50 protein-coding genes (1 of these 50 running past the window's edge) are annotated in these 55,895 nt (G+C 70.2%); 21 read left to right on the forward strand and 29 right to left on the reverse strand.

The genetic code is table 11. The features are described from left to right. Positions 1–586, forward strand: a 586-nt coding sequence (locus tag ACTB72_RS01295; protein WP_463035166.1) for an MFS transporter, incomplete at its 5' end; no start/stop codon positions are given. 36 nt (positions 587–622) lie between these two features. Here ACTB72_RS01295 and ACTB72_RS01300 read toward each other — a convergent pair. The 5 genes from ACTB72_RS01300 to ACTB72_RS01320 all read right to left on the reverse strand — a co-directional run bounded on the left by ACTB72_RS01300 (position 623) and on the right by ACTB72_RS01320 (position 8,017). Beyond that, positions 623–2,686: a hypothetical protein gene (locus tag ACTB72_RS01300; RefSeq protein ID WP_463035167.1), complete on the reverse strand. Its 2,064-nt coding sequence runs from the start codon at positions 2,684–2,686 to the stop codon at positions 623–625. 15 nt (positions 2,687–2,701) lie between these two features. After that, positions 2,702–3,925 carry an ATP-grasp domain-containing protein gene (locus tag ACTB72_RS01305; protein ID WP_463035168.1) on the reverse strand — a complete coding sequence of 408 codons (1,224 nt, stop codon included), beginning with the start codon at positions 3,923–3,925 and terminating at the stop codon, positions 2,702–2,704. A 351-nt stretch (positions 3,926–4,276) separates the two neighbouring features. Continuing rightward, on the reverse strand, positions 4,277–6,526 hold the full coding sequence (locus tag ACTB72_RS01310) for a xanthine dehydrogenase family protein molybdopterin-binding subunit (protein WP_463035169.1): 2,250 nt from the start codon (positions 6,524–6,526) through the stop codon (positions 4,277–4,279). Continuing rightward, complete coding sequence (locus tag ACTB72_RS01315) at positions 6,519–7,529, reverse strand: FAD binding domain-containing protein (protein ID WP_463035170.1); 1,011 nt, start codon at positions 7,527–7,529, stop codon at positions 6,519–6,521. The genes ACTB72_RS01310 and ACTB72_RS01315 overlap by 8 nt, the downstream gene beginning before the upstream one ends. Further along, the gene (locus ACTB72_RS01320) at positions 7,526–8,017 is read right to left on the reverse strand and encodes a (2Fe-2S)-binding protein (RefSeq protein ID WP_463035171.1); all 492 of its coding nucleotides are present in this window, start codon (positions 8,015–8,017) and stop codon (positions 7,526–7,528) included. The genes ACTB72_RS01315 and ACTB72_RS01320 overlap by 4 nt, the downstream gene beginning before the upstream one ends. A gap of 210 nt (positions 8,018–8,227) precedes the next feature. Here ACTB72_RS01320 and ACTB72_RS01325 point away from each other — a divergent pair, with 210 nt between their 5' ends. The 8 genes from ACTB72_RS01325 (at position 8,228) to ACTB72_RS01360 (ending at position 15,656) form a co-directional block, all read left to right on the forward strand. Then, the gene (locus ACTB72_RS01325; protein WP_463035172.1) at positions 8,228–8,860 is read left to right on the forward strand and encodes a TetR/AcrR family transcriptional regulator; all 633 of its coding nucleotides are present in this window, start codon (positions 8,228–8,230) and stop codon (positions 8,858–8,860) included. Between the two features lie 246 nt (positions 8,861–9,106). Further along, positions 9,107–10,390: an ABC transporter substrate-binding protein gene (locus tag ACTB72_RS01330; RefSeq protein ID WP_463035173.1), complete on the forward strand. Its 1,284-nt coding sequence runs from the start codon at positions 9,107–9,109 to the stop codon at positions 10,388–10,390. Positions 10,391–10,501: 111 nt separating this feature from the next. Next, entirely contained in the window at positions 10,502–11,401 is a 900-nt protein-coding gene (locus ACTB72_RS01335) for a branched-chain amino acid ABC transporter permease (RefSeq protein ID WP_463035174.1), read from the forward strand. After that, on the forward strand, positions 11,398–12,405 hold the full coding sequence (locus ACTB72_RS01340; protein WP_463035175.1) for a branched-chain amino acid ABC transporter permease: 1,008 nt from the start codon (positions 11,398–11,400) through the stop codon (positions 12,403–12,405). Before ACTB72_RS01335 ends, ACTB72_RS01340 begins: the two co-directional genes overlap by 4 nt. Then, positions 12,402–13,196: an SDR family NAD(P)-dependent oxidoreductase gene (locus ACTB72_RS01345; RefSeq protein WP_463035176.1), complete on the forward strand. Its 795-nt coding sequence runs from the start codon at positions 12,402–12,404 to the stop codon at positions 13,194–13,196. Before ACTB72_RS01340 ends, ACTB72_RS01345 begins: the two co-directional genes overlap by 4 nt. After that, entirely contained in the window at positions 13,196–13,963 is a 768-nt protein-coding gene (locus ACTB72_RS01350; RefSeq protein ID WP_463035177.1) for an ABC transporter ATP-binding protein, read from the forward strand. The genes ACTB72_RS01345 and ACTB72_RS01350 overlap by 1 nt, the downstream gene beginning before the upstream one ends. Further along, positions 13,960–14,706 carry an ABC transporter ATP-binding protein gene (locus ACTB72_RS01355; protein ID WP_463035178.1) on the forward strand — a complete coding sequence of 249 codons (747 nt, stop codon included), beginning with the start codon at positions 13,960–13,962 and terminating at the stop codon, positions 14,704–14,706. Before ACTB72_RS01350 ends, ACTB72_RS01355 begins: the two co-directional genes overlap by 4 nt. A 17-nt stretch (positions 14,707–14,723) precedes the next feature. After that, the gene (locus tag ACTB72_RS01360) at positions 14,724–15,656 is read left to right on the forward strand and encodes an alpha/beta hydrolase (protein WP_463035179.1); all 933 of its coding nucleotides are present in this window, start codon (positions 14,724–14,726) and stop codon (positions 15,654–15,656) included. A gap of 10 nt (positions 15,657–15,666) precedes the next feature. Here ACTB72_RS01360 and ACTB72_RS01365 read toward each other — a convergent pair whose 3' ends face one another. From ACTB72_RS01365 to ACTB72_RS01395, 7 genes are all read right to left on the reverse strand, one after another. Next, positions 15,667–17,241, reverse strand: a complete 1,575-nt coding sequence (locus tag ACTB72_RS01365) for a gamma-glutamyltransferase family protein (RefSeq protein ID WP_463035180.1) — start codon at positions 17,239–17,241, stop codon at positions 15,667–15,669. 21 nt (positions 17,242–17,262) lie between these two features. Further along, positions 17,263–18,138 carry an ABC transporter permease gene (locus ACTB72_RS01370; protein WP_463035181.1) on the reverse strand — a complete coding sequence of 292 codons (876 nt, stop codon included), beginning with the start codon at positions 18,136–18,138 and terminating at the stop codon, positions 17,263–17,265. Further along, entirely contained in the window at positions 18,135–19,076 is a 942-nt protein-coding gene (locus tag ACTB72_RS01375) for an ABC transporter permease (RefSeq protein WP_463035182.1), read from the reverse strand. The genes ACTB72_RS01370 and ACTB72_RS01375 overlap by 4 nt, the downstream gene beginning before the upstream one ends. 7 nt (positions 19,077–19,083) lie before the next feature. Continuing rightward, positions 19,084–20,610, reverse strand: a complete 1,527-nt coding sequence (locus ACTB72_RS01380) for an ABC transporter substrate-binding protein (protein ID WP_463035183.1) — start codon at positions 20,608–20,610, stop codon at positions 19,084–19,086. Continuing rightward, positions 20,607–21,749, reverse strand: a complete 1,143-nt coding sequence (locus ACTB72_RS01385) for an ABC transporter ATP-binding protein (protein ID WP_463035184.1) — start codon at positions 21,747–21,749, stop codon at positions 20,607–20,609. The genes ACTB72_RS01380 and ACTB72_RS01385 overlap by 4 nt, the downstream gene beginning before the upstream one ends. Continuing rightward, positions 21,746–22,732 (reverse strand): ABC transporter ATP-binding protein, encoded by a 987-nt coding sequence (locus tag ACTB72_RS01390; protein ID WP_463035185.1) that lies wholly within the window; start codon positions 22,730–22,732, stop codon positions 21,746–21,748. Before ACTB72_RS01390 ends, ACTB72_RS01385 begins: the two co-directional genes overlap by 4 nt. Before the next feature lie 244 nt (positions 22,733–22,976). Further along, positions 22,977–23,627 (reverse strand): class II aldolase/adducin family protein, encoded by a 651-nt coding sequence (locus ACTB72_RS01395; RefSeq protein WP_463035186.1) that lies wholly within the window; start codon positions 23,625–23,627, stop codon positions 22,977–22,979. An 83-nt stretch (positions 23,628–23,710) separates the two neighbouring features. Here ACTB72_RS01395 and ACTB72_RS01400 point away from each other — a divergent pair, with 83 nt between their 5' ends. Both ACTB72_RS01400 and ACTB72_RS01405 read left to right on the forward strand, forming a co-directional pair. Next, entirely contained in the window at positions 23,711–24,994 is a 1,284-nt protein-coding gene (locus tag ACTB72_RS01400; protein WP_463035187.1) for an aminotransferase class III-fold pyridoxal phosphate-dependent enzyme, read from the forward strand. After that, entirely contained in the window at positions 24,991–25,962 is a 972-nt protein-coding gene (locus tag ACTB72_RS01405) for a carbohydrate kinase family protein (RefSeq protein ID WP_463035188.1), read from the forward strand. The genes ACTB72_RS01400 and ACTB72_RS01405 overlap by 4 nt, the downstream gene beginning before the upstream one ends. A gap of 13 nt (positions 25,963–25,975) precedes the next feature. On the opposite strand, the gene ACTB72_RS01410 is transcribed toward ACTB72_RS01405, so the two are convergent. Further along, positions 25,976–26,662, reverse strand: a complete 687-nt coding sequence (locus ACTB72_RS01410) for a TetR/AcrR family transcriptional regulator (protein WP_463035189.1) — start codon at positions 26,660–26,662, stop codon at positions 25,976–25,978. A gap of 306 nt (positions 26,663–26,968) precedes the next feature. Here ACTB72_RS01410 and ACTB72_RS01415 point away from each other — a divergent pair, with 306 nt between their 5' ends. Genes ACTB72_RS01415 through ACTB72_RS01440 form a run of 6 tightly spaced genes read left to right on the forward strand, consistent with a single transcriptional unit; the run spans position 26,969 to position 33,771 of the window. Beyond that, a complete protein-coding gene (locus ACTB72_RS01415; RefSeq protein ID WP_463035190.1) occupies positions 26,969–28,249 on the forward strand; it encodes an aminotransferase class III-fold pyridoxal phosphate-dependent enzyme in 1,281 nt (426 codons plus the stop codon). A 39-nt stretch (positions 28,250–28,288) separates the two neighbouring features. Beyond that, positions 28,289–29,875 (forward strand): ABC transporter substrate-binding protein, encoded by a 1,587-nt coding sequence (locus ACTB72_RS01420; protein ID WP_463035191.1) that lies wholly within the window; start codon positions 28,289–28,291, stop codon positions 29,873–29,875. A gap of 8 nt (positions 29,876–29,883) precedes the next feature. Beyond that, positions 29,884–30,900, forward strand: a complete 1,017-nt coding sequence (locus ACTB72_RS01425; RefSeq protein WP_463035192.1) for an ABC transporter permease — start codon at positions 29,884–29,886, stop codon at positions 30,898–30,900. Then, on the forward strand, positions 30,900–31,799 hold the full coding sequence (locus ACTB72_RS01430; protein WP_463035193.1) for an ABC transporter permease: 900 nt from the start codon (positions 30,900–30,902) through the stop codon (positions 31,797–31,799). The genes ACTB72_RS01425 and ACTB72_RS01430 overlap by 1 nt, the downstream gene beginning before the upstream one ends. 20 nt (positions 31,800–31,819) lie before the next feature. Further along, complete coding sequence (locus ACTB72_RS01435) at positions 31,820–32,800, forward strand: ABC transporter ATP-binding protein (RefSeq protein ID WP_463035194.1); 981 nt, start codon at positions 31,820–31,822, stop codon at positions 32,798–32,800. Then, the gene (locus ACTB72_RS01440) at positions 32,797–33,771 is read left to right on the forward strand and encodes an ABC transporter ATP-binding protein (protein WP_463035195.1); all 975 of its coding nucleotides are present in this window, start codon (positions 32,797–32,799) and stop codon (positions 33,769–33,771) included. The genes ACTB72_RS01435 and ACTB72_RS01440 overlap by 4 nt, the downstream gene beginning before the upstream one ends. A gap of 164 nt (positions 33,772–33,935) precedes the next feature. Here ACTB72_RS01440 and ACTB72_RS01445 read toward each other — a convergent pair whose 3' ends face one another. The 7 genes from ACTB72_RS01445 to ACTB72_RS01475 form a co-directional block, all read right to left on the reverse strand. Beyond that, positions 33,936–35,366 (reverse strand): amidase, encoded by a 1,431-nt coding sequence (locus ACTB72_RS01445; RefSeq protein ID WP_463035196.1) that lies wholly within the window; start codon positions 35,364–35,366, stop codon positions 33,936–33,938. After that, entirely contained in the window at positions 35,363–36,328 is a 966-nt protein-coding gene (locus ACTB72_RS01450; protein WP_463035197.1) for an ABC transporter ATP-binding protein, read from the reverse strand. Before ACTB72_RS01450 ends, ACTB72_RS01445 begins: the two co-directional genes overlap by 4 nt. Beyond that, positions 36,325–37,308 carry an ABC transporter ATP-binding protein gene (locus ACTB72_RS01455; RefSeq protein ID WP_463035198.1) on the reverse strand — a complete coding sequence of 328 codons (984 nt, stop codon included), beginning with the start codon at positions 37,306–37,308 and terminating at the stop codon, positions 36,325–36,327. Before ACTB72_RS01455 ends, ACTB72_RS01450 begins: the two co-directional genes overlap by 4 nt. A gap of 3 nt (positions 37,309–37,311) precedes the next feature. Continuing rightward, a complete protein-coding gene (locus tag ACTB72_RS01460; RefSeq protein ID WP_463035199.1) occupies positions 37,312–38,223 on the reverse strand; it encodes an ABC transporter permease in 912 nt (303 codons plus the stop codon). Next, positions 38,216–39,160 carry an ABC transporter permease gene (locus ACTB72_RS01465; protein ID WP_463035200.1) on the reverse strand — a complete coding sequence of 315 codons (945 nt, stop codon included), beginning with the start codon at positions 39,158–39,160 and terminating at the stop codon, positions 38,216–38,218. The genes ACTB72_RS01460 and ACTB72_RS01465 overlap by 8 nt, the downstream gene beginning before the upstream one ends. 111 nt (positions 39,161–39,271) lie before the next feature. Beyond that, positions 39,272–40,858: an ABC transporter substrate-binding protein gene (locus ACTB72_RS01470; RefSeq protein ID WP_463035201.1), complete on the reverse strand. Its 1,587-nt coding sequence runs from the start codon at positions 40,856–40,858 to the stop codon at positions 39,272–39,274. A gap of 128 nt (positions 40,859–40,986) precedes the next feature. Continuing rightward, the gene (locus ACTB72_RS01475) at positions 40,987–43,257 is read right to left on the reverse strand and encodes a penicillin acylase family protein (RefSeq protein ID WP_463035202.1); all 2,271 of its coding nucleotides are present in this window, start codon (positions 43,255–43,257) and stop codon (positions 40,987–40,989) included. 280 nt (positions 43,258–43,537) lie between these two features. Between ACTB72_RS01475 and ACTB72_RS01480 the strand changes: the two genes are divergently transcribed. Continuing rightward, a complete protein-coding gene (locus tag ACTB72_RS01480) occupies positions 43,538–44,776 on the forward strand; it encodes an aminotransferase class III-fold pyridoxal phosphate-dependent enzyme (RefSeq protein ID WP_463035203.1) in 1,239 nt (412 codons plus the stop codon). 123 nt (positions 44,777–44,899) lie between these two features. After that, positions 44,900–45,595, forward strand: coding sequence for a GntR family transcriptional regulator (locus ACTB72_RS01485; RefSeq protein WP_463035204.1), 696 nt, complete (start codon positions 44,900–44,902; stop codon positions 45,593–45,595). A 4-nt stretch (positions 45,596–45,599) separates the two neighbouring features. Here ACTB72_RS01485 and ACTB72_RS01490 read toward each other — a convergent pair whose 3' ends face one another. The 8 genes from ACTB72_RS01490 to ACTB72_RS01525 form a co-directional block, all read right to left on the reverse strand. Then, complete coding sequence (locus ACTB72_RS01490) at positions 45,600–46,736, reverse strand: iron-containing alcohol dehydrogenase (protein ID WP_463035205.1); 1,137 nt, start codon at positions 46,734–46,736, stop codon at positions 45,600–45,602. Positions 46,737–46,920: 184 nt separating this feature from the next. Further along, positions 46,921–48,630, reverse strand: coding sequence for an ABC transporter substrate-binding protein (locus ACTB72_RS01495; protein WP_463035206.1), 1,710 nt, complete (start codon positions 48,628–48,630; stop codon positions 46,921–46,923). Positions 48,631–48,710: 80 nt separating this feature from the next. After that, on the reverse strand, positions 48,711–48,983 hold the full coding sequence (locus ACTB72_RS01500; protein WP_463035207.1) for a DUF2160 domain-containing protein: 273 nt from the start codon (positions 48,981–48,983) through the stop codon (positions 48,711–48,713). Then, on the reverse strand, positions 48,983–49,240 hold the full coding sequence (locus ACTB72_RS01505; RefSeq protein WP_463035208.1) for a hypothetical protein: 258 nt from the start codon (positions 49,238–49,240) through the stop codon (positions 48,983–48,985). Before ACTB72_RS01505 ends, ACTB72_RS01500 begins: the two co-directional genes overlap by 1 nt. 7 nt (positions 49,241–49,247) lie before the next feature. Continuing rightward, on the reverse strand, positions 49,248–50,057 hold the full coding sequence (locus tag ACTB72_RS01510) for a carbohydrate ABC transporter permease (protein ID WP_463035209.1): 810 nt from the start codon (positions 50,055–50,057) through the stop codon (positions 49,248–49,250). Next, positions 50,054–50,932: a carbohydrate ABC transporter permease gene (locus ACTB72_RS01515; RefSeq protein WP_463035210.1), complete on the reverse strand. Its 879-nt coding sequence runs from the start codon at positions 50,930–50,932 to the stop codon at positions 50,054–50,056. The genes ACTB72_RS01510 and ACTB72_RS01515 overlap by 4 nt, the downstream gene beginning before the upstream one ends. 62 nt (positions 50,933–50,994) lie before the next feature. Beyond that, positions 50,995–52,083, reverse strand: a complete 1,089-nt coding sequence (locus ACTB72_RS01520) for an ABC transporter ATP-binding protein (protein ID WP_463035211.1) — start codon at positions 52,081–52,083, stop codon at positions 50,995–50,997. Between the two features lie 14 nt (positions 52,084–52,097). Continuing rightward, complete coding sequence (locus ACTB72_RS01525) at positions 52,098–53,186, reverse strand: ABC transporter ATP-binding protein (RefSeq protein WP_463035212.1); 1,089 nt, start codon at positions 53,184–53,186, stop codon at positions 52,098–52,100. Positions 53,187–53,567: 381 nt separating this feature from the next. Here ACTB72_RS01525 and ACTB72_RS01530 point away from each other — a divergent pair, with 381 nt between their 5' ends. Further along, entirely contained in the window at positions 53,568–54,329 is a 762-nt protein-coding gene (locus tag ACTB72_RS01530; protein ID WP_463035213.1) for a DeoR/GlpR family DNA-binding transcription regulator, read from the forward strand. Between the two features lie 52 nt (positions 54,330–54,381). Here the strand turns inward: ACTB72_RS01530 and ACTB72_RS01535 are convergent, their stop codons facing one another. Continuing rightward, a complete protein-coding gene (locus tag ACTB72_RS01535; RefSeq protein ID WP_463035214.1) occupies positions 54,382–55,389 on the reverse strand; it encodes a zinc-dependent alcohol dehydrogenase family protein in 1,008 nt (335 codons plus the stop codon). Between the two features lie 193 nt (positions 55,390–55,582). Here ACTB72_RS01535 and ACTB72_RS01540 point away from each other — a divergent pair, with 193 nt between their 5' ends. Next, positions 55,583–55,895: the 5' portion of a RidA family protein gene (locus ACTB72_RS01540; protein WP_463035215.1), read on the forward strand. It continues 32 nt past the right edge of the window; the window shows 313 of its 345 coding nt (coding positions 1–313); it begins with the start codon at positions 55,583–55,585; the stop codon falls past the right edge of the window.

Here is a 55,895-nt window from a genome sequence, read left to right on the forward strand (position 1 = left end):
GCTGCGCGCGGCGCTGGCCCGCGGGCCGATCCGGCGCGGGCTGGTGCTGGCCGCGATCCATGTCACCGCGCAGAAGACCGCGATGGGCATGATGGGGCCGTTCTTCATCGACCAGGGGTTTTCGCTGGCGCAGGTGGGTCTGCTGAACGGCGGCGGGGGCATCACGCTCGGCATCGCGGGCGCGGCGCTGGGCGGGCATCTGTCGCGCCGCCTCGGCATCCGCAAGGTGCTGGTGGGCGCGGCGGCGGCGCAGGCGGCGGTGCTTGGCCTCATCGGGCTGCACGCGGCGACCGGAGCGTTGCCGGCGCCGGCGCTGGTGGCGCTGGCGCTCTTCGGCGGGTCGGGGGTGATGGCGACCGGGTTCGTCGCGCTCTACGCCCAGTTCATGCGCTGGTCCGACCCCCGCCAGGCCGGCGTCGACTTCACCCTGTTCCAGAGCGCGGACGCCGCGGTGTCGATGATCACCGGCCTCGCCGCCGGGGCGCTCGCCGGGGCGCTGGGCTTCGCCGCCTTCTTCTGGATCGCGGCGCTGCTGGCGCTGGCCGCGATCCCGGCGCTGTTCTGGGCGACCCGGGCCGAGGCCTGATCTCCCAGGGCGCGACCAGGGCGGCGGGCGCGGGGATCAGGCGGTGTCGGGGGGGGCGGCGGCGAGGGCGTCGGGCCCGACCGCCGCGACCAGATCCTCGCGCCCCGCGGCCCAGCTTTCGCGGACCCGGCGGGCGATGTCGCGGATCATCGCCTCGTCCGGCTCGGCCGCCGGCACCGGGCGGACCGGGTCGTTGTGGAAGAGGTAGAGCCGCGAGGCGAACTGGTCGAAGGGCAGCGAGGCCTCGCCATGCCGTTCGCCCGCGCCCTCGGTCGACACCACCACGCCTGCGCCCCAGTCCTGGCCGCTGTCGTTGTTGGGATTATAGAAATAGACGCGCATCACGCCGGCCTGATCGCGCGCCATGCGCAGGATGGCGATGGCGTGCCAGCCGATGAAGCGACCGGTGGCGTCGGTGACCCCGATGCCGGCGGGTTGCGGATGGATCACCGGCTCGTCGCCGTTGAAATCCGGATGGTAGGCCGCGTGGAAGCGGCGGATGAACCCCTCGAGATCCGCGAGCTTGCCGGTCGGCACGTCCACCGCCACGGCGCAATCGCGTCCGACCCACCAGCCATGGAATTCGGGGTTGATCCACACATGCGGATCGTCGCCGCGATCCGAGCAGAGCCGACCCATCGCCGCGTAGATCCGGTCGAGATGCGTGACCAGCGCCACCGACACCGGATCGGCGTCCAGAGGCGTGAACGCGGCGAGGCCGGCCGGAAGCTCGGCCGAGGACAAGGGTTTGCCTTCGAAATGCATCTGCACGGTGTCGTAGCGCGCGGCCTGCGCGATCAGGTGCAGCAGGTAGTCGGGGTCGTTGAGCCCCCACATGGCGATGGCGCGGGCGGACTGGCAGGTCGGGTTCGCGCCCTGGCCGACGCCGAGCGGCTGGCCGAGCACCTGCAGCGTGCCGGCCAGCAGCAGCGCGTTGGGCGGCGCCGACGGCCCGAAGGCCGCGGTCAGCCGGGCCGCCGTCGCCTCCGACAGGGTCAGCGCCACCTGGCGGCGCAGCGCGGGGGGAACGGGCGGGTGATGCAGCACGCCGCGTTCGAGCATGTTGGCGAGGCCGAGCACCGCCTGCGGCGTCTCCAGCCGCACCGCGACGCGGATCAGGTCCTTGGCCAGCGCCCGGTGACGCCGCCAGCAGTCGAGCCCGACGCTGGTCAGTCCCAGCGCCTCGGGCGCGAGCGTGGCGCGGTCGGCCTCCAGCGTCCAGCTCAGGAAGGCGACGTGGTAGTCGGAGACGAGCCCGGTGTCGTGCATTGCCCGCGCGAGGCCGCCCGCCTCCTGCAGCAGCGCCGCCTCGTCCATCGCCGCCAGCCGCTCGCGGTAAAGCGGCAGGCCCGGATCGTCGGCGCAGGTGCGGGTCGGGCCGAAGAGGGCCGAGACCAGACGGTCGGCGCCGAGGCGCCCGTCGCCCAGCTCCGAGCCGCGTTCGGCCATGGTCACCGCGATCTGGGCGATCATGTCCTTGACCGCGTTCACCTGAAGCGGGCGCTGGGCGAGGATGCGCCAGATCTCGGCGACCAGCACGCCCAGCACGTCATGAAAGCCGATCCGCTCCGCCATATGACGGAAAAGCTCGCGCAGCGCAGGTTCCAGCGGCCGGTCGCGCAGCGCCTCGTCCGGCGCGCCGAACAGGCGCTTGAGGTTGAGCGCCAGCACCTGGGTCAGGTGGTGGCGGGCCGCGTCGGCGTGCAGATGGGGATGGGTTCCCGCTCCGGTGGCGACCGCCAGCAGGCGCAGGAGGCTCACCGCCTCCAGCGTCACCGTGGCGGGCGGGGCGGCGTCGAGCGTGGCGGCGGCGAGCTGCGGCGACAGCGATTGCGGCGCATCCCAGTCGGATCCCGCGAAGATCCCGGCGGCGTCGAGCCGCGGGGCCAGCCGCTCCAGCGCTTCCACGCCGCCGGGGGCCGCCAGCAGCCGCCGCGCCACGTCGAGCACCTGCGGCTGGATCCGCGCCTTTCCAAAGCTGCGCTCGGCCTCCAGCCGCTCGGTCGCGGCCAGAAGCGTCGCGGTCAGGCGGGAGGCGGCGGGGTCTTCGCCCGCCGTCGACGTCGTCGCCGGATCGTCCTGGTCCTTGCCGAAGGTCATGCGCGTGCCGGGCCCCTACACATAGAAATCAAGCTCTTCCTGCGCCTTCAACAGGTCCCGCAGACGATGCGGATCCTCGCCGAAGAAGTAAACCAGCCCCCAATGGGTGCCGAAGGCGGTGCGCTTGGTCACCTTCTCCTGCATCGGCGGGGCGAGTTCGTGGAACTCGAAATAGGGGTGGTTCGCGGTCTCCTCGGGCACCTGAAGCTCGCTGACCACGCGGCGGCGGGGATAGGCGCCGAAGCAGCCGGCGTGACCCTTGGCGCCGGTCACCTCCTCGGGGAACATGGCGTCGAGCTCCTCCTGCCTGGTCTTGGGGTCGAAGCAGGCGACGATGCCCTGATAGCCGTTGAAGCCATAGGCGCGCTCGATCAGCTCCAGCGCGTTGAAACCGGGCGGACGGTAGGCGACCTCGCCGAAATACATGGTGCCGTCGGAGGTCACGAAATACTCGGGGTGGATGAAGCCGAACTCGATGTCGAAGGCCTCGATCAGCTTCTCGATCTGCTCGGTGATCTTGCCGCGCCAGCTTTCCAGCTCCGGCGTGGCCGGCACGAACACCGAATAGCCCAGCGTCACGTATTCGGAGATGTTCAGGAACTGGATCTTGCCGTTGAAGATCCACGCCTCGACCGCGAATTCCCAGCCGTCGAGATGGCTTTCCAGCAAAGCGGGGAATTCGTCGGTGGAGATCGACTCCACGTCCTCCACCGTGCGGATGGTGCGGTGACCGAGGCAGCCGGCCTTGTCGAAGGCCTTGAAATGGATCGGATCATTGACGTCGCCGTCGAGCTTCAGCAGCGTCTGGTTCACCCGCTTGAGGAAGCGGATCACGTCGGCGTGGTTGTCGGCCTCCTCGAAGATGCCGACCCGGATGCCGGCGAGCTGGGCGCGGCGCTTCATCAGCGACTTGTCGCGGAAGAGCATCGACTGGCCGAGCAGGCGCGGGTTGCCCAGCAGCACCGAGTTGATGGCGCCGGCCCATTCCACCGTCTCCTCGAACATCGGGATGGCGACGTCGCAGCCCTCGTCCTTGAGGATCTGGGCGATCTCGTGCGAGCGCTCGTTGAGCCGGTCGAAATCCCACTTGATGTAGGGGATGTCATGGGCCTTGGCGTATTCCTCCGCCCACCACGGCGCCACGACCACATAGCGGCGGTCGAAACGGTCGATGGCGGCGATGGCGTTCAGGCTCCAGCCGAGAATGGCGACATAGCCTTTGTCGGGGTTGTTCTCCATGACGAGGACTCCCAGTGAAATTTCATGGCGCGCGGTCGCTTCCGGCCAGCTGGGGGACGGAGGACGCGCGATGTCGGCCCGTTCGCTCCGGGGGGACGGAGCGGTCAGGATGGCCCGCGCAAGCGGACGCACGACGCGAAGTGTGATGGGGGTTAACTAGGGCATTCGGGGGCGGTTGCAAACCGAAGGCCCGGCGCGGCGGGGATCGGCGGGCGAAATCGCGGGTCGCGGCGACCGCATCCGGCGCGGCCCTGCCGCCGGTTCCCGACCCTCGCGCCACGCGGAAGGCGCGGCGCGGGTGACCTCCGGCCCGCTCGGGCCGGAGGTTGTGGTTCTATCCGGTCGGGCGGATCAGCCGATCAGCGTTTCCATCCGGATCGGGAACTTGCGGGGCCGCACGCCGGTCGCGTGCGCCACCGCGTTCGCCACCGCGGCCGCCGCTCCGGTGATCGCGAGCTCGCCCACGCCCTTCACGCCCAGCAGGTTCACATGCGGATCGGTCTCGTCGACGGTCAGCACGGTCATCTGCGGAATGTCGGCATGGACCGGCACATGGTAGCCGGCGAGATCGGCGTTCATGACCCGCCCCGTCACCGGGTCATGCGTCGCCTCCTCATGCAGCGCGAAGCCCACGCCCCAGATCATCCCGCCCTCGAGCTGGCTGCGCGCCAGCGCCGGGTTGATGATCCGGCCTGCGGCGAAGACCCCGACCATGCGCGTCACCCGCACCTGGCCCAGATCCGGGTCCACCGCCGTCTCGGCGAAGACCGCGCCGTGGGAGAAGAAGGCGTGCTGTTCGCCGGCCGAGGCCGGGCGGCTCGCCGAGCCCTCGCCCACCAGCGTGACCTGACCGGAGCGGGCGAGGATGTCGGCGTAGCTTTCCGACCGGCTCTCGTCGTCGCGCCGGTGCAGGCGGCCGTCACGGGCGGTCACGCCGGAGTTGCCGGCGCCGAAAAGCGGCGAGTCCGGATCCTCGGTCGCGATCTCCGTCAGCCTGGCGATGGCGTCGACCCCAGCCGAATGCAGCGCCGAGCCCGCGGTGGCCGTGTGCCCCGATCCGCCCGCGATGCCGGCATCCGGCAGGTCCGAGGACCCCGACCGGAACTCCACCTGGTCGATGCTCAGCCCCAATCCGTCCGCCGCGATCTGGGCGAGCGCGGTCCACGCGCCCTGACCCATGTCGACGCCCGAGGTCTCGACCATCGCCGTGCCGTCGGCGCGCAATGTGGCGCGGGCCGCGGCGGCGAAGAAGGTGGCGGGGAACTGCGCGATCCCCAGCCCCCAACCCAGCAGCCGCCCTTGCGGGTCGCGCATCGCGCGCGGCGCCATCGGGCGGCCCGCCCAGCCGAACCGCTCCGCCCCCAGCGCCAGGCATTCGCGCAGGGCCTTGGAGGAATAGGGCAGCCCGGTCATCGGGTGGGTTTCGGCGTAGTTGCGCAGGCGGAAGTCCAGCGGATCGATGCCGGCCGCGTGCGCCGCCTCGTCCATCGCGCATTCCAGCGCGGTCAGCCCCGGCGCCTCGCCAGGCGCGCGCATCGGGGCGGGCGTGCCCATGTCGTTGCGCACCGCCCTGTGAGAGACCGAGATCGCCGGGGCCGCGTAGAGATGCAGGGACGCGTTGGCGGCGGGCTCGATGAACTCGTCGAAGCGGGAGGTGGCGGAGATCGCCTTGTGCTCCAGCGCCGTCAGCCGTCCGTCGGCGTCGACGCCGAGCCGCAGGTCCTGGCGCGTGGCGCCGCGATGGCCGACCGGGCCGAACATCTGCTCGCGCCGGATCGCCAGCTTCACCGGCCGCCCCAGCTTGCGCGCCGCCAGCACCGCCAGCAGCTGCGGGCCGTTGACGATGGCCTTGGACCCGAAACCGCCGCCGAGATAGGGCGTGCGGATCAGGATGTTCTCGGGCGGAATGCCCAGGAACGCCGCATACATCGGTCGCGACATCACCGGGGCCTGATTGGGCATGTCGAGCACAAGCCGGTCCCCGTCCCACACGGCCACCACCGCATGCGGCTCCATGGCGTTGTGATACTGGGGGGGCGTCTCGTAGCGCACATCGGTGACCTGGGCCGCGGCGGAAAGCCCGGCCTCCACGTCGCCCTTCGAGGCGGCGGGCGAGGCGCCGATGCCGACCGCCTCGGGCGTGTAGGGCGCTTCCGCGTCGAAGCCGAAGACGGGGGGCTCGGCCTCATAGCGCGGCGCCAGCAGGCGCGCGCCCTCGGTCGCGGCCTCCAGCGTTTCGGCCACCACCATCGCGATCGGCTGGCCGGCGAAGCGGACCCGGTCGTTCTGCAGGGCGTCGAAGCGGAAGGCGAAGCCGTGGAACTTGTTCTCGGGATCCATCGCCAGCTTCGGCGGGTCGGCGGGCGTCATCACCTCGACCACGCCGGGATGGGCGCGGGCGGCCTCCACGTCGAGGAAGGCCACCCGCCCCCGCGCGATCGCGGCCCCGGCATAGACCGCGTAGAGCGTCCCGGCGGGGGTGTTGTCGGCGGCGAAGGCGGCGGCGCCGGTGACCTTGTCATGGCCGTCGCGACGGGTGAGCGGCTGCCCGGAATTCGAGCCGAAGCGCGCATGTTCGGGTGTGGGGATCGCGTCAGACATAAGCGGGCGCTCCATGGTCGGCATCCAGCGGCGAGGCGGGCAGGGCGGGCATCCGCGCCGGCGTCCCCATCGCGGCGAGGGCGAGCGCGCGGGCGACGACGCGGCGCGCGAGCTCGATCTTGAAGACGTTGTCGCCGGAGGGGCTCGCCCCTTCCAGCGCCGCGGCGGCGGCGGCGGCGAAGGCCTCGGCCCCGGGGGAGGCGCCTTCCAGCGCCGCCTCGGCGGACCGCGCCCGCCAGGGCTTGTGCGCGACCCCTCCAAGGGCGATCCGGGCGCGAACGATGCGCCCGCCCTCCATCTCCAGCGCCGCGGCGGCGGAGACGAGGGCGAAGGCGTAGGAGGTGCGCTCGCGCAGCTTCACATAGCGGGCATGGCCGGAGGCGCCGGCGGCGGACGCCGGAAGGATCACCGCGGTGATCAGCTCGCCTCTGGCCAGCGCCGGGACCGCCTCGGCAGCGCCCTCGGGCAGGGAGAAGAAGTCGATCAGCGGGACCATGCGCAGCCCCGACGGCCCCGCGATCTCGACCGTCGCGTCCAGCGCCGCCAGCGGCGCCGCGAAATCCGACGGGTGGACCGACACGCAATCCGCGGTCCAGCCGAGCACCGCATGTTCGCGCGCCTCGCCCTTCAGCCCGTCCAGAAGCGCCACGCGCGGGCGCTGCAGGATGTTGCCGCCGACCGTCGCCATGTTGCGCAGCTGGGCCGAGGCGCCCGACAGCAGCGCCTCGGCCACCATCGGATAGAGCGCCAGGATCTCGGGGGCCCGGGCGAGGTCGGAATTGCGGACCATCGCGCCGATGCGCAGGTCGCCGTCGGCGGTCTCCTCGATCCGGTCGAGACCGGGCAGGCGGGTCACGTCGATCAGGGTGGCGGGGGTGGCGACGCCGACCTTCATCAGGTCCAGCAGATTGGTGCCGCCGGCCAGATAGGCCGCGTCAGGGGCGGCGCCGGCCGCCAGCGCCTCGTCGAGCGTTGCGGGACGGAGATAGTCGAACCGGTTCATGCCGCCTGCTCCTTCTGGGCCGCCATGCGGGTCCGCGCGTCCAGCACCGCCTCGATGATCCCGCGATGCGCGCCGCAGCGGCAGATGTTGCCGCTCATCGCCTCGCGGATCCGCTCGGGGTCGTCGGCCTCGCCCTCGGCGATCATCGCGACGGCGGACATGATCTGGCCGGGGGTGCAGTAGCCGCATTGCAGGCCGTCATGTTCGATGAAGGCGGCCTGCATCGGGTGCAGCTCGCCGTTCTTCGCGAGGCCCTCGATGGTGGTCACTTCGGCCCCGTCCAGCGTGACGGCGAGGCTCATGCAGGCGTTCACCCGGCGGCCGTCGACGATGACGGTGCAGGCGCCGCACTGGCCGCGGTCGCAGCCCTTCTTGGTTCCGGTCAGGTCCAGCCGCTCGCGCAGCAGGTCGAGCAAGGTGACGCGCGGATCGTCGAGCGCGAGGCTGCGCGTCTCGCCGTTGACGGAGATGTTGACGGTGTGGGTCATGGGAGCTCCCGTGGATCTCGAGGCGATTTGCATCGACCTCTGGGCGGGCTTGTGCGACGGATCGAAGAGGTCGGGCGCGGGGGCGCAGAGTGCGTTTCGCGCGGAATTCCGGCATGGGGTGGACGGATGCGGCCTTCGGACGAGAGGCGCCGCGGGCCATGTCTGGAAATATGCGGAGCACCCCTCCGTTTTTCAAGGGCGATGCTGAAGATGGGCGAAGGAAACGGCCGGGCGGGCGCGGAGACCGCGAAAAGCCGGGCGTCGGCCGGCCGGCCCGCGCGCAAGCCGCGCGCCGATTCCCTGCGCAACCGAGAAAAGCTTCTGGCCGCCGCCGGCGCCGTCTTCGCCGAGGGCGGGCCGGACGCGAGCCTCGAGGCGGTCGCGCGCAAGGCCGGCGTCGGCATCGGCACGCTCTACCGCCATTTCCCGACGCGCGAGGCGCTGTTCCTGGCCGTCTACCGGCGCGAGGCGGCGGAGCTGGCGCGGCTGTCGGACGATCTCGCCCGGCTCAACGATCCGGTGGAGGCGCTGCGGCGCTGGCTGCATGCGGCGGTGCGGATGGTGGCGACCAAGCGGGGGATGGCGGCGGTGCTGTCGCCGGCGCTGGATGCGGAGGATCCGGCTTTCGCCGAGGTGAAGATCCGGCTGCACGACGCGGTCGGCGCGCTGGTGGATCGCGGGGCCGGGGGCGGGGCGCTGCGCGCCGACGTCTCGGCCGCCGACGTGATGCGGGCGCTGTTCGCCTTCTGCTATGCGCCGGGCCCGGCGGAGGATTGGCAGGCGGCGGCGTTGCGGCTGCTCGACGTCTTCGTGGATGGATTGCGCGCGCCGACCGAGGGGTGAGGTGCGCGCCGCGCGGGTCGGGGGCGCAGGTTCGGCCAGGGTCGTGCCGGGGTCGGGACGCCTCTCGCCGGGCTGGTCCCGGGCGCGTGAGATCGGGTCCAGGGTGCGACAGCCCGCCACATAAAGCCTTGACGCCACGTCCTTCGCTTGGTCAGGATGCGGTCGATCGGCCCGGGGGAGATCCTCGGGGCGCGGAGCCAGGGCGCGCGCCAATGACGTGCCCGGCCAATGGGAGGAAAAGCCGACATGACCCGAAGCAACGCCCCGAATCCGTCTTTCAAGCCGACCCGGCGCCAGCTTCTGGCGACGGCCGGCGCGGCGACGGCGGTCTCCGCGCTCGGCGCGCCGTTCGTGGCCCGCGGCGCCGGCGCCAGGATCCGCGTGGGCATGCCCACCATCCTGTCGGGCCGGGTCGCCATCCTCGGCACCTCCAGCCGCGACGCCGCCACGCTCGCTGTCAACCGGATCAACGGCGCCGGCGGCTTCGGCGGCCGCGAGGTCGAGCTGGTGGTGCGCGACTCCAAGGGCCAGCCCGACGAGGCCGCCCGCGTCACCCGCGATCTGGTCAACACCGAGGGCTGCGAGATCATCATCGACGCCGAGGCGTCGTCGGGCGCCTTCGCGGTGCATGAGGTCGTGGGCGATCTCGGCGTGCTCTGCCTGCACACCTGTTCGGAGACCTCGTCGCTGACCGCCGACCCCAAGCTGCGCCGGCCGACCGCCTTCCGCGCCGCCCGTCAGGGGATCCATGACGCGGTGGCGGGGGGCAAATACGCCGCCGACATCGCGAAAAAGAACAACCTGATGAAGTGGATGACCTGTTCGCCGGATTACGCCTACGGCCGGGACAACACCTCGCAGTTCGTCGAATACCTCAAGATCTTCGCGCCCGACGTCGAAGTGGTCAACGAGGCCTGGCCGAAACTGTTCGAGCCCGACTACACCGCCTACGTCACCCGCGTCCTCCAGGTGCAGCCCGACGCCATCTATTCGGCGCTCTGGGGCGGGGACCTGGTGTCGTTCCTCGAGCAGGCCAACCTCTACCAGATCTTCGCCGGCAAGCTGCAGTGGTTCTCCGGCGGGCTCGCCGATCCGCCGATCGTCAACGCGCTCAAGCAGCTGCCCGCCGGCCTGCATTCGGTGTTCCGCTACGACCCGGATTACCCGGACACGGACGCCAACAAGGCGTTCCACAAGGGTTTCACGGACATCTCCGAGACGGAGCCGACCAACTGGGCCTGGCAGACCTACACAGCCGTCCAGTTCATCGACCAGGCGCTGAAGGCGACCGGCGGCAAGACCGACGGCATGGCGCTGGCCGACGAGATCAAGGGCGCCTCGGTCGAGAGCCCGTTCACCGAGACCGGCGAGATCACCATGCGCGCGGACGACCACACCATCATCGGCTATCCGGTGGCGTGGGGGCAGTCGCGGCCCCAGCCCAAGGGGTTCGAGAACTGGGTGCGCGGCGACTGGGACGAGATCCTGAGCATGGAGCAGGAATGGAAGAAGCGGCAGGGCTACGCCTGACCTGAACGCTCGCCGGACCCCCGCCCGGGGCCGGCGCTTCCCCAACGCCGTCCGCCCCGGCCGTCAACGTCGGGGCGGGTCGGCCACTTCGTCCCTTGTCGGAAAGAATTCATGGACCTCGACGCGCTGTTCGGCTGTCTCTCCGTGCCCGCCTGCGCGGTCACCCAGGTGTCGACGGGGCTGATCATCGGGATGCTTCTGTTCCTGGTCGCCTCGGGCCTGTCGCTGATCTTCGGCGTTCTGGGCGTGATAAATTTCGCCCATGGCGCCTTCTACATGCTGGGCGCCTATTTCGCGATGGCCGCCTATCAGCTGACCGGGAACTTCGTCGCGGCGCTCGCCGCCGGCGCGGTCGGCATGGCGATCTTCGGCGCGGCGTTCGAGCGATTGTTCGTCAGCCGCATCTACGGGCGCGACGTGCTGATGCAGCTCTTGCTCTGCTACGCCTTCGTGCTGATCCTCGACGACATGGTGAAGATCATCTGGGGCGCGGAATACCGGATGATGGGCATGCCGCAGAGTTTCGCCGTGCCGCCGATGTTCATCGCGGGCGGGCCGGTGCCGCCCTATTACCTCTTCATGATCGGCATGTCGGTGGCGGTGGGCGGGCTCCTGTGGCTCGGCATCGCGCGCACCCGGTTCGGCAAGCTGGTGCGCGCCGCCGCGCATAACCCGCAGATGGTCGGCGCGCTGGGGGTGAACACCTCGCTCCTTTACGCCTCGGTCTTCGGGATCGGGTCGCTGCTGGCGGGGCTGGCCGGCGCGCTGGCGGCGCCGGTGCGCTCTCTGACGCCGGGCATGGGGCTTTCCATCCTGATCGAGAGCTTCATCGTCACCGTCATCGGGGGCATGGGCTCCATCGTCGGGGCCTTCGTCGCCTCGCTGCTGATCGGGCTGACGCGGTCCTTCGGGTCGCTCGGCTTTCCGCTCTTCGTCGACGGGGCGATGTTCGTGATGATGGGGCTGGTGCTGATCCTGCGGCCCTCCGGCCTGTTCGGACGGCAGGTATGAGCATGGGAAGCGGTCTTCTCCGCGATCTGGCCTTCGGCGCCGCCGCGCTCGTGTTCCTGCTGCTGATCCCCGCTTTCGGCGGCGGGGCCGGGCTGAACGATTTCATCATCTACGTCGCGGCCTACGGCTTGCTCGCGTTGTCGCTGAACCTGCTGACCGGCTACACCGGCCTCGTCAGCTTCGGGCACGCGGCCTATTTCGCCTCCGGCGCCTATTCCTTCGGGCTGCTGATGCAGTCGGGCGCGGTCTCGATCCCGCTCGCCTTCGTGCTTTCCGTCGGCTTCACGGCGCTGATGGCGCTGGTGATCGGGGCGATCTGCGTGCGGTTGAAGGAGATCTACTTCGCCTTCCTCACGCTCGCCTTCCAGATGATGTTCCATTCCATCATCCTGACCTGGGTGTCGCTGACCGGGGGCGATCAGGGCCTGATGGGCGGCATTCCGCGCCCCGCCTTCTGGGGGATCGACCTGTCGGGGCCCGAGACCTTCTACGCCTTCTGCATGGTGGTCTTCGTGATCTGCGCGCTGATCCTGCGCCAGATCGTGCAAAGCCCCTTCGGCCATACGCTGCGCATGATCCGCGACAACCCGCAGCGCGCGGTTTTCTTGGGTGTGAACACCTATTGGGCCAAGCTGCTGGCCTTCGTGCTGGCGGGGTCCATCGCGTCGGTCGGTGGCATCCTGCTGGCGCTCTTCGCCTCGGGCGCCTATCCGGAATTCGCCTACTGGACCATGTCGGGGCAGGCGATCTTCATGATCATGCTGGGCGGCAGCCGGGTGTTTCTGGGGCCCCTGCTCGGGGCGGCGCTGCTGCAAGGCCTCAACCACTACATCACCGGCGTGACCGAGCATCACGGCCTGGTGCTGGGCGTCGTCATCGTCGTCGCCGTGCTCGGCCTGCGCCGGGGGCTCGCGGATTTCGCGCTCGACTGGGTTCAGGCGCGGCGCGAGCGGCAGGGCGCGCGGGCGCCCGAGGCGCACGCGGTTTCGGGAGAGAAAGCATGACCGATTTCCAGGGCCGCGTCGTGGTCGTCACCGGGGGGGCGAGCGGCATCGGCGCCGCCTGCTGCACGCTTCTGGCGGCGCAAGGCGCCCGCGTCGCCGTGGTCGACGTGAACCTGCCCGGGGCGGAGGCGGTGGCGGCGGGCCTTCCCGGCGCCGGCCATCTCGCCGCCTATCTCGACGTGCGCGACGCCGACGCGGTGGAGGCGCTGGCCGCGCGGCTGGACGCCGAGATGGGCCCGGCCGCCGCCCTCGTAACCTCCGCCGGGGTGATCCAGGTCCCCCAGTCGCCCGAGGCGCTGACCATGGCCGAATGGGACCGGGTGGTGGATGTCGATCAGCGCGGGGTCTGGGTCTGCTGCGTCGCCTGGGGACGGCGGATGGCGGTGCATGGGGCGGGGGCGATCGTGAACATCGCGTCCGTCGCCGGCATGCGCTCGATGCCTCTCCACGCCTATTCCCCCGCGAAAGCCGCGGTGATCTCGATGACCGAATGCCTCGCCACCGAATGGGGGCGGTCGGGCGTGCGGGTCAATGCGGTGTCGCCCGGCTACACCCTGACCCCGGCGCTGGCGGACGCCATCGACAAGGGCGAGCGGGACGTCTCGCTGATCGAGAACGTGACCCCCTTGGGTCGCCTCGTGCGCCCGGACGAGATCGCCTCCGCGGTGGCGTTCCTCTGCTCCGACGCGGCCTCCGCCATCAGCGGAATCACCCTTCCGGTGGATGGCGGCTGGCTGGCCGGCCCGTCCTGGCGCACCTACGGGGCGATCCCGGCCGCGCGGGGCAACTGATGCTGAACATCGAAGATCTCGCCAAGTCCTTCGGCGGCGTGGAGGCGATGCGCGGCGTCACGCTGGATTTTCCGCCCAGTTCGCTCACCGCGATCATCGGGCCGAACGGGGCCGGCAAGACCACGTTCTTCAACCTGATCTCCGGCCATATCCGCGCCGACCGGGGCCGCGTGGTGCTCAACGGCGAGGACGTGATGGGCCGCTCCAGCCTCGAGATCGTCCATCGCGGCATGGCCCGCGCCTTCCAGGTGGCCAGCATCTTCCCCGACATGACCATGGAGGAGAGCCTGATCGCCGCCGTCGCCGCCCGGCGCGGCGAGCTCTTCACCCTCTTCCGCCGCGCCCCCCTGCCGGCGGCGCGCGACCGGGCGCGCGAGATCCTCGATACGCTGGGCCTGAGCGCCCGTGCCGGGGCGCTGTCGCGAAATCTCTCGCATGGCGAGCAGAAGCTGCTCGACATCGGGCTGGCGCTCGCCGTCGACCCCAAAGTCCTGCTGCTCGACGAGCCCACGGCGGGGATGGGGGCGGAGGAGCGCTGGCGGATGATCGAGAAGGTGCATGCGTTGTGGGAGGGTTCGGACCTCACCATGATCTTCATCGAGCATGACATGGACATCGTTTTCCAGATCGCCCAGCAGATCAACGTGTTGAGCTACGGCAAAGTGCTGGCAAGGGGCGCGCCCGAGGAGATCAAGCGCAACCAGGACGTCATCGACGCCTATCTGGGCAAAGACCATCACCACGCGGTGGCGGAGGACGCGCGATGACCCTGGTGGAACCCCACGCCGAGACCAGAACCGTCCGCCCGCTGCTCGAAGTCGAGGCGCTCGACGTCTATTACGGCGCGAGCCAGGTGCTGTTCGGCCTCGGCCTGTCGGTGGGCGAGGGGGAGACGGTGGCGCTGCTCGGCCGCAACGGCGCGGGGAAATCGACCACGTTCAAGGCCATCGCCGGGCTGGCGCCGCCGCGCCGCGGCTCGGTGCGGCTGGCCGGGCGGGATTTGGCCGGCGTCGCCACCCATCGCATCGCGCGGGCCGGCATCGGCTACGTCCCCGAGGACCGGCAGGTGTTCCCGGAGCATTCGGTCGAAGACAACCTCACCATCGGCGCCAAGGCCGGGCCCAAAGGCGCCCGCGACTGGACGTTGGAGCGGATCTACGAGGTCTTCCCGATCCTCGCCGGCATGAAGACCCGCATGGCCGGGCGGCTGTCGGGCGGCGAGCAGCAGATGCTGACCATCGCCCGCACCCTGATGGGCAATCCCGACCTGGTGTTGCTGGACGAACCCTCCGAAGGCCTGGCCCCGATCATCGTGGTGGAGATCGCCCGCCTGATCGGAACCCTGCGCGAGATGGGCGTGACCATCCTGATGGCCGAGCAGAACATGCATTTCTGCCTCGACGTCGCCACCCATGCGGCGGTGATCGACAAGGGCGTGGTGGTCTATCGCGACACCATCGACGGCCTGCGCGCCAACCGCGAGATCACCGACCGTTATCTTTCGATCTGATCGTTCCGGAGCCCCCGATGAAGCTCGATCCCGACGCCGCAAATGTGCTGGAGGCGCTCGCCGCCCGGCCCCCGCTCGACAGCATGCCCGTGCCCGAGGCGCGCGCCGCCTACGCCGCCGGGCGGGCGGCCACCGCGGGCGCGCCGACCCCGGTGGAGATCGTGCGCGATCTTTCGCTGCCCGGCCCCGCCGGTCCGATCCCCGCGCGCCTTTACCGCCCCGCGCCGGAAAGCGCCGGGCCGCTGCCGGCGCTGGTGTTTTATCATGGCGGGGGATGGGTGATCGGCGGGCTCGATTCGCATGACGGGCTCTGCCGCCGGCTCGCGGCAGGGTCCGGCTGCGCGGTGATCGCCATCGACTACCGGATGGGGCCGGAGCATCGGTTTCCCGCCGCGGTGGAGGATGCGGAGGCCGCGCTCCGCGCCGTCCATGACGGGGCGGCGGGCCTGGGCGTGGACCCGGACCGGCTGGCGGTGGGAGGCGACAGCGCGGGCGGAAACCTCGCGGCGGTGGCGGCCCTAATCGCGCGCGATGCGGGCGGGCCGGCCCTGCGCTGGCAGATGCTGATCTACCCCGCCACGGATTTCGCGATGGACACGCCCTCCCACGCCGAATTCGCCGAGGGGCATTTCCTGACCGCGTCCCTCCAGCGCTGGTTCCACGCCCATTATCTCGACGATGCGCAAAAAGCCGACTGGCGCGCCTCCCCGCTCAAGGCGGAAACCCTCGCGGGCCTCCCCCCGGCCTTCGTGCTGACCGCGAGCCACGACCCCCTGCGCGACGAGGGCGAGGCCTATGCCGCGCGTCTGGTCGAGGCCGGGGTGCGCGTGGCGGTCTGGCGCGCCCCCGGCCAGATCCACGGGTTTCTGCCGCTCGACGCGGTGATCGCCGCCGCGCCGAAGGCCGCGGCGCTGCTCGCCCGCCACCTGCGGATGGAACTCGTCGACTGAGGGCCCGCCCTCAGCATCCCAGCGCCATGCCGTCCTTGCGGGGGTCGGAGCCGCCGATGAGGGCGCCGGTGTCGGGGTCGACCCAGATCGCCTGACCGCCGCCATGGGGGGAGCGGGCGGGGGCGAGGACATGGCCCACCGCCTCCAGCGCCGGGCCGACCTCGGGCGCGAAAGTGGGCTCGATCTGCAGGGTCCCGTCGGTGGCGAAGCTGCGCGGGGCCGACAGCGCCTCCTGCACATCCATGCCGCGGTCGACGATATGGGTGACGACCGCCGTATGGCCGACCGGCTGGTAGTGGCCGCCCATCACCCCGAAGGGCATCGCGCAATCCTCGCCCCGGCAGGCCATCGCCGGGATGATGGTGTGCATCGGGCGCTTGCCGGGCGCGATCTGGTTGGGGTGCTCGTGCAGGCGGAAGGAGGAGCCGCGGTTCTGCAGCAGCACCCCGGACTCCCGGGCCGATATGCCGGTCCCGAAGCCCTCGAACAACGAGTTGATCAGCGACAGCGCGTTGCGGTCCTTGTCGACGACGCAGAGGTAGGTGGTGTCGCGATGCTCGATATCGGGCAGCGGGCCGAAGGGGCCGGCGCGGTGGGGGTCGATTTCGGCGCGCACCGCCTCGGCTTCGGCGTCCGACAGCATCACCGGGGCCGCGTCGGGGGCGAAGGCGGGGTCGGCGACCAGCGCGTCGCGGCGGCGGAACGCGGCCTTGGTCGCTTCGGCGAGGATGTGGATCCGCTGGGCCTCGGGCATCTCGGCCGAGAGGTCGAAGCCCTTCAGCGCGTTGAGCATCAGCAGCGCGGTGACGCCCTGGCCGTTGGGCGGGATCTCGCACACGCGGAGCCCCTTGTAGTCGGTGGAGATCACCTCGACGTAATCGCAGGCGGCGGCGGCGAAGTCGTCGAGCTCATGCAGGCCGCCGAGCTCCTTCATCCGCGCCACGATATCCTCGGCCACCGGGCCTTCGTAGAAACCGGCGCGGCCGTGCTCGGCGATGCGCCTCAGGGTGGCGGCGAGCCGGGGCTGGGCATGCTTTTCGCCGGCCCGGGGCGCGCGGCCGTCGATCAGGAGGGTTCTGGACGACACCTCGTCGCGCGCCAGCCGCGGGGCCAGCAGGCGCCAGTCGCGGGCGATGCGATCATGGACGAGGTAGCCGTTTTCGGCGGCGTCGATGGCCGGTTGCAGGATCCGCGCCCAGGGCAGCTTTCCGTGGTCGGAATGCAGGCGGAACCAGGCGTCGATGGCGCCGGGGATGGTGACGGCATGGGGATCCTCGATGCGGATCTCCGTGATCCCGCGGTCCTGATACCAGCCGAGCGTCGCCTTGCCGGGCGCGCGGCCGGAGCCGTTCAGGCCGATGGGGTTGCGGCCCTTGGGCGCGTAGATCGCGAAACAGTCGCCGCCGATGCCGGTGGCGTGGGGCTCGATCACGCAGAGCAGCGCAAGGGCGGCGAGCCCGGCGTCGACCGCGTTCCCCCCCTCGCGCAGAATGTCGAGCGCGAGCAGCGTCGCCTGCGGATGGGCGGTGGCGGCCATGCCGTTCTCGGCGCGGGCGGCCGAGCGGCCGGCGTGGAAATCTCGCATGGGGAGGGCTCCGGGTAGAGTTCAGGAGGATCGGGGATCGAACGCGTCGCGCAGTCCGTCGCCCAGAAGGTTGAAGCCCAGCACCACCACATAGATGGCGATGCCCGGCCAGATCGCCATCCACGGCGCGATCTCGATGAAATCCCGCGCGACGTTGAGCATCGAGCCCCAGGACGGCGCAGGGGGTTGCTGGCCGAGGCCGAGGAACGACAGCGACGCCTCGGCGATGATCGCGGTGGCGGTGGCGAGGGTCGCCTGCACCAGCACCGGGTTCATGGCGTTGGGCAGGATGTGGACCAGCAGCAGCCGGCGGTCGCGGACGCCGACGGACCGGGCGTTGTCCACATAATCCTCGGCCGCGACCTGCATGGTCTGGGCGCGCATCAGGCGACAGAACATCGGGGCTGCGGCGAGGCCGATGGCGATCATCGCGTTCTGAAGGTTCGGGCCGAGGAAGGCGGCGAGCGCGATGGCGGTGATCAGGAACGGGATGGCGAGCAGCGCCTCGGTGCAGCGCGAGATCACCGCGTCGATCCAGCCGCGATAATACCCCGCCAGCATCCCGAAGGGCGCGCCGACCAGCAGCGCGATGACGACCGAGGCCACGCCGGCCATCAGCGAGGCCCGCGCCCCCCAGATCAGGCGGGAGACGATGTCCCGCCCCAGATCGTCGGTCCCCATCCAGTGCGCGGCCGACGGCGGCTGGCGGATCGCCATCCAGTCCGAGGCGTTGGGATCGTAGGGCGCGATCAGGGGCGCGGCGACCGCCCCCAGCACGAAGAGTATCACCACCGCGGCGCCGAACAGGGCGGAAGGGTTGCGCCTCAGGCTCCCCCAGGCCCGGGACCGGGACCGGCGGCGCGGGGCAGGGGCGGGAACCGTCTCCGCGACGCTCATGCCTTGATCCTCGGGTTGAGGACGAGGTTGAGGATGTCGGCAAGCAGGTTGACCAGAAGGAACACCAGCGCGCTGACCAGCACCACGCCCTGCACCACCGCGTAGTCGCGGTTGTAGACGCTGTCGACGATCAGCTTGCCCATGCCGGGGATGTTGAACACCTGCTCGGTCAGCACCGCGCCGGCGAGGAGTTCGCCGAAGATCACCGAGGCGAAGGTGACCACCGGGACCAGCGCGTTGCGCAGCCCGTGGGAGACGATGACCCGACGCTCCGAAATCCCCTTGGCCCGCGCGGTGCGGATGTAGTCGGACCGCAGGACCTCGAGCATCGCCGACCTCGTGTGCCGCATCAGCATTCCCGCGATGCCGGTGCCCAGCACGAAGGCCGGCATGATCATCGACGCCAGCGAGCCCGCCGGATCCTCCCAGATCGGGATGTAGCCGGACGAGGGCAGCCAGCGCAGCTGCACCGAGAACAACAGGATCAGCATGATCCCCAACCAGAAATTCGGGATCGAGAGACCCGAAAGCGCGGTGACATTCGCGAGCCAATCCCAGAACGTCCCCTTGCGCACCGCGGCCACCACGCCCGCGGGCACGCCGATGACCAACGCGATGGCCATCGACATCACGCTGAGCTGCAATGTGATCGGCAGCTTCAGCGCGATCAGCTCCCCCACGCTCGCCCCGAGACGAAGCGACTGGCCCAGATCCCCGGTCAGCGCCGCCTTCAGCCAGGCCCAGTATTGCAGGACCAGCGGATCGTTCAGGCGGTACTTCACGCGCAGCGCCTCGATCACCTCGAGGTTCTGCTCGGACCCTGCGAGCGCCACGGCCGGGTCTCCGGGCATCAGTTTCTGAAGCGCGAAGACGAAGACCGAGACGATCAGCAGGGTCGGAAGGATGAGGACCAGGCGCCTCGCCACGAAGCGGATCATGGATGTGTCACTCCACGCTCAGGCCCTTCAGGCGGAAGAGGCCGTCGGGATAGGGGGTGAAGCCCTTCACGTTGTCGCGCAGGCCGGTCAGCTCGACCCCGTGAAAGAGGTAGATGTAGGGGCGGTCGGCGAGGTAGATCGCGGCGGCGTTCTTGTAGGCCTCGTAACGTCCCTCGTAGGTCGAGCGCACCCGGCTTTCGTCCAGCCACTTGTCCAGCTCGGGGTTGCAGTATTTGGAGCCGTTGCGCGTGCCCTCGCAAGTCTTGAAGGCGTAGATGTTGCCGTCGGGATCGGTGCGGCCCGACCAGCGGATGATGATCGCCTGGAAGTTGCCCGAGGACCAGTTGCTCAGCAGGGTGGTGACCTCCTGCGCTTCGATGTCGATCCTGATGCCGGCTTCGGCGGCCATGGACTGGATGATCTGGGCGTAGCGCTGATAGCTGGCGAAGGCGGGGATGGTGAAGGTGAAGGCGGGCTCGCCCTTGACCTCGGACACCAGCGCCTTGGCCCGCGCCACGTCGCGCGCCGGGATCGGGAACTCCTTGACGTACCAGGGCGAGGACGGCGGCACCGGCTGGTTGCCCGGCGTGAAGGCGCCGTCATTGGCCACTTGGTTGAGGATGGTGCGGTCGATGGAAAGCTCCAACGCCTCGCGCAGTTTCGGATACTGGGAGATCGCGGTCTTCGACTGCCCGGAATCGCCGCCGGCGATGTTGAAGACGATGTAATAGGAGGAAAGCCCGGTCTCCTTCACCACATGCACGCCCGCCTCCTTCTCCAGCGTCGGCACGTCGGTGGGGGACACGCCTTCGAGGATCTGGATCTGGCCGGAGCGGAGGTTCGAGAGGCGCGTGGTGGAATCCGTGATCGGCAGGTAGGTGACCTTGTCGATCGGGTAGGCGGCGGCGTCGTAATAGCCCGCGTATTTCTCCAGCACGATCCGGTCCTGGGGCACGCGCTCGACGAACTTGTAAGGGCCGGCGCAGACCGGGGCCTGCGGGAAGGCCTCGCCTTCGGCCTCGGCGGCTTTCGGCGACACCATCATGCCGGCGCGGTCGGCGAGCGCGGCCAGCAGCGGCGCGGACGGGACGGAGAGATGCATGGCCACGGTATGGGCGTCGAGGGCCTCCACCTTTTCGATCAGCGAGATCTCGGAGCGGCGGTTGGAGGCGGGGTAGGTCAGGTGGCGGTTGATGTTGTAGACCACCGCCTCGGCGTCGAAGGGCGTGCCGTCATGAAAGGTGACGCCCTCGCGCAGCTTCATGGTCAGGGTCTTGGCGTCGTCCGACCACGCCCACGAGGTGGCGAGGCCGGGGATCAGGTTCATCTGCGGATCGATCTCGACCAGCTTGTCGCACATCGCCGCGAAGACCTGACGGCCGGCCGACGTGCCCGACAGCGTCGGGTCCAGCGCGTCGGGGTCGGACGCGATGGCGATGGTGATTTCGGAGGCGACGGCGGGCAGGACCGCGCCGGAGGCGAGCAGGGCGGCGAGCGCGCCTCTCGCGAAGGTCAGGACAGGTCGGGTGGTCATGCGGTGTCTCCATGCTGGCGGTCCGCCGGTCGGTCGGCGGGGGCGGGGGCGCGCCTGTCTGCGCAGGCGTCGTCCGGTGGGGCGGAAGCGGGGGATAGGGCTGCGAGCGCCGCGTCGCGACGCGCGGCGTAGGCGGCGAGGCGGCGACGATAGGGCGGCTCGAAATGCGCGGCGTCCACGGCTGCGGGCAAGTCGCGCCAGCGGTGGCAGGCGACCTCGCGGGTCGCGTTCATCGCCTCCAGCGGCGGCGCGGTCTCGCAGACCGAGACCGCCCAGGGGCAGCGCAGCCGGAACCGGCAGCCGTCGGGCGGCGGGGGCGGGTCGTCGCCGCCGGCATCGGCGAGCCGCGCGCGCCGGGCGGGGTCGGGCAGGGGGGCCGCCTCGATCAGCGCGCGCGTGTAGGGGTGGCCGGGCGCGGCGAAGACCTCCTTCACCGGCCCCGTCTCCACGATCCGGCCCAGATGCATCACCGCCACCCGGTCCGCGATGTGACCCACCACCGACAGGTCATGCGAGATCAGGATCAGCGTCAGCCCCAGCCGCGCCTTGAGGTCCTGCAGCAGATTGATGATCTGCGCCTGGATCGACACGTCGAGGGCGGAGAGGGGTTCATCCGCCAGCAGGATCTCCGGCCCGATGGCGAGCGCCCGGGCGATGGCGATGCGCTGGCGCTGCCCGCCCGAGAACTCGTGCGGGAACCGGTCCGCCTGCGCGGCGTTGAGCCCGACCAGCGCCATCAGCTCGGCCACGCGGGCGGCGCGGGCCGTGGGGTCGCCGAGCGCGTGGACGATCAGCGGCTCCTCGATCAGCCGGCGCACGGTCAGGCGGGGGTTGAGCGCCGAAAACGGGTCCTGGAACACCACCTGGATGCGGCGGCGCATCTCCGCAGGCGTCGCGGGGGCGCCATCCAGCAGGATCTCGCCTGCGGTCGTCTCCTGCAGCAGGGCGAGCGCCCGTCCGAGCGTGGTCTTGCCCGACCCGCTTTCGCCGACCAGCGCCAGCGTCTCGCCCCGGCGCAAGATCAGGGAGGCGTCGGCCACCGCGGGGATCATCCGGCGCGGGCCAAGCAGGCCGGCGCGGGGACCGGGGAAGCCGACGCTGACGCCGCGCGCCTCCAGCACCGGCGCGCGCCCGGTCATGCCGACGCCTCGTCGAGCTTCCAGCAGGCGGCCGAATGGGTGGGCGAGACGTCGAGGACCGGCGGGCGTTCCGCCCGGCAGCGCGCATCGGCGAAGGGGCAGCGGGTGGCGAAGCGGCAGCCGTCGGGCATGTCCGAAAAGGCCGGAACCGCGCCGGGGATCGGGATCAGGGCCGCGCCCGCCCCCGAATGCGGGCCCGAATGCGGGATCGAGGCGAAGAGGCCGAGCGTGTAGGGATGCCGCGGCTCGGTGAAGAGCTCGGCGGCCGACGCGCGCTCCACCACCTGGCCCGCATACATCACCGCCACATGGTCGGCGACCTGCGCCACCACGCCGAGGTCGTGGGTGATGAGGATCACCGCGGCCCCGACCTCCTCCCGGATCTCCTGCATCAGCGCGAGGATCGACCGCTGGGCGCCCACATCCAACGCGGTCGTGGGCTCGTCGGCGATCAGCAGTTGCGGGCGATTGGCGAGCGCCATGGCGATCATCACCCGCTGGCGCTGGCCGCCGGACAGCTGGTGGGGATGGTCGCGCATCCGCGCCTCGGGGTCCGCGATGCGCACCCGGGCGAGCAGGCGGGCGGCGAGGGCGCGCGCCTCGGCCCTCGTCAGGTCCTGATGGGCGAGGATCGCCTCCTCGATCTGCCGCCCGATCCGCCAGGACGGGTTCAGCGAGGTCATCGGCTCCTGAAAGATCATCGCGATGCGGCCGCCGCGCAGGCGGGTGCGCGCCTGCGGGCTCATCGCGGTCAGATCGCTACCCTCGAAATCGAGGCGCCGGGCGGTGACGGTCGCGCCGGAGAATTCGGCGAGCCCCATCAGCGCCAGCGCCGTCAGGCTCTTGCCGCAGCCGGATTCTCCGACGATGCAAAGCGTCTCGCCGGGGGCGACGGACAACGAGACGTCGTCGACGATCAGCTGGCGCGCGCGCGGAGGCCCGACGGAGACGCGCAGCGCCTCGACCTCCAGCGCCGCGGTCATGGCGCGGGCCGCGCGCGGGGCGGGTCGGGATGCCGACGGGAGGGGCGTTTCGCTGTGCACATGCAAAAAGGGTAGTTTTGACTATCTGCTCCTGTCAACGCGGATCGACTTCCAGGGGCGCGATTTTCGGGGCGCGGGGCGTCGCGCCGCCCGGGGGTTGATCGCGGGGCCGCGCGAGACCTGCCTGGCGTTGCGGCATGGGCCTCTGCCTCCGCGCCAACCCGCGCGATTCGCGCCGGCCCGGTCAGGCCGGCAGTCGCGTCCGCCCGTAGCCAGCGAAGCGCCGGCGCACCTCGTCCATCGCGTCGGTTCCCAGCAGCACGGGCGTCCCGGCCTGCAGGGCGATCAGGTACTGGCGGGCCAGTTGTTCCAGCCGCTGGGTTTTCGCCAGCGCATCGGCCAGCGACGACCCTACGGCGATCATGCCGTGATTGGCCAGAAGGCAGGCGCTGCGCCCGTCCAATGCCTCCACCGCCAGCTCCGACAGCGCGGCCGAGCCGAAGGGCGCGTAGCCCGCGCAACGCACGTCGTCGCCGCCGAAGGCCGCGACCATGTAGTGAAAGGCGGGCAGGGGGCGGCGCAGGCAGGCGAGCGCCACGCAATGATCGGCATGGCTGTGGACCACCGCCCGCGCCTCGGGCCGGCGGGCGAGGATGTCGGCGTGGAACCGCCATTCGCTCGAGGGGATGCCGGGGCCCGCGACCTCTCCGGCGAAATCCATCGCCACGATGTCGGCGGGCGCCAGCCCTTCGCCGTCGGTCCCGGTGGGGGAGATCAGCAGTCCCTCCCCCCAGCGGGCCGAGACGTTGCCCGACGACCCCTGGTTCAGGCCGAGCCGCTTCAGCGCTTTCACCGCCTCCACGATTCCTTCGCGCAGCGTCTGCTCTTCGGTCACGGGGACTCCTTTCGGGGGCGGGATGGACGGCCTGCGACGGCCATGGTAGCATAAGCTACCTTTATTCGGAGAGGAAGACGTCGATGCCCAACATGTCCGACCTGCTCGACAGGGCCAGAACCTTCATTCCCAACGGGATGTACGGGCATCAGTCGGTGCGGATGCTGTCCGGCTCGACCCCCCAGTTCTGGGAGCGGGCCGAGGGCACGCGGCTGTGGGACACCGACGGGCGCGGCTATATCGACGTGCTCTCGGCCTACGGCCCCAACCTCTTCGGCTATGGCAATGAGGCCGTGGACGCGGCCTTCATCGCCCAGATGCGCAAGGGCGACGCGATGACCGGCCCGGGTCCGGTGATGGTCGATTTCGCCGAGGCGATGGTCAACCAGATCTCCCATGCCGACTGGGCGATGTTCTGCAAGAACGGCTCTGACGCCACCACCATGGCGATGATGGTGGCGCGCAACCATACCAAGAAGCCGCTGATTCTGGTGGCGGAGGGGACCTATCACGGCTGCTCGCCGACCTTCACGCCGGTGCTCAACGGCGTCACCGCCGGCGACCGCAGGAACCGGGTGGAGTTCCGCTACAACGACATCGAAAGCCTCGAGGCCGCGGTGCGCAAGGCGGGGCCGCATCTGGCCGCGATCTTCGCGACCCCCTTCCGGCACGAGGTTTTCGCGGACCAGTCGCTGCCCGACGCGGCCTATGCGAAGCGCGTGCGGGAGCTCTGCGACGAGACCGGGGCGCTGCTGATCGTCGACGACGTGCGCGCCGGGTTCCGGCTGGCGCGGGACTGCTCCTGGGCGACGCTCGGCGTCGCGCCGGACCTGTCGTGCTGGGGCAAGTGCATCGCCAACGGCCACCCGATCTCGGCGCTTTGCGGGTCGGAGATCGCGCGCGAGGCGGCGGGGTCGATCTACGTCACCGGCTCGTTCTGGTTCGCCGCCGCCCCGATGGCCGCGGGCCTCGCCACGCTGAAGCTGATCCGCGAGACCGACTATCTGGAGCGGACGCAGGCGTTGGGCGACCGGATGCGCGCGGGGCTCACGGAGGCCGCGTCGCGCAACGGGTTTGGTTTGCGCCAGACGGGACCCTCGGTGATGCCGCTGGTGATGTTCGAGGACGACGAAGGCATGGGCAAGGGCTACGCCTTCTGCGAGGGGCTTTTGGCGCGCGGCGTGCTGTTCCACCCGTGGCACAACATGTTCATCAACGCCGCGATGACCGAGGCCGATATCGACGCGGTGATCGAGGCCGCGGACGGGGCTTTGGCCGCGATGAAGGGGACGAACCCCGCGCCCATCGAAAAGCTCGCCGCCATGCGGGGCCTGCGCGCGCTGCAGCCGATCATGGAGCCGGCATGACCGCCCCCGCCCTCGCCGTCCCCTACGACCTGGTGGCGGTCGGCCTGACCACCATCGACATCGTCGGCCGCCCCATCGACCGGCTGCCCGAAACCGAGGCCACCACCCGGATCGAGGCGATCGAGATCCTGCCCGCCGCCACCGCCGCCTCGCCTGCGATGATCGGCGCGATGATGGGGCTCCGGTCGGGGCTCGCCGCCGGGATCGGGGCCGACCGCAAGGGGCGGCTCCTGCGCTTCATGTTGGAAGAACTGGGCGTGGACACCGGGCTCTTGCGCATGGTGGAGGGCTGGCCGACCTCGACCACCATCCTCGCCGCGGATTCCGCCGGGCGGCGTCGCCCGTTCCATGCGGTCGGCGCGGCCTCGTTCCTGGAACTGGATGACGGGATCCGCGCCGCGGTGCTCGGCGCGCGTCACCTGCACTGGGGGGCCGTCGGCGGACAGAAGATCGCCGGCGGGCCGGGGGCGGAGCTGGTGGCCGCGGCCAAGGCCGCCGGCGTGGTGGTCACCTGCGACCTGATCTCCCCCGGCCCCGACGCCGCCGACGAGGTCCGCCGGCTGCTGCCCAACGTCGACTGGTTCATGCCGAGCGCGGTCGAGGCCCGCTTCCTCACCGGGCACGAGGACCTGACCGACGCCATCGCCGCCCTGCGCGACATGGGCGCCACCGGCTGCGTGGTGAAGGATGGCGGCGACGGCGCGCTGCTGGCCGAGCCGGGCGCCCCGCCCCGCCGCATCCCCGCCTTCAGGGTCGAGGTGGTCGACACCACCTGCTGCGGCGACGGGTTCTGCGGGGGCTTCGTGGTCGCGCTGTCCAAAGGCTTCGAGCCGGAGGCCGCGACCCGCTTCGCCGCCGCGACCGGGGCCTTCGTGGCGCAGGGCGTGGGCACATTGGGCCGGCTCGACGGGCTCGACGACCCCTTCGCGACGCTGGAGCGGTTTTCGCGCGAAGCCCCGACCGTCTGAGCGGCGCCCGCCCTCAGATCTCGCCGCGGGCGTGGCGGTCCTGGAGATCCTGCATCCAAAGGACCACGGCGCGGCAGGCGCCCTCGATCAGTTCGGGCGTGTCCTCGCCCGGCTCCTCCAGCACCATTTCCATGGAAGAATACATCATCTCGATTGAGAGCCGGCTGCAGCGCACGAGCTTGTCGGCCGGCACGTCGGGATAGGCGCGGACATAGGCCGCGGCCTGCACGTCGGCGACCGCGTTGCGCGATTTCAGCCGCACGTCCGACAGCATCGGCACCGCCCGCAGCGCTCGTGTGATCGCCACGCCGCCCGGGAAGGCGCGCGTCGCCTCCAGCACCCGCATCTGGATGGCGACGGCGTTGCGCACCCGGGTCTCGACATCCGCGCCATGGGACCGGTCCGGCCGCGTCTCCAGCCAGCCGACCGGGATCTCGTCCTGCGCCGCCATCAGGCGGTCGCCGAGCTCCTTGAGGATCGCGTATTTGTTGGGGAAATAGCGGTAGAGCGCCGGCGGGGTCAGCCCGGCCTGCTTGCACACCAGATTGGTCGAGAGCTGCTCGAACCCGATGGTCTCGAGCAGCTCGCCCGCGGTGCGCAGGATCAGTTCGAAGGTTTCATGCGACCGATCCTGCGAGGGCCGGATCTTGGTCCCGAGCGCAACCGTCCGTTTTCGAACGCTCTCCCCGTCTGTCGCCAACGGCCCGTCTCCCGCGATGATCTGCGCAGGGCATATCACCGGGATCGACGCCAAGTAAATTCGTCGGTGGCGGGCGGCGGGGTCGCGGGCGGCGGCCGGACCCCGTGCCTGGCGATTCAGCGGCGATCGTGGAACGCGGCGCCGCTTCATGGCGAAATCGCGCGCGTCGGCAGGATCCGGCGCCGCCAATTCAGGCGGCTGGCGTTTGCTGGTCACCCGGGCATCAACTTCGCTTGCCAGCCCAAAGACCCTTCGCTAGCGTTAACTATCGGGTCGGGCGGCCCGGCATCGAGAAAGGCGCGTGAGATGTGGACCGAAACCCGGAACCGAGCGCTTCAGGAGCGCGCCCGTCAGGTCATCCCCAACGGCATGTACGGCCACCAGTCCGTCGCGCTCTGCCCCGAGGGCTATCCGCAGTTCTTCGCCCGGGCCGAGGGCACGCGGCTCTGGGATGTGGACGGCCACGAATACATCGACTGGATGTGCGGCTACGGCCCCAACCTGCTCGGCTACAACCACCCGCAGGTGATGGCGGCGGTCGCCGACCAGCAGACCCGCGGCGACGCGATGACCGGCCCGACCGAGGTGATGGTCGATCTGGCCGAGGCCTTCGTCGCCATGGTCGCCCATGCCGACTGGGCGATGTTCTGCAAGAACGGCGGCGACGCGACCTCTATGGCGCTGGTGATCGCGCGGGCGCATCGCAACCGGCGCAAGATCCTGGTGGCGCGCAACGCCTATCACGGCTCCGCGCCCTGGAACACGCCGGTGCTGGCCGGGATCACGCCCGACGACCGCGCCCATATCATCTATTTCGACTACAACGACCTCGACAGTCTCGCCGCCGCCGCGGCGCTGGCCGGCAAGGACCTCGCCGGGGTCTTCGCCACCCCCTACCGGATGGAAACCTTCGCCGACCAGACCGTGCTCGACGCCGAATACGCCCGGGGCGTGCGGCGGATCTGCGACGAATACTGCGCGCTCCTGATCGTCGACGACGTGCGCGCCGGCTTCCGCCTGATCCGGGATTGCTCGTGGGAGGCGGTGGGCGTGCGCCCCGATCTGAGCGCCTGGGGCAAGGTGATCGGCAACGGCCAGCCGATTTCGGCGCTGCTGGGCTCCGACGTGGCGCGCGAGGCGGCGGGGAAGGTCTTCGTCACCGGCTCCTACTGGTTCGCCGCCGTGCCGATGGCCGCCGCCGTGGCCACGCTGAAGATCATCCGCGACACCGATTACCTCGAGCATCTGACCGCAATGGGCGAGGCCTTCCGCGAAGGCCTCGCCGCACAGGCCGCCGATGCGGGCTTCGCGCTGCGCCAGACCGGGCCCGCGGCGCTGCCGATGGTGCTGTTCGACGACGACCCCGATTTCCGCTTCGGCTACCATTGGTGCGGCGTCGCCCTGCGCCATGGCGTGCTGCTGAGCCCTTATCACAACATGTTCGCCAACGCCGCGATGACCGAGGCGGATGTGACGTGGAGCCTGGAGGCCACGGGCGCGGCCTTCGAAGACCTCAAGAAAAACCGCGCGTCGATCCAGCCGCCGGCCCAACTCGCGGCCTACATGGACCGCAAGAAGGCGAGCTGATCCTAACGAACGCGCCTGCCAACGGAGAGTGACACGGCCATGACCTACAGTTTCCGCCCCCTCGGGGCCGCCGCGCTGGTCGCGGCCACGCTTGCCGCGCCATCCGCGTTCGCCGCCTCCTCCGACACGCTGGTGATCGCGCGGTCGATGGACGTGAACTCGCTCGATCCGGCGCGGGCCTTCTGCGACACCTGCCAGATCTATCTGAGCGCCACCTACGAGACGCTGGTGACGCTCGCCCCCGACAACCAGTCCGTGGTCCCCAGCCTCGCGCTGAAATGGGAGGAGAACGCGGATCTGACCGAGTTCACCTTCCACCTCAACCCCGAGGCCGTCTTCGCCGACGGCTCGCCGGTCGAGGCCAAAGACGTGGTCTGGTCGCTGAGCCGGGTGCTGAACCTCAAGGGCTCGCCCAGCTTCCTGATGGACGGGATGACCGGGATCGAGGCGGTGGACGCCCACACGGTCAAGGTGATGCTGGAGGCGCCGAATTCCGAATTCATCAACAAGCTGTCGGCGGCCTACATGGCGGTGATCAACAGCGACGTGGCGATCGAGGCCGGCGCGGTCGAAGGCGTGGGCGCGCCCACCGAGGACAAGGCCGAGACCTGGTTCCTGTCCAACTCCGCGGGCTCCGGCCCGTTCGTGCTGGCAAATTACGCCCCGGACAACGAACTGCGTTTCGCGCGCAACGAGAACTACTACGGCGAGAAGCCGGCCTTCGCCTCGGTGGTCATCACCCAGGTGCAGGATGCGGTCAGCCAGGCCCAGGCGCTGGAATCCGGCGCGGTCGACGTGGCCATGCAGATCGACCCGGACACCGCCAAGGGCATCTCTTCGCCCGACGTGGTGACCACGCAGATCCCCTCCTACAACTTCGTCTACTTCGCCTTCGTGCCCGGGGCCGAGGGCATGGCCGACGTGCTGACCCCCAAGGTGCGCGAGGCGCTGACCTACGCCATCGACTATGACGGGATGCTGGAATTCACCGTCGGCGGCGCCGGCGCCAAGCAGGCGGCCCCGATCCCCAACGGCTTTCCGGGGACCGCGGACCTGCCGACGCGCGCCGAGGATCTCGACAAGGCCACGACCCTGCTGGAGGAGGCGGGGCGCGGCGACGGGATGAAGCTGGTCGCGGGCTATCCCAACGACAACGTCTACGGCGTCGACCTCAACTTCATGATGCAGAAGGTCCAGCAGGATCTCGAGCGGGTGGGGGTGGAGCTGGAACTCAAGCCGATGACCTACGCGGTCTGGCGCGACGAGCTCAACAGCGGCAAGCTGCCGATGACCGCCGTCTACTATGCGCCGGATTATTACGGCTCGGCCCAGTACGTCGCCTATTTCGGCATGATGCCGGGCACGTCCTGGTTCAACCGCGCGTCGCAGGGCAATGCGGCGCTGGTGGAGAACAGGAACGAGGCCGATCTTTACGCCAAGGCGCTGGGCGCGAGCGGGGAGGCCAACGCCGCCGCCTATCGCGAGATCGCGATGGAGATGATCTCCGAAAACATCATCATCCCGATGGTCTCGCCCAACCTGGTGCTGGCGCATCGCAAGGACATCGAAGGCGTGCGCTATTCGGCCTGCTGCAACCTGCCCATCGCCGAAATCACCCGCAAGTGACCCTCTGAATGGGCCGCTACCTGCTCCGTCGTCTGCTGGTCACCCCCCTGCTGCTGCTGGGGGTGGCCAGCGTCGCCTTCCTGATGGCCCAGATCTCCGGCGGCGATCCGCTGTCGGCGCTGGTGCCCGAGCGGTTGATGGCCAACGAGGAGATCGTGCAGGCGGCGAAGGCGCAATGGGGGCTCGATCGGTCGCTGCCCGAACGCTACGTGATCTATATGTGGAACCTGGCGCAGGGGGATCTGGGCACCTCGTTCATCACCCGCCAGCCGGTGATGACCGACATCGCCGCCCGCCTGCCGGCGACGCTGGAGCTGGTGCTGGGGGCGATGGTGCTCGGCGTGGGCTCGGGCGTCGGGCTCGGGCTGCTGGCGGCGCGGTTCCGGAATACCGTCATCGACGGGGCGGCGCGGGCCTTCGCGCTGCTCGGCTCGTCGCTGCCGATCTTCTGGTCGGGGCTGATCCTGCTTTATGTGTTCGCGGTGCAGCTCGGCTGGTCGCCCGGCGCCGGGCGGCTCGACGCGCGCTCGGTCCCGCCGCCCGAGGTCACCGGCTTCAACACCATCGACGCGCTGCTGGCGGGGAACGGCGCGCTCTTCTGGGAGGCGCTGACCCATCTCGCCCTGCCGGCCTTCGTGCTCGGCTGGTCGGTGACCGGCGTGGTGGCGCGCATGATCCGCTCATCTCTGCTGGAGGCGATGAGCCAGGACTACATCCGCACCGCGCGGGCCAAGGGGGCCCCCGAACGCGTGGTGCTGATGAAGCACGCCCTGCGCAACGCCCTGATCCCGGCGCTGACCATCATCGGCTTCACCTTCGCCTATCTGATCACCGGGGCGGTGCTGACCGAGACCATATTCTCCTGGCCCGGCATCGGCTCCTACGCGGTCAGCGCCGCGCGGTCGCTGGATTTCCCGGCCATCGGGGGCGTGACGGTGATCGGGGCGATGGCGTTCCTCTTCGCCAACCTGATGACCGACATCGCCTACGCCTTCGCCAATCCGCGTGTGAAACTCGACGCCTGATGACCTTCGCCGCCGATCCCGCCGCCCAACCCTCCGCCGCCGCCCACGGGCTGGCGCCCTCCCGCCGGCGAAGCTGGCGCGAGCGGCTGAGGCGCCCCCGCCGCCTGCCGCGCACCGCGGTGATCGGGGCGGCGGTGCTGCTGTTCTGGCTGATCGCGGCGGCGACCGCGCAATGGTGGGGGCTCGAGGATCCGCTGCGCATGGTCGGCAAGCGGCTGCAGGCGCCGAGCGCGGCGCATTGGCTCGGCACCGACATGCTGGGGCGCGACGTGCTGTCCCGCACGCTGCACGGCGCCGCCTGGTCGATGCCGGCCGCGATGCTGGTGGTGCTGGCGGCGGTGGGCATCGGCTCGGCGCTCGGCGCGCTCGCCGGGTTCTTCGGCGGCTGGGTCGATGCGGTGGCGATGCGCGCCGCCGACGTGACGCTCAGCTTCCCGCCGATCCTGCTGGCGATGACCATCGCCGCGGCGCTCGGCCCCGGGCTGGTCAACGCCGGCCTCGCCATGGTGATCGTCTGGTGGCCGGTCTATGCCCGCCTGATGCGCGGCTCGGTGCTTGAGGTGAAGGAGCGCGAGCATGTCGAGGCCGCGGTCGCCGGCGGGGCCGGGCGGCTGCGGGTGCTTTGGCTGCATGTGATGCCTTTGTGCTGGACGCCGACGCTGGTCAACGCCTCCACCGATTTCGGGCAGGTGGTGCTGCTCGCCGCCTCGCTGAGTTTCATCGGGTTGGGGATGACCCCGCCGACGCCGGAATGGGGCTCGATGATTTCGGAGGGCGCGACGAAATTCTATTCCTGGTGGATCGCCTTCGGGCCGGGCATGGCGATCCTGTCGGTGGTGGTCGGCGCGTCGTTCCTCGGCGACGGGTTGCGGGACCTATTCGACATGCGCGAACGATGAGCGATCCTGTGACGGATCCCGTGACCGAACCCCTGCTGGACATCCGCGGCCTGCGCGTCGCCTTCCGCGGCCGGGACGGCGAGGCCGAGGCGGTGCGCGGCGTCGACCTCTCGCTCCGCCCCGGCGAGGTGCTGGGCATCGTCGGCGAAAGCGGCTCCGGCAAATCGGTGTCGATGATGGCGACGCTGGGCCTGCTGCCGCCTGGCGCGCGGGTCGAGGGCAGCGTGCGCTTCAAGGGGCGCGAACTGGTCGGCATGAAGCCCGATGCGCTGCGCCGCATCCGGGGCCGCGAGATCGGGGTGATCTTCCAGGACCCGCTGACCGCCTTCAACCCGGTGCTGACCATCGGCGACCAGATCGCCGAGGCGGTGCTGCTGCATCGCCCCGAAGTCGGGCGACGGGCGGCGTGGGCGGAGGCGGAGGCGCTGCTGGATGCCGTCGCCATCCCCCAGGCCCGCCGTCGCCTGAAGCAATATCCCTACGAATTCTCGGGGGGCATGCGCCAGCGGGCGATGATCGCCATGGCCATCGCCAACAAGCCCGACCTGCTGATCGCCGACGAGCCGACGACGGCGCTCGACGTCACCGTGCAGGCGCAGATTCTCGAATTGCTGGGCCAGTTGCGAAAGGACCTCGGGGTGGCGCTGGTGCTGATCACCCATGACCTCGGCGTGGTGGCCGGCGCCGCGGACGAGATCGCGGTGATGTATGGCGGCCGCATCGTGGAGCGCTCCGGGGCGGAGGAATTGTTCCGCCGCCCTCGCCATCCCTACACGCGCGGGCTGCTCGCGGCGCTCCCGAAACTCGACCGCGACGCTGGAGAGCTGACCCCGATCGAGGGCGCCCCCCCCGCCATCTGGTCCCGTCCCGCCGGCTGCGCTTTTCACCCCCGTTGCGGGCTGGCGACCGAGATCTGCCGGGTGGACGACCCCGAACTGCGCCCCTTCGGCGCCGCGCGCGCCGCCTGCCATCACGCCTCGACCCCGGAGGTGCCGGCATGACCGCGCCCGTGCTGAAGGTCGAAGGTGTCGAGAAGGATTTCTGGGTCCGCGGCGCGTCGCTGCTTGGCGCGAGCGAGCGGTTGCGCGCGGTGTCGGGCGTGTCCTTCGACGTGGCCCCGGGCGAGAGTTTCGGGCTGGTCGGCGAAAGCGGCTGCGGGAAATCCACGCTCGGCCGCTGCATCGTGCGCCTGCTGGAGCCGAGCGCCGGGCGCATCCTGCTCGATGGCCGCGACGTGGCCGACGCCGGCCCCGCCGCGCTGCGCGAGCTGCGCCGCGAATTGCAGATCGTCTTCCAGGACCCGCTCGCCTCCCTGCATCCGCGGATGACCGCGCGGCGGATCCTGCTGGAGGGGATGCGCCTCGCCCGCCTGTCGCCCGCCGACGCCGAGGCCCGGGTGGTCGAGCTGCTGGGCCTCGTCCAGCTCCCCCCCGAGATCGCCGACCGCTATCCGCACGAGCTGTCGGGCGGCCAGCGCCAGCGCATCGGCATCGCGCGGGCGATCTCGCTGAACCCCAGGGTGGTGGTTCTGGACGAGCCGGTCTCGGCGCTCGACGTCTCGGTGCAGGCGGGCGTGCTCAACCTGCTGCGGCGGCTGCAGGAGCGGCTGGGCGTCGCCTATGTGTTCATCGCCCATGACCTCGGCGTGGTGCGCTACATCTCGGATCGGGTGGGCGTGATGTATCTGGGCCGGCTGGTGGAGACGGGGCCGACCGCCGCCATCTTCGCCACCCCGCGCCATCCCTACACGCGCGCGCTGCTGTCCGCCGTGCCGCTCGCCGACCCGGTGGCGGAGCGGGCGCGCGAGCGGATCGTGTTGAAGGGCGATCTGCCGAGCCCGGTCGACCCGCCGTCCGGCTGCCTCTTCCGCACCCGCTGCTGGAAGGCGCAGGCGATCTGCGCCGAGCAGGCGCCGCCGCTGGCCGATGTCGGCCATGGCCAGCAGGCCGCCTGCCATTTTCCCGAAGGCTAGGCCGTCGCGAGGCAGCGGTTCAGCCCGTCGCGGGTCGCCCCCCGACGCAAAAATCCCGCTTGGCGAGGCCCGCGACCCATTCGGACGCGCCGGCGCAGGACCGCTCGCCCGCCCCGTTCGAAAAATCTACGGCGACGCCGTCGCCGTGGCCGGGGGCGCCCTGGTCAGACCGTCGTCGGGCGGCGCCCGGCCCAGGGCAGATCCTCCTCCACCACCGCGCCGAGGCGCAGCATGTCGAGGTCGGAATACCACGGCCCTACGAACTGCACCGCGGTCGGCAGCCCGTCGGCGCCGAAGCCCGAAGGGACCGACAGCGCCGGGTGGCCGGTGAGGTTGAACGGATAGGCGTAGGGCGAGAACCCCTCGCGCGTGATGCCGTTGGGCTCGCCCTCCACCATCACCTGATCGTAGGCGGCGTCGAAATCCGCGGCATGGGCGGTGCGGGTCAGCATCGGCGACAGCAGCACGTCGTAGCGGGTGAACAGGCCCTGGATGGCCCGGTAAAGGCGGGTGCGGGCGTATTGGGCGGAGCGGAAATCGGCGATGCCGTATCGCTTGCCGAACTCGATGAAGGCCAGCAGCACCGGGTCCATCCGGTTCCCCCACTGCTCGACATATTTGCCGAAGGCGATGGAGATGTTGGCCTGATACATGATCCGGCCCGGCATCTCCATCCAGTCGATCCGGTCGGTCACCTCCTCGATCTCGGCCCCGCGGGCGGCGAGGGCGTCGATGACGGTCCGGGAATTGGCGAGGACTTCGGCCGAGACCAGCCTGTTGGTCATCTTCGGCATCCAGCCGACGCGAAGCCCGTGCAGGTCGCCGCTGATGATCTTGGGGGCGATCCGGGCGAAATCGGGGACGGCGAGCGACCAGGGATCGCAGGCGTCGGGTCCGGCGAGCGCGCCGTGCATCGCGGCCGCGTCGGCGATGGTGCGGGTCAGGGGGCCGGCGGCGGCGTAGGAGAAGAAGGCGTCGATGGCCTCTTCGAAGGGCAGCGCGCCGTTGGTGGGTTTCAGCCCGACCACCCCGCAGCAGGCGGCGGGGATGCGCACGGACCCCGCGCCGTCGGTGCCGAGCCCGATCGGCCCCGCCCCAGCCGCGACGGCCGAAGCCGCGCCGCCCGAGGACCCGCCGGCGGTCCGGTCCAGCCCCCACGGGTTGCGGGTGGCGCCGAAGGCCGGGCCGTCGGTCATGCCCTTGTGCCCGAATTCCGGGGTCGTGGTCTTGGCGTAGATCACCGCGCCCGCCGCGCGCAGGCGGGTGACGAGCACGTCGTCGCGGTCGGGGATGTTGTCCGCGAAAATCGCGCTGCCCAGCGTCGTGCGGATGCCTTTGGTGGGGTAAAGATCCTTCACGTGCACCGGCACCCCGTGCAGGGGGCCGAGCTTCGCCCCCGACATCACCGCCTGTTCCGCGGCGCGGGCGTCGTCCCGGGCCCGCTCGGCGCAAAACGTCACGAAGGGGTTCAGCACCGGCTGCACCGCCTCGGACCGCGCCAATACCGCGTCGAGATATTCGACCGGCGACAGGTCGCGGCGGCGAATGCGGGCGGCGGCCTCGGTCGCGGACATCCAGATCAGGTCATCGCTCATGCGGGGCTCGTGTGCAGATGGCAGGCGACGCTGCGGCCGGGGGCGATTTCGAGCAGCGGCGGCTCGACCTCGCGGCAGACCGGCATCGCATGCGGGCAGCGGGGACAAAGATTGCAGCCCTTGGGTCGGTCGATCAGCGACAGGATCTCGCCGGTGATCGGCACGCGGCTGCGCGCGACCTGCGCGCGGGGCGCCGCGGCGAGCAGCGCCTGGGTGTAGGGATGCCTGGGGTCGCGGTAGAGCGCGCGCTTTTCGGAGACCTCGACGATCCGCCCGGCATAGAGCACGGCGACCCGGTGCGAGATGGCGCGCACCACCGCCAGGTCATGGGCGATGAAGAGATAGCTGAGCCCCAGCCGGTCCTGCAGGTCCTTCAACAGGTTGATCACCTGCGCCTGCATGGAGACGTCGAGCGAGGCCACCGCCTCGTCGCAGACCACGAAATCCGGGTTCAGCGCCAGCGCGCGGGCGATGACGATGCGCTGCCGCTGCCCGCCGGAGAATTCATGCGGAAAGCGGTTGGCGAAGGTTTTCGACAGGCCCACCATCTCCAGCAGTTCGGAGACGCGGTCGGCGCGGTCCTTGCGGGAATAACCGCCGGCGATGTCGATGGGCTCGGCGATGCTTTCGCCCACCCGCATCCGCGGGTCGAGCGAGGCGTGGGGGTCCTGGAACACGAATTGCAGCTGGCGGCGCACGGCGGCGAGGCCGCGTTTGCCGTGGCGCCCGGTGATGGCGTGGCCGAAGAGGCGGATGTCGCCGTCCGTCGCCGGCATCAGCCCGACCAGCATCCGGCCGATGGTGGATTTGCCGGAACCGGATTCGCCGACCAGGCCCAGCGTCTCCTCCTGTCCGACCTGGAACGACACGTCGTCCACTGCGGTCAGGTGGCGGCGGCCGCGGTCGATGGAAAAGACGCGGGTGAGGTTTTCGACCTCCACGATGGCTTTGGCGTCGGTCATGCGGCGCCCTCCGGCACGGATACGCGGACGGGGCAGCGGGCGAGCCGGTCCGGCCCGGCCGGCAGCATCGGCGGCGGGGAGGTGAGGCACGACGCCTCCGCATAGGGGCAGCGCGGCGCGAAGCGGCAGGCGGCGGGGCGACGGCCGGGCTCGGGGATCGTGCCGGGGATGGTGGCGAGGCGGTCCACGTCCTCGTCCACATTGGGGATCGCGCGCAAAAGCCCCTCGGCATAGGGATGCGCGGGCGCGTCGAAGAGGGCGCGGGACGGCGCGTCCTCCACGATCTGGCCCGCATACATCACGATCACCCGCTCCGCGAACTCCGCCACCAGGCCGAGATCGTGGGAGATCAGGATCACCGACATGCCGATCTCGTCCCGAAGATCGCGCAGCAGGTCGAGGATCTGGGCCTGGATTGTGACGTCGAGCGCGGTGGTCGGCTCGTCGGCGATCAGCAGCTTGGGGCGGCAGGCGATGGCGATGGCGATCATCACCCGCTGGCGCTGGCCGCCCGAGAGCCGATGCGGGTATTCGTCCACGCGGCGCGCCGCGTCGGGGATGCGGACCAGCTCCAGCAGGGAGATCGCGCGGCGCCGGGCCTCGGCCTTGCCGAGCCCCTGGTGGATCCGCAGGGTCTCGCCGATCTGGTCGGCGATGGTCAGGACCGGGTTCAACGAGTTCATCGGGTCCTGGAACACCATCGCCACGTCCTTGCCGCGGATCGCGCGCAGCTCGCGTTCCGGCAGGGTCAGCAGGTCTCGCCCGTCGAAGACCACCTGACCGCCGAGCCTTGTGTTCCGGCGGGTATGCAGGCGCAGGACCGAGAGGGCGGAGACGGATTTTCCCGACCCGCTCTCCCCCACGATCCCCAAAGTGGCGTTGGCGTCGATGGCGAAGGACACGTCGTCCACCGCGCGGGTCCAGCCGTCGTCGACCCGGAAGTCGACGTCGAGCGAACGGATGTCGAGCAATGGCGCCATGGGTCAGCCCTCGATCTTCAGGCGCGGGTCGAGCACGTCGCGCAACCCGTCGCCCAGCAGGTTCATGCCGAGCGCGGAGAGGGAGATGGCGAGACCGGGGAACAGCATGATCCACCACGCCTCGACGGAATAGTCGCGGCCCTCGGCGACGATGTTGCCCCAGGACGGGTGCGGCGGCGGCGGGCCGATGCCGAGGAAGGAGAGCGCGGCCTCGGCGAGGATCGCGTAGGCGAAGATGAAGGTCAGCGTCACCAGAAGCGGCGCGAGGCAGTTGGGCAGGATGTGGCGGAAGATGATCCGCCAGGCCGACGCGCCCGACACCCGCGCGGCGTCGACATAGTCGAGCTCGCGCACCACCAGCGCCGAGGCGCGCACGATGCGGGCGCAGCGCGGCACGTAGGCCGAGGCCAGCGCGATGATCACCGAGGACACCTGAGGCCCCAGCGCCGCATTGATCCCGATGGCGAGCAGGATGGCGGGGAAGGCCAGCAGCGCGTCCATGATCCGCATCATCAGGCTGTCGAGCACCCGGAACCAGGCGGCGACCATGCCGACGATGGCCCCCCCCGTGGCGGCGAGGACCGCCACCGAAAGCCCGATCCACAGCGACAGCCGCGCGCCGTGCAGCACGCGGGTGAAAATGTCCCGCCCGAACTTGTCGGTTCCGAACGGGAAATCGAGCGAGGGCGGGGCGAAGCGGTTGCGGATCGACATGGCGTTGGGGTCGGCGCCCGCGATCCAGGGCGCGAGCAGCGCGCCCAGCAGCACGAAGAGCACGATCATCCCCCCGATGCGGAACGACCGGTGCCGTCGCAGGCGCTTCAGCGTGATCCGCCACGGCGTCATCGGCGCCGGGCTCGGCATCATGTCCGCGGTCGGGACGGCCGGGGCGACGTGGTGGGCCGCGTCAGTCATAGCGCACCCTCGGGTCGACGGCGGTGTAGAGGAGGTCGATGCACACGTTGATCATCACGAAGCCGAAGCCGAGCATCATCATCGTGCCCTGCACCACGGGATAGTCGCGGGCCATGATCGCCTGCACCAGCAGGCGCCCGATGCCGGGCAGGGCGAAGATCTGCTCCACGATCACCGAGCCGCCGACCAGCAGCGACAGGATGTAGCCCGACACCGTGATCACCGCGACGAGGGTGTTGCGGAAGGCGTGCTTCGACACCGTGGTCCATTCGCTCACCCCCTTGGCCCGCGCGGTGCGGATGTAATCCTGGTCGAGCGCCTCCAGCATCTCGGACCGCGTGATGCGGGCGAGAAAACCGATCTGGAAGAGCGCGAGCACCACCGCGGGCTGGGTCAGCGAGGCGAGCCAGGGCCAGAACCCCTCGGCGATCGGGGTGTAACCGGCCGAGGGCAGCCAGCCCAGCGTCACCGAAAACAGGATCACCGACAGGATCGCGATCCAGAAATTGGGCAGCGACACCCCGATCAGCGCCAGCGCCATCACCCCGCTGTCGAGCCAGGTGTCGCGGAAGACGGCCGCCATCATGCCGAGCGCGATGCCGACCGGAATGGTGATCGCGAAGGCCACGAGCGCCAGCGACAGCGACACCGGCAGACGCTCGGCCACCGCCGACGCGACCGACTGGTTGAGCATCAGCGACCGGCCGAAATCGCCCTGCACGAGGTGGGAGAGCCAGAGCCACAGCTGCTCGAGCATCGGACGGTCGAGGCCGAGCTGGGCGCGCACCTGGTCGATGGCCGCGCCGTCCGCGCCCTCGCCCGCGATCAGGGCGGCGGGGTCGCCGGGCAGCAGATGCATGAGCAGGAAGGTCAGGACCGCCACGAAGAACATCACGGGGACGGCCTGGGCGAGGCGTAGGACGACGATGCGGACCATGCGGCTCCGTTCCGGATGCGGGAGGGCGGGGGTCGGCGCGGGGGAGGTCGGCGCGGGGAGGGGGCAGGTCCGGCGGCCCCGGAACGCAGGGGGCCGCCGCGGTTCAGAGCGTCACTGGTCGAGCCAGAGACCCCAGAAGTGGTTCATGTTGTAGGGGCGGAAGCCGTGCAGCTTCCTGGAGATCGCGCGGTTCGACCCCCGGTCCGCGACCTTGATCATGTAGGCGTTGTCGAGCACGTCGTTCTCGATGTCGTGCCACGCCTCGATCCGGTCCTTCAGATCCAGCGAGGTGTAGAACCGGGCGTAGGCGTCATCGAGGACCTTGTCGTCCTTCACATGCGGGAAGTTGTAGATCATCGTCTGCCACTGCTGCGGCCCGAGCAGGGGGTTCGAGCAGAAGCCGGTGGTCGAGACGTTCCAGCCCCCGGTGCCCTTCTGCATGTTGGACGCGTTGGTGGTCCAGTCGGTGATGTCGACCTTCACGTTCATGCCGGCGGCCTTGAGCTGCTCGGCCAGCACCAGGATCGAATCCCGCATGTAGTCGTAGTTGGTGTTGGACTGCAGCAGGATCTCCTCGCCGTCGTAGCCCGCCTCTTTCAGCAGGGCCTTGGCGCCTTCGGGGTTGTTCTCGTCATACTTGCCGCCGGTCTTATCGCCGCCGTAATAGGCCCCGCCCGGATAGACCATCGAGTGGTTCTTGCGCGCGTCGCCCCCCGTCACCGCGATCATCTCGTCCACGTCCACCGACATGCGGATCGCCTGGCGGATCTTGGCGTTATCCGTCGGCGGCTGCTGGGAATGCACGATCAGGTATTGCTGGCAGTAGGGGAACACCGACATCGCCTCGACGTCGTCGGAGCCTTCCAGCCGCTTCATCAGCTCGATGGGCAGCGAGGTGGTGATATGCGCCTCGCCGGTCTGCATGGCGGCGACGCGGGAATTCGGCTCGGGGACGAAGTTGTAGCGGACCGCGTCGACATAGACGAGTTTCTGGCCGACATAGCCGTCCGGCCCGTCGCCGCGGGCGTCCACGGCGTAATCGGGGTTCTTCTCTAGGATGATGTGGCTGTCCTTCACCCATTCGCCGACCTTGAACGGGCCGGAGCCGATCGGCTCGACCTCGCGCGGGGGCGCGTTGCGCTGGGAGGCGGGGAGGATCACGAACGGGTAGACCGGGGTCTTCAGCACGTCGACGAAGACCGCGTTCACCTCCGACAGGTGGACGATGAAGGTGTAGGGATCGGGCGTCTCGTAGGAGGTCACCTTCTCCAGCGCGCCCTTGTTGGGGCTGACCTCGGCGTAGCGCTCATAGGTCGCCAGCACGTCGGCGGAGGTCAGCTCCTGCCCGTTGTGGAACGTCACGCCCTTGCGGATCTTGAAGGTGAAGGTCTTGCCGTCGGGCGAGATGTCGATGCTCTCGGCCAGCAGCGGCTTGGTGTCGTAGTTCGCATCCATCGCCACCAGGCCTTCCATGGTGTGATGGATGATCTCGAGGTCGACGAGGGACGCCGCCATCGCGGGGTCGAGCGAGCCGGGGCCGGAGTTGTTGGCGTAGATGATGGTGCCGCCCATCTTGGGCTCTTGCGCGTGGACCATCGGCGCGAAGGCCGCGACGGCGGCGGCGAGGGCCAGCGCCGCGGTGAAGCGGAGGCGCGCGCGGGCGCGGTTCGGGGGGTTGTCGGTTCGAATGGCGGTCATGGTGGGTTCTCTGCTGGCTGGGGCGGCGGGCCTCGATCTGGCGTCGGGGTCCCGGTCCGGAGGCGGGCGGATGCCCGTGAAACGCTATGGACCTGTTCGGCGGGGCGGATGCGGCGACATGGCGGCGCTTATCCTCCCGGCGTCAGGGTGACGGAGGCGACCGCATGGGCGTCGACCGCGGCCCGGCTGTAGGGCGCGGGGATCAGCGCGCCGCGGGACCAGAGCGGGTTCTGGTCGTCGTAATGCGGGTCGCCGGGATGGCCTGAGGCGCCATGGAACACCACCCAGCGGCTGCGGTCCCAGTCGCCGAGGTCGAAGACATAGCGCGCCACCGGCCCGTAAACCGCCGCCGTGCCCAGGGTCGCCAGCGCCCCGATGGCGCAGACGCAGTCGCCGTCCCCCGATACCGGATCGGCGCGGGGGGCGAGCTCGGCCGCCCGGTCGGGGAAGAGGGCCGCGAGCGGATGCGCGAAGGTGGGTTGATGGGCGATGGCCCAGGGGCGCGGGGCGGGCCCGGCGCCGACCGTTTCCAGCGCCTCCGCCATCAGATCTTCCCAGGAGGCGCCGTCGAGCAACGTCACGTCGTCGTCGCGCAGCAGGTTGGGCAGCGCCCACCAGGCCTGCACCAGCCAAGGCACCCCGGGCGCCACCGCGGCGACGGGATCCTGCGCGATGGCGTCGAGGCCGGAGCGGCGCGCGAAGATCCGCGTCAGCTCCTGCCGGACCAGCGTATAGGCGGTCGGCGCCACCAGCCCCAGATCCATCCGCCCGTCCCAGGCGCCCAGCAGCGCCTGCAACCGCTGCGCGCCCGGATCCTCGGTCTTCACCGCCGCCAGCCGCGCCGCGATGGCGATGGCGGGGGCGGAGCGGGTGTCGCGCATGATCTCCGCCATGTCCTGCGGTTCGGCATGCTTCAGCCCCGCCAGCAGCGCGACGATGCGGTCGGCGCGGGTGGTGGGGTGGCAATCGGTGGCGAAATAGTCGGGCCAGTCGTCGGGCACGGGGCGGTTGTTGGCGGTGACGATCCGGCCGCCCTCTGGGTCGATCGCACGGGGCATCCGCTCGAACGGCACCAGCCCGCGCCAGTCATGGTCGGCGGTCCAGCCCGGCACCGGCAGCCAGCCGTTCAGCCGGTCCCGCTCCGCGATCACCGCGCGGATCGAGACGCCGACCCGTCCCTCCACATCCGCCCCGACCAGATTGTGGTCGATCACCCCCCAGCCGCGGGTCGCCTCGTAGAAACTCGGCAGATCCTTCGCGCGCAGCATCGGAAGCAGGCAGTCGAGCGACCGGTCGCCCTCCTCGGTCTGGATCGAGCGCAGCGCGATGGCGTGGCCGTCCTCGGGCTCGCCGACAATCAGGGGGCCGTGGCGTGTGATGGTGATGCGCACGCGTTGATCCGGGGCGCCGCGGACCTTCACAACCTCCTCCCGCATCGCGACCTTCGCGTAGCCGTCGGGGGTGGCGCAGAGGGTCGGGTCCGCGGCGTCGAAGCGCTCCACATAAAGGTCGTGGATGTCGGCGAAGGCGTGGGTGACGCACCAGGCCACCCGCTCGGAATGGCCGAAATGCGGGAAGGCGGGCACGCCGGGCACCGAGAAGCCGAGCGCGTCGAATTCGGGGCAGGTCAGATGCATCTGGGTGTACATGCCCGGGATCTCGAAGGCCCGGTGCGGGTCGCCCGCCACCATCGGCTTGCCGGATGCGGTGTGGCGCCCGTCGATCGCCCAGTTGTTGGAACCGGCGACGGTGGCGTCGGGCGCGGCCATCTCCGCCATCGCGTCGAGCGCGGGTTTGAGGTCGGCGAGCGTGGCGAGCCAGCGCTCGGCCTGTTCGTCCTGGGGGACCACGAAGCGCTCGATCCCGCCGTCGTCGTAGCGCAGCAGGGGAACCGCCTCCGGCCCCACGGCGCGCAGGGCGGCGGCGCGCCACAGCTTGAACCAGATCGAGCCCATCAGGAGCCCGCGCTGACGCATGACCGCGACGCAGTGCCAGGGCTCCCACGGCTCGGGCTCGGCGCCGAGCAGGCCGTATTCCACGGGCAGATCGCCTTGCGCGATGAAGGCGTTGACGCCGGCCGCGTAGCGTTCGGTCATCGCGGCGCCGGCGGGCGAGAGCGCTGCATGGTCGCGGCGCGACACCCCCTCCGCATCCAGACGCCGGGTCAGGATATCGAGCGGCGCCGCCGCCGGTCCGCCCCATTCCGCGAAGCGCCCCACCCCGCGGCGCCGCGCGGCATCCATCTGCCAGAGCCGGTCCTGGGCGTGGACATAGCCGTTGGCGAAGAAGGCGTCGTCGAGACTGGCGGCGCGGATATGCGGAACCCCCCAGGCGTCGCGCAGCACCTCGACCGGGGCCGAGAGGCCGGGAACGCGGATGTCGGAGGCGGAGATGGGCATCGGGCGAGGCTCCGGCTGGCGTTCGTGGAGGGGGCGCGGGCGGGGTCTGGGCCGCCTTGATGATATATCAAACGGGCGATGAGGCCGTGCTGTCAAGCGTGGAATAGATTTGCCCTTGGCCAATTCGCGGGCGAATTCAGTCTCGATTCAGGTCTTGATTGGGGGATTGCCGGACCTCTCAACAATTCCACGTTGATTTCCGTCGCAGCCCGGGGAATGGTGATATATCAAATGGCCGATCAGACCCGCGCCTCTCCGCCGCTCAGCCCCGAAGGTTCCGATGCAAAACGACCTCGCCAACCGCTCCGCCGACCAGGCCCTTCGCGACCGCGCGGCGCAGGTCATCCCCGGGGCCATGTGGGGCCACATGCGCGCCGCGGCGGTCCCGGCCGGCTATCCGCAGTTCTTCGCGGGCGGCGACGGCTGCCGGGTGCGCGACGTGGACGGGCGCGACTACATCGACTTCATGTGCTCCTGGGGCCCCATCGTGCTGGGCCGCAGGCATCCGAAGGTGGAGGCCGCGGCCCTGGCCCAGATCGAGGCCGGCGACTGCCTCGACGGCCCGACCGAACACGCGGTGATCCTGGCCGAGCTGATGGTGAAGACCGTCGATCATGCCGACTGGGCGATGTTCCAGAAGAACGGCACGGACGCCACCACCGGCTGCGTGACCATCGCGCGGGCCGCCACCGGGCGGCGCAAGGTGCTGATGGCGCGCGGCGCCTATCACGGCGCGGTGCCGTGGTGCTCGCCCTCGCTGGTCGGCGTCACGGCGGAGGATCGGGCGCATCTCGCGACCTACGAATTCAATGACCCCGACTCGCTCGAGGCCGCGGCGAAGGCCGCGGGCGGGGATCTGGCGGCGGTGATGGTCTCGGCTTTCCGGCACGACTCGGGCGTGCCGCTGGAAGCGCCGACGCAGGCGTTTGCCGATGCGGCGCGCGCGATCTGCGACCGGGAGGGCGCGGCGCTGATCCTCGACGACGTGCGCGCGGGCTTCCGGCTCGACCTGCGCGGCAGCTGGGCGCCGCTGGGCGTGGCGCCGGATCTGAGCGCCTGGTCGAAGGCCATCGGCAACGGCTGGCCGATCTCGGCGATCACCGGCGGGGACCGGTGGCGCGACGCGGCCTCCCAGGTCTTGGTCACCGGATCGTTCTGGTATGGCGGCGCGGCGATGGCCGCGTCCGTCGCCACCATCAACGAACTGGTGGCGCTCGACGGCCCGGCGGTGATGAAGCGCGTCGGCCTCCGCCTGCGCGAGGGCCTGGCCGAGCAGTCGGCGCGCCACGGCTTCGCGCTGATCCAGTCCGGCCCCCCGCAGATGCCGCTGGTGCAGTTCGAGGGCGACGTGGACGCGGCGCTGGGCGTGGCCTTCTGCCAGGAGGCGCTGAAGCGCGGCGTCTACCTGCACCCGCGCCACAACATGTTCCTGTCCACCGCCCATCGCGACGCCGACATCGACGCGGCGCTCGACGCCACCGACGGCGCTTTCGCGGCGCTGGCGAAGGGCCGCCGCTGACCGGCGATCCCCGCGTCAGCTTCCCGTCGACCCGGCCCCCGCTTGCTGATAACGACACGCCTCCCGACCGGCGGCGCGGGCGCGCCCCCGGACCCGATCAGCCTGCGAGGCCGCGCCGACCCGATGACCGCCCCCGTCGCCTTCCCGATCCAGGACGATGCGTCCGACGCCGAGAGCCTGTCGGCCCAGGTCTACGGCCGGCTGCGCACCGCGCTGATGCGCGCCGATCTGAAGCCCAACCAGCGGCTCAAGATCCGCGAGCTCGCGGCCTCGATGGGCACCTCGGAGACGCCGGTGCGCGAGGCGCTGGTCCAGCTCGCGCATGAGGGCGCGGTGGAGATCAAGCCGCGCCACTACGTCCGGGTCCGGCGGGCGACGCTCGCCGAATACATCGAAATCCGCGAGATCCGCCTGAACCTGGAGCCGCTGGCCGCCGAGCGGGCGCTGCCTCATATCCGGCCCGAGGATATCGACGAGCTCGCCGCCGCCCATGCCCGCCTGGTCCATGCCGAAGCCACCGGCGACTGGCAGACCGCGCTCGAGGCGAATTTCGACTTCCATTTCGGGCTTTACTGGCGGTCGTCGATGCCGACGCTGATCTCGGTGCTGGAATCGCTGTGGATCCGGATCGGGCCGCTGTTGTCGGAGCTCTATCCCGACGCGCCCCCCACTTATGCCGACCGTCACCAGCATGAGCTGGTGCTGGACGCGCTGCGCGCCCGCGACGGCTATCTGCTGCGCGCCGCGATCCGCCAGGACCTGCTGGAGGGTGGGCGCAACCTCGTGCGCCACATGCAGGACGCCGACGACAGGCCCTGAACGCCTACCAGGCGGCGCGCATCGCCGCGACCAGGGCGGCGGCGGGCAGGGCGACCGGGTTGGCCTTCATCGAGGACGAGGCGGCGGAGGCTTCGGCGATGGCGTCGAGCTCGTCCGCCGCCAGTCCCATCGCGCCCAGGCCCGGCAGCCCCTGCGCCCGCGCCCAGGCGGCGAGGGTCAACGGCGCCTCCTTCGCCCCGCCGCCGAGCGCCGCGGCGATCCAGCCGCGCACTTCGGCGAACCGCGGGGAGGCGGGGGCCGCGGCCTCGTTCGCGGCGAGGATATGGGGCAGCAGCGCCCCGCAGACCGCGCCATGGGGGGCGCAAGGCGCCATGCCGCCGATCACGCCGGCGAGCCCGTGCACCGCGCCGAGCCCGGAATTCGCCAGGGCCAGCCCGCCGCACAGGCTGGTCCAGGCCAGCGCGTCGCGCGCGTCGGGGTCCTCGCCCGCCATCAGGGCGGCCAGCGCCTGCAGTCCGCGCGGGATCGCGTCGCGGCAGAGCGCGTCGGTCATCAGGTTGGCGCGGCTCGAAAGATAGGGCTCGATCACCTGGGTCACCGCGTCGAGCCCGCTGGCGAGGGTCACCGCGCGAGGCGTGCCGTCGGTCAGTCCTGGGTCGACGATGGCGAGGCGGGGCAGCATCCGCGCATCGCGCAGCGACACCTTGCGGCGGCTGTCGGGGGCGAGGATCACGGCGTTCTTCGTCACCTCCGCCCCGGTGCCGGCGGTCGTGGGCAGGGCGAGGAAGGGCAGCGGCGCGACTTCCAGCGGCAGGCCGCGGCCGACGACTTCGAGGTGATCCATCATCGGCCGGCCGGCGGGGGCCAGCGCCGCAATGGCCTTGCCCGCGTCGATCGCGGCCCCGCCGCCGAGCGCCACGACGACCTCCGCCCCATGCGCGCGGGCCGCGGCGACGCCGGCCTCGATCAGGGGGATGTCGGGTTCGGACGGGCAGGCGAAGCGGGCGACGGCGAGGCCCTGAGCGTCCATCGCCTCGGCCAGCCAGTCGGCGCGGGCGGCGGCGGCGCCGTGGACCAGCAGCGCGCGGGCGCCGAAACCGGCGGCGGCCTCGGCGACGCTCAAGGCGGTTCCGCGCCCGAAGCGGATCTCCTGCGCGGTGAGGAACGAGAACGAGGTCATGGCGGGGCTCCCTTCGGTCGGGGGGTGCGTGGGGCTGATCGCGGGCGGACCCTGCCCGAGACCCGGGCCCGGACGCGACCGGACGCGGGGTCGCGGTCGGGGCGGGTTGCGGAGGGCGCCCGAAACGACGGAGGCCGCGGGACATGCCCGCGGCCTCCGCCTTCGCGCGCCGATCAGGCCCCGCTCACTTCCAGGACTGGATCAGCTCGTCATAGGAGACGGTCATCGGCTCCGGATCCTCGTTCGCCAGCTTCGGCTTCGGCGCGCCGGGCTGGGCGAGCCAGTAGTCCGCGCCCTTCTCCTCGTTCAGCTTCGGGCCCAGATCGCCCTGGATGCCGGCCCGCTCCAGCCGCTCCAGCACCCGCTCCTGCTGCGCGCAGAGGCTGTCGAGCGCCTCCTGCGCCGACTTCGACCCCGACGACGCGTCGCCGATGTTCTGCCACCACAGCTGCGCCAGCTTGGGATAGTCGGGGATGTTGGTCCCGGTCGGCGACCAGGCGACCCGCGCCGGAGAACGGTAGAATTCCACCAGACCGCCCAGCTTGGGCGCGCGCTCGGTGAAGCTTTCGTCCTGGATCGAGGACTCGCGGATGAAGGTCAGCCCGACATGGGATTTCTTCACGTCCACGGTCTTGGAGGTGACGAACTGGGCGTAGAGCCAGGCGGCCTTGGCCCGGTCCGCCGGCGTCGACTTCATCAGCGTCCAGGAGCCCACGTCCTGGTAGCCGATCTTCATCCCCTCTTCCCAATAGGCGCCATGCGGCGAGGGCGCGAGGCGCCATTTCGGCGTGCCGTCGTCATTCATGATCGGCAGCCCGTCCTCGACCAGCGAGGGCACGAAGGTGGTGTACATGAACATCTGCTGGGCGATGGTCCCCTGGGAGGGCACCGGCCCCGCCTCGGAGAAGGTCATGCCGGCCGCGGCGGGGGGCGTGAAGTTCTTGAGCCAGTGGACGTATTTCTCGATCGCGTAGACCGCGGCGGGGGAATTCGTCGCCCCGCCCCGCGCCACGCAGGACCCGGTGGGCTGGGACTTCTCGTTGACCCGGATCCCCCATTCGTCGACCGGCAGGCCGTTGGGCTCGCCCTTGTCGCCCATGCCGGCCATCGACATCCAGGCGTCGGTGAAGCGCCAGCCGAGCGACGGGTCCTTCTTGCCGTAGTCCATGTTGCCGAAGACCTTCTGGCCGTCGATCTCACGGCCGGTGAAGAACTCGGCGATGTCCTCATAGGCCGACCAGTTGACCGGGACGCCGAGGTCGTAGCCGTATTTCTCCTTGAACTCGGCCATGATCGCGGGGTCGGTGAACCAGTCGTAGCGGAACCAGTAGAGGTTGGCGAACTGCTGGTCGGGCAATTGGTAAAGGTCGCCATCAGGGCCCGTGGTGAACTGGGTCCCGATGAAGTCGGCGAGGTCGAGGGTCGGGCTGGTGACCTCCTTGCCCTCGTCCGCCATCCAGTCGGTCAGGCTGCGGGCCTGCTGATAGCGCCAATGGGTGCCGATCAGGTCCGAGTCGTTGACATAGGCGTCGTAGATGTTCTCGCCCGACTGCATCTGGGTCTGCAGCTTCTCGACCACGTCGCCTTCGCCGATCAGGTCATGGGTGATCCTGATGCCGGTGATCTTCTCGAAGGCGGGGGCGAGCACCTTGGATTCGTATTCATGGGTGGCGATGGTCTCGGACACCACGCGGATGTCCATGCCCGCGAAGGGCTTGGCCGCGTCGACGAACCATTGCATCTCGGCTTCCTGGTCCGCGCGGGGCAGGCTGGAGAGCTCGCCGATCTCGGCGTCGAGGAACGCTTTCGCGGCCCCCATGTCGGCCTGGGCCGGGGCGCCGAGCAAGCCGATGGCCAGCGCCAGCGCGGTGGTGGATCTGAGTGAAAGCGGCATGGTTTCTTCCTCCCTGTTGGATCGCGTCTTTGGTCGACAGCCCCGTCCCGCCGCTCCCACGACGGGCCGGGGCCTCGGTCTCATACCCAGCGGAACACGACCGCCGCGTAGATCAGGCAGACCGCCAGCGCCCAGGGCTGCGGCAGCCCCGACAGCGCCAGCCAGGCCAGGTTGATGAAGGCGGAGCCGAGCAGCGTGATGAACAGCCGGTCGCCCCGCGTGGTCTCGATCCCCAGCACGCCCTGGCGGGGCGTCTCAGGGAACCGGATGGCGAGAAAAGTGAAGACGATCAGCAGCGTGGCGATGCCGCCGAAGAAGATCGCCGTTTCGGTGGTCCAGGCCATCCATGCCATTAGGTGATCTCGCCCACGTGTTTGCAGAATTCTTCGAATTCGCCGCTGTCCAAAAATGAAACTACGAGTTCATCGCTTTCGCTAAATACAAACTGGATAGTCATATCTGAAGGGTGAATTTCTATCCATCGGGCGGCCATCTGATTGATTTTTTGGATCCCTTCGATCAGCAATTCGTTTTCAAGTCCGTCTGTGTCTTTCGTTTTTTGCGTGCAAGTGCAGGTGTATCCGGTCAGCGAGACAAGTTTCATTTTCATTCAACTCCTATACGCGCCCGAGGGCGAAACCCTTGGCGATGTAGTTGCGCACGAACCAGATGACCAAGGCGCCCGGCAGGATGGTCAGCACCCCCGCCGCGGCCAGCACGCCCCAGTCGAGGCCGGAGGCCGACACGGTGCGGGTCATCGTCGCCGCGATCGGCTTCGCGTCGACCGAGGTCAGGGTGCGCGACAGCAGCAGCTCGACCCAGCTGAACATGAAGCAGAAGAACGCGGCGACCCCGATTCCGCTCGCGATCAGCGGCATGAAGATCCGCAGGAAGAACCGCCCGAACGAATAGCCGTCGATATAGGCGGTCTCGTCGATCTCCTTCGGGACCCCGCGCATGAAGCCTTCCAAAATCCACACCGCCAGCGGCACGTTGAACAGGCAATGCGCCAGCGCGACCGCGATGTGGGTGTCGAAGAGGCCGACCGAGGAATAGAGCTGGAAGAACGGCAGCGCGAACACCGCCGGCGGGGCCATGCGGTTGGTCAGCAGCCAGAAGAACAGGTGCTTGTCGCCGAGGAACCGGTAGCGCGAGAAGGCGTAGGCCGCGGGCAGGGCGGCGGCGATGGAGATGGCGGTGTTCATCACCACGTAGATCAACGAGTTGACGTAGCCCATGTACCAGCTCGGGTCGGTGAGGATCGTGCGGTAGTTGGCGAAAGTCAGGTCGTCAGGCCACAACGAAAAGGTCGACAGGATCTCGCCATTGGTCTTCAGGCTCATGTTCACCAGCCAGTAGATCGGCAGCATCAGGAACACGAGGTAGAGGGTCATGGTGATCAGGGCGCCGGGACGAACGCGGGTCATTTCCGGCCCTCCCGCGCGTCGAGCGAGGTCATCACGGTGTAGAACACCCAGCTGACCAGCAGGATCACCAGGAAATACATCAGGGAGAACGCCGCCGCCGGGCCGAGGTCGAACTGGCCGAGCGCCATCTTCACCAGGTCGATGCTGAGGAACGTGGTGTCGTTGCCGGGGCCGCCGCCGGTGACCACGAAGGGTTCGGTGTAGATCATGAAGCTGTCCATGAAGCGCAGCAGGATGGCGATCATCAGCACGCCCGCCATCTTGGGGAGTTCGATGAAGCGGAACACCGCCCATCGGCTTGCCTGATCGATGCGCGCCGCCTGGTAATAGGCGTCCGGGATCGACTGCAGCCCGGCATAGGCCAGCAGGGCCACCAGCGAGGTCCAGTGCCACACGTCCATCACGATGACCGTGGCCCAGGCCGCGTAGAAATCCTGGGTGTAGTTGTAGTCGACGCCGAGCCGCGCCAGCGTCCAGCCCAGCAGCCCGATGTCCACCCGCCCGAAGATCTGCCAGATCGTGCCGACCACGTTCCACGGGATCAGCAGCGGCAGCGACATCAGCACCAGGCAGAAGCTTGCCCAGAAGCCCTTCTTGGGCATGTTGAGCGCGATCAGCACGCCCAGCGGCACCTCGATGGCGAGGATGATCGCGGAAAACGCGATCTGGCGGCCCAGCGCGTTCCACATGCGGTCGGAGGCGAGCAGCTCGCGGAACCATTCCAGCCCGGCGGGGAAGAACTGGTTGTTCCCGAACGTGTCCTGCACCGAGTAGTTGACCACGGTCATCAGCGGGATCACCGCCGAAAAGGCGACCAGCGCCAGCACCGGCAGGACCAGCAGCCAGGCCTTCTGATTGACCGTCTTGTCGTTCATCGGGGCGCTTCCTCTCGGTGGTTCCGGGGGCGGGCGGGGCGGTTCGCAGACGCGCCGGCCGGTCAGGCCGCCGCGCCCTCGACAAGCCAGTCGTCGGCGTAGACGTTCACATGGGCGGGATCGAAATGCAGGCGGGTGAGGTCGGGCCCGAGCACCGCGTCTTCGGGCGCGATCACGTTGACCTCGCGGCCCTCGACCTCGGCCCGCACGATCTTGTGGCGGCCCACGTCCTCCACCCGGCGGATGCGGGCGGGGAGGCCGGCGCCCGAGCCGTCGTCGGGGCCGAGCCGGGCGTATTCCGGGCGCACCCCGATCTCGACCTTGCCGGTCAGCCCGCGATAGGCCGCCCCCAGCGTCACCGTCCCGCCGGGCACGCGGGCGACGCGCCCCTCGACCTCCGCCGGCAGCAGGTTCATGCCGGGAGAGCCGATGAAGTAGCCGACGAAGGTGTGGGCGGGGCGTTCGAACAGCGCCTCGGGCGTGCCGATCTGGACCACGCGGCCCTCATGCATCACCACCACCTTGTCGGCGAAGGTCAGCGCCTCGGTCTGGTCGTGGGTCACGTAGATCATGGTGTGGCCGAACTCGTGATGCAGCGATTTCAGCTGGGTGCGCAGCTCCCATTTCATGTGGGGGTCGATCACGGTCAGCGGCTCGTCGAAGAGCAGCGCGTTCACGTCCTCGCGCACCATGCCGCGGCCGAGGCTGATCTTTTGCTTGGCGTCGGCGGTCAGCCCGCGGGCCTTGCGGCTCAGCTCCCCCTCCATCCCGATCATCGCGGCGATGCGCGCCACCCGTTCGGCGATATAGGCGGGATCGGCGCCGCGGTTGCGCAGCGGGAAGGCGAGGTTCTCGCGCACCGTCATGGTGTCGTAGACCACGGGGAACTGGAACACTTGGGCGATGTTGCGCGCGGCCGTCGGCGCGTCGGTCACGTCGACGTCGTCGAAGAGGATCCGCCCCTGGGACGGGCGCAGCAGCCCCGAGATGATGTTGAGCAGCGTGGATTTTCCGCAGCCCGACGCGCCGAGCAGGGCGTAGGCCTCCCCGTCCGCCCAGTCGTGGTCGAGCTGTTGCAGGGCGTAGTCCTCCGGCCCCCGGGGCCGGGCGAGGTAGGAATGCGCGAGGTTGTCGAGGGTGATCTTGGCCATGTCCGGTTCCCCCCTCAGGCCGCCGCGGCGTAGGCGGCGGGGGCGGCCAGCCGCCCGTCGGGGGCGAAGAGGTAGACATGCGCGGGGTCGAGCCACACGGTCAGCGGCGCCCCGATGGCGAGGTCATGGATCCCGTGCATCAGCCCCACCCAGCGGGCGCCGGCATGGTCGAGATGCACGAAGGTCTCCGACCCGGTCAGCTCGGTCACCACCAGATGCGTCTCGAACGGGATCGCGGCTGTGGCGTCGGAGGTCAGCTCCAGATGGTTGGGCCGGAAGCCCGCGGAATAGCGCCCGTCGGGGATGCCGGCGAAGCCGCCCGCGGCCGGGACCGCGCGGCCGCCTTCGAAGACCAGTTCGCCGCCCCGCTTCTCCACCGAAACGAAATTCATCGGCGGATCCGAAAACACCCGCGCCGTCACCGCGTCGGCCGGGCGGCGATAGACGTCGGGCGTCGGGCCGAACTGGGTGATGCGCCCTTCCCAGAGCGTGGCGACCTTGCCGCCGAGCAGCAGCGCCTCCTCCGGCTCGGTGGTGGCGTAGACGAAGATGGCGCCCGACTCCTCGAAGATGCGGGGGATCTCGATGCGCAGCTCCTCGCGCAGCTTGTAGTCGAGATTGGCCAGCGGCTCGTCCAGCAGCACGAGGCCCGCGCCCTTCGCCAGCGCCCGGGCCAGCGCGCAGCGTTGCTGCTGGCCGCCCGAGAGCTCGAGCGGGCGGCGGTCGAGCATCGGGGTCAGCTTCATCATCGCGGCGGTGTCGCGCACGGCGCGGTCGATCTCCGCCGCGGGCCGGCGCTGCAGGCGCAGGGGCGAGGCGATGTTGTCGTAGACCGTCATCGAGGGGTAGTTGATGAACTGCTGGTAGACCATGGCGACCTGCCGGTCCTGCACCCGCATGCCGGTGACGTCGCGCCCCTCCCACAGGATCCGCCCGGAGGAGGGGACGTCGAGCCCGGCCATCAGCCGCATCAGCGAAGTCTTGCCCGAAAGCGTCGGCCCGAGCAGCACGTTCATGGTGCCGGGGGTCAGGGTCAGGTCGGTGGGATGGATATGGGGCCGGCCCGCCACGGTCTTGGCCACGCCGTCGAGCGTCAGGGTCATCGCGCCCCCCCGGCGCGCGGCCTGGCGGGGCGGGGCGCGCGGAGGGTCGCGACGTCGGCGGCGAGGACGCCCGGCGCGCAAGCGGCGCGAACGGCTGGCGGAACCGTCATGCTTACCCTCCCTGGAGTTGTTTTCTTGACCTCCAACAGGGCATGACTCGACCGCCTGCGTCAATCACGCATGTTCGAATTCTTTCGGTCCTTGAAATGCGTTTCTGACGTAGGGGATGCAGGATATTAAGTGGCCATGGAGGGGCTTGCGCGCTCGGGTTTCGCTGTGCGAAACTTGCGATGCGCGCGCGAAAATATTCGCTTCCGCGCGATTTTCGGCGCATCTCCAGATGCGCCGCCCTCCCGTGCTCCCTCAACCGGAACCCGTCGCATGGCCCAGACCTTCCGCCACCCCGAGATCCTCGAAATCGCGCGCGTCGAAGGCAAGGTGACCGTCGAGGACCTGGCCGCCCGCTTCGACGTCACCGTGCAGACCATCCGCCGCGATCTGGCGGAGCTGGCCGAGGCGGGGCGGCTGGCGCGGGTGCATGGGGGGGCGGTGCTGCCCTCGGGCGTGTCGAACATCGGCTACGAGGCGCGGCGCGCGCTCAACCAGAAGGCCAAGGCCGCCATCGGGCGGGCCTGCGCGCGGGATCTGCCGGACGGGGCGTCGGTGTTCATCTCGATCGGCACCACGACGGAGGCGATGGCGCGCGAACTGCTGGGCCATCGCAACCTGATGGTGGTGACCAACAACCTCAACGTCGCCAACATCCTGGCGGAGAACCCCGATTGCGAAGTGGTGGTGACCGGCGGCCGCCTGCGCCGGTCCGACGGCGGCCTCGTCGGCGACCTGACCGCGGCGGGGATCGAGCGTTTCCGCTTCGACATCGCGGTGATCGGCTGTTCGGCGCTGGATGCGGGCGGGGACCTGCTGGATTTCGATCTGGAGGAGGTCCGCGCCTCGCGCATGATCGTCGCCCAGGCCAGGCAAGTGCGGCTGGTGGCCGACCACACCAAATTCCACCGCCGCGCGCCGGTGCGCATCGCGTCGCTCGCCCAGGTCGACGCCTTCTACACCGACCGCGCGCCCGAGCCGGAGCTGGCGGCGCGCTGCGCCGAATGGGGGGCGGAGGTGCGGGTCTGCGGGTGAGCGGGGCGGGGACGGAAGGCGGGCTCGCGCCCGCCCTACGCGCTCTGCGGCCTCAGAACTCCAGGCAGACTTTTCCGAAATGACGCCCGGCGGCCTGATGGGCGAAGGCCTCGGCCAGCCCCTCCAGCCCGAAGGCCCGGTCGATCACGGGGCGGATGCCCGTCGCCTCGAGCCCCCTCACAAACTCCTGCTGGTGGCGACGGCTGCCCACGATCAGGCCGTGCAGGCGTTGCTGGCGGGCCATGAGCAGGCCGGTCGGGATCTCTCCCGCCCGCCCCGTGAGCACGCCGATCAGCGAGATATGGCCCGCCACCCGCGTCGCCGCGATGGATTGGGCCAGCGTCCCGGCGCCGCCGACCTCGATGACATGATCCGCGCCGCGCCCGCCGGTCAGCTCGCGGACCTTCATCCCCCAGTCCGGCGTCTCGCGGTAGTTGATCGCATGGGCCGCGCCCAGCTCGCGCGCCCGCTCCAGCTTTTCGTCGGAGGAGGAGGTGGCGATCACCGTCGCGCCCATCGCCCGCGCGATCTGCAGCGCGTAGATCGAGACGCCGCCCGTCCCCAGCACCGTCACCACGTCGCCCGCCTTCAGCCCGCCATTCACCACCAGCGCCCGCCAGGCGGTCAGGCCGGCGGTGGTGATGGTGGCGGCCTCGACATGACTCCAGCCGGCGGGGGCGCGGGTGAACCAGGTGGCGGGGGCGGTCACCGCCTCGCGCGCATAGCCGTCGATGCCGTCGCCGGGCACGCGGGCGAAGTCGCTGGGCACGCCCGCCCCGTCCTGCCAGTCAGGGAAGAAGCACGAGACCACCGCGTCGCCGGGCGCGAATTCGGTCACGCCCTCGCCCACGGCCTCGACCTCTCCGGCCCCGTCGGACATCGGGATCCGGCCGTCCGCGGCGCCGTCGGGCCGGGTGGCGACCATCAGGTCGTGGTAGTTGAGCGAGCTCGCCCGGATCCGCACCCGGATCTCGCCACGGCCCGGCCGGGGGGCGTCGGGCGCGTCGGCCAGAACGAGGTTCTCCAGCCCGCCGGGGGCCCTGAGGGTGATCTGTCGCATAATCGCTCGCCTTCCCTGTCGTCGCCCGCGTGCCGGGCCGGATCGGCGCGCAGGATGCACCGAGGGGCGGGGCGAGGCCATGCCCCCTCCGCCCGCGCCCCGCGACCATCCCGCGCGCGCGCCCTGGTTTCATTGACTGCGAGGGAACGCGGGCGCCTCATGCAAGCCTCTTTCCCGCCTCAGGAATCGCCTCATGTCCATGCCCACGCCCCCGTTGTCCAAGCTCCGCCGCCTCGGCGACGCCGTGCATCTGTCCGGCGAACTCGGCTTCGGCCCGGACGGGACCCTGCCCGAGGGCGTCGCGGCCCAGACCGAAAACGCCATCGACCGCATCGCGGCGACGCTGGCGGCCGAGGGGCTGGACCTGACGGACGTCGTCTCCGCCGCCTGCTACCTGACCGACCGCGCCGATTTCGCCGCGTTCAACGCGGTCTACGCCGCGCGCTTTCCGCAACCCTACCCGACGCGCACCACCATCGAATGCGGCCTGATGATCGACGCCAAGG

The sequence above is a fragment of the Albimonas sp. genome (assembly GCF_055129145.1).

What these genes read in the sequence shown, in the direction of transcription:
- ACTB72_RS01520 (WP_463035211.1), bottom strand. Translation starts at nt 52,083, where the DNA reads ATGGCCAAGATCACCCTCGACAACCTCGCGCATTCCTACCTCGCCCGG.
- ACTB72_RS01325 (WP_463035172.1), top strand. Translation starts at nt 8,228, where the DNA reads ATGGGCGAAGGAAACGGCCGGGCGGGCGCGGAGACCGCGAAAAGCCGG.
- ACTB72_RS01340 (WP_463035175.1), top strand. Translation starts at nt 11,398, where the DNA reads ATGAGCATGGGAAGCGGTCTTCTCCGCGATCTGGCCTTCGGCGCCGCC.
- ACTB72_RS01365 (WP_463035180.1), bottom strand. Translation starts at nt 17,241, where the DNA reads ATGCGAGATTTCCACGCCGGCCGCTCGGCCGCCCGCGCCGAGAACGGC.
- ACTB72_RS01390 (WP_463035185.1), bottom strand. Translation starts at nt 22,732, where the DNA reads ATGACCGCGGCGCTGGAGGTCGAGGCGCTGCGCGTCTCCGTCGGGCCT.
- ACTB72_RS01475 (WP_463035202.1), bottom strand. Translation starts at nt 43,257, where the DNA reads ATGCCCATCTCCGCCTCCGACATCCGCGTTCCCGGCCTCTCGGCCCCG.
- ACTB72_RS01315 (WP_463035170.1), bottom strand. Translation starts at nt 7,529, where the DNA reads ATGAACCGGTTCGACTATCTCCGTCCCGCAACGCTCGACGAGGCGCTG.
- ACTB72_RS01370 (WP_463035181.1), bottom strand. Translation starts at nt 18,138, where the DNA reads ATGAGCGTCGCGGAGACGGTTCCCGCCCCTGCCCCGCGCCGCCGGTCC.
- ACTB72_RS01530 (WP_463035213.1), top strand. Translation starts at nt 53,568, where the DNA reads ATGGCCCAGACCTTCCGCCACCCCGAGATCCTCGAAATCGCGCGCGTC.
- ACTB72_RS01320 (WP_463035171.1), bottom strand. Translation starts at nt 8,017, where the DNA reads ATGACCCACACCGTCAACATCTCCGTCAACGGCGAGACGCGCAGCCTC.
- ACTB72_RS01445 (WP_463035196.1), bottom strand. Translation starts at nt 35,366, where the DNA reads ATGAGCGATGACCTGATCTGGATGTCCGCGACCGAGGCCGCCGCCCGC.
- ACTB72_RS01535 (WP_463035214.1), bottom strand. Translation starts at nt 55,389, where the DNA reads ATGCGACAGATCACCCTCAGGGCCCCCGGCGGGCTGGAGAACCTCGTT.
- ACTB72_RS01415 (WP_463035190.1), top strand. Translation starts at nt 26,969, where the DNA reads ATGTGGACCGAAACCCGGAACCGAGCGCTTCAGGAGCGCGCCCGTCAG.
- ACTB72_RS01345 (WP_463035176.1), top strand. Translation starts at nt 12,402, where the DNA reads ATGACCGATTTCCAGGGCCGCGTCGTGGTCGTCACCGGGGGGGCGAGC.
- ACTB72_RS01400 (WP_463035187.1), top strand. Translation starts at nt 23,711, where the DNA reads ATGCCCAACATGTCCGACCTGCTCGACAGGGCCAGAACCTTCATTCCC.
- ACTB72_RS01405 (WP_463035188.1), top strand. Translation starts at nt 24,991, where the DNA reads ATGACCGCCCCCGCCCTCGCCGTCCCCTACGACCTGGTGGCGGTCGGC.
- ACTB72_RS01510 (WP_463035209.1), bottom strand. Translation starts at nt 50,057, where the DNA reads ATGACCCGCGTTCGTCCCGGCGCCCTGATCACCATGACCCTCTACCTC.
- ACTB72_RS01490 (WP_463035205.1), bottom strand. Translation starts at nt 46,736, where the DNA reads ATGACCTCGTTCTCGTTCCTCACCGCGCAGGAGATCCGCTTCGGGCGC.
- ACTB72_RS01455 (WP_463035198.1), bottom strand. Translation starts at nt 37,308, where the DNA reads ATGGCGCCATTGCTCGACATCCGTTCGCTCGACGTCGACTTCCGGGTC.
- ACTB72_RS01375 (WP_463035182.1), bottom strand. Translation starts at nt 19,076, where the DNA reads ATGATCCGCTTCGTGGCGAGGCGCCTGGTCCTCATCCTTCCGACCCTG.
- ACTB72_RS01380 (WP_463035183.1), bottom strand. Translation starts at nt 20,610, where the DNA reads ATGACCACCCGACCTGTCCTGACCTTCGCGAGAGGCGCGCTCGCCGCC.
- ACTB72_RS01450 (WP_463035197.1), bottom strand. Translation starts at nt 36,328, where the DNA reads ATGACCGACGCCAAAGCCATCGTGGAGGTCGAAAACCTCACCCGCGTC.
- ACTB72_RS01310 (WP_463035169.1), bottom strand. Translation starts at nt 6,526, where the DNA reads ATGTCTGACGCGATCCCCACACCCGAACATGCGCGCTTCGGCTCGAAT.
- ACTB72_RS01465 (WP_463035200.1), bottom strand. Translation starts at nt 39,160, where the DNA reads ATGGTCCGCATCGTCGTCCTACGCCTCGCCCAGGCCGTCCCCGTGATG.
- ACTB72_RS01385 (WP_463035184.1), bottom strand. Translation starts at nt 21,749, where the DNA reads ATGACCGGGCGCGCGCCGGTGCTGGAGGCGCGCGGCGTCAGCGTCGGC.
- ACTB72_RS01420 (WP_463035191.1), top strand. Translation starts at nt 28,289, where the DNA reads ATGACCTACAGTTTCCGCCCCCTCGGGGCCGCCGCGCTGGTCGCGGCC.
- ACTB72_RS01350 (WP_463035177.1), top strand. Translation starts at nt 13,196, where the DNA reads ATGCTGAACATCGAAGATCTCGCCAAGTCCTTCGGCGGCGTGGAGGCG.
- ACTB72_RS01460 (WP_463035199.1), bottom strand. Translation starts at nt 38,223, where the DNA reads ATGACTGACGCGGCCCACCACGTCGCCCCGGCCGTCCCGACCGCGGAC.
- ACTB72_RS01300 (WP_463035167.1), bottom strand. Translation starts at nt 2,686, where the DNA reads ATGACCTTCGGCAAGGACCAGGACGATCCGGCGACGACGTCGACGGCG.
- ACTB72_RS01355 (WP_463035178.1), top strand. Translation starts at nt 13,960, where the DNA reads ATGACCCTGGTGGAACCCCACGCCGAGACCAGAACCGTCCGCCCGCTG.
- ACTB72_RS01425 (WP_463035192.1), top strand. Translation starts at nt 29,884, where the DNA reads ATGGGCCGCTACCTGCTCCGTCGTCTGCTGGTCACCCCCCTGCTGCTG.
- ACTB72_RS01330 (WP_463035173.1), top strand. Translation starts at nt 9,107, where the DNA reads ATGACCCGAAGCAACGCCCCGAATCCGTCTTTCAAGCCGACCCGGCGC.
- ACTB72_RS01335 (WP_463035174.1), top strand. Translation starts at nt 10,502, where the DNA reads ATGGACCTCGACGCGCTGTTCGGCTGTCTCTCCGTGCCCGCCTGCGCG.
- ACTB72_RS01505 (WP_463035208.1), bottom strand. Translation starts at nt 49,240, where the DNA reads ATGAAAATGAAACTTGTCTCGCTGACCGGATACACCTGCACTTGCACG.
- ACTB72_RS01440 (WP_463035195.1), top strand. Translation starts at nt 32,797, where the DNA reads ATGACCGCGCCCGTGCTGAAGGTCGAAGGTGTCGAGAAGGATTTCTGG.
- ACTB72_RS01495 (WP_463035206.1), bottom strand. Translation starts at nt 48,630, where the DNA reads ATGCCGCTTTCACTCAGATCCACCACCGCGCTGGCGCTGGCCATCGGC.
- ACTB72_RS01485 (WP_463035204.1), top strand. Translation starts at nt 44,900, where the DNA reads ATGACCGCCCCCGTCGCCTTCCCGATCCAGGACGATGCGTCCGACGCC.
- ACTB72_RS01500 (WP_463035207.1), bottom strand. Translation starts at nt 48,983, where the DNA reads ATGGCATGGATGGCCTGGACCACCGAAACGGCGATCTTCTTCGGCGGC.
- ACTB72_RS01525 (WP_463035212.1), bottom strand. Translation starts at nt 53,186, where the DNA reads ATGACCCTGACGCTCGACGGCGTGGCCAAGACCGTGGCGGGCCGGCCC.
- ACTB72_RS01480 (WP_463035203.1), top strand. Translation starts at nt 43,538, where the DNA reads ATGCAAAACGACCTCGCCAACCGCTCCGCCGACCAGGCCCTTCGCGAC.
- ACTB72_RS01430 (WP_463035193.1), top strand. Translation starts at nt 30,900, where the DNA reads ATGACCTTCGCCGCCGATCCCGCCGCCCAACCCTCCGCCGCCGCCCAC.
- ACTB72_RS01515 (WP_463035210.1), bottom strand. Translation starts at nt 50,932, where the DNA reads ATGAACGACAAGACGGTCAATCAGAAGGCCTGGCTGCTGGTCCTGCCG.
- ACTB72_RS01360 (WP_463035179.1), top strand. Translation starts at nt 14,724, where the DNA reads ATGAAGCTCGATCCCGACGCCGCAAATGTGCTGGAGGCGCTCGCCGCC.
- ACTB72_RS01470 (WP_463035201.1), bottom strand. Translation starts at nt 40,858, where the DNA reads ATGACCGCCATTCGAACCGACAACCCCCCGAACCGCGCCCGCGCGCGC.
- ACTB72_RS01305 (WP_463035168.1), bottom strand. Translation starts at nt 3,925, where the DNA reads ATGGAGAACAACCCCGACAAAGGCTATGTCGCCATTCTCGGCTGGAGC.